43 protein-coding genes, 1 pseudogene and 2 riboswitches (2 of these 46 running past the window's edge) are annotated in these 57,671 nt (G+C 73.3%); of the genes and pseudogenes, 32 read left to right on the forward strand and 12 right to left on the reverse strand.

Features of this window, described 5'->3' with window-relative positions; all coding sequences use genetic code 11:
* On the reverse strand, positions 1–1,611 hold the 5' portion of the coding sequence (locus QMQ26_RS23350) for an alpha-1,4-glucan--maltose-1-phosphate maltosyltransferase (RefSeq protein WP_282206596.1). Its footprint begins 345 nt before the window's first position; 1,611 of the gene's 1,956 nt are visible here — the first part of the coding sequence; the start codon lies at positions 1,609–1,611; the stop codon falls past the left edge of the window.
* 1,056 nt (positions 1,612–2,667) lie between these two features.
* Here QMQ26_RS23350 and glgP point away from each other — a divergent pair.
* Positions 2,668–5,352: an alpha-glucan family phosphorylase gene (gene glgP, locus QMQ26_RS23355; RefSeq protein ID WP_282202579.1), complete on the forward strand. Its 2,685-nt coding sequence runs from the start codon at positions 2,668–2,670 to the stop codon at positions 5,350–5,352.
* Positions 5,353–5,433: 81 nt separating this feature from the next.
* Here the strand turns inward: glgP and QMQ26_RS23360 are convergent, their stop codons facing one another.
* The 6 genes from QMQ26_RS23360 to glgX form a co-directional block, all read right to left on the reverse strand.
* Complete coding sequence (locus tag QMQ26_RS23360; protein WP_282202580.1) at positions 5,434–7,200, reverse strand: ABC transporter ATP-binding protein; 1,767 nt, start codon at positions 7,198–7,200, stop codon at positions 5,434–5,436.
* A complete protein-coding gene (locus QMQ26_RS23365; protein WP_282202581.1) occupies positions 7,197–9,014 on the reverse strand; it encodes an ABC transporter transmembrane domain-containing protein in 1,818 nt (605 codons plus the stop codon). The genes QMQ26_RS23360 and QMQ26_RS23365 overlap by 4 nt, the downstream gene beginning before the upstream one ends.
* Positions 9,015–9,182: 168 nt before the next feature.
* Positions 9,183–11,132: a discoidin domain-containing protein gene (locus QMQ26_RS23370; RefSeq protein ID WP_282202582.1), complete on the reverse strand. Its 1,950-nt coding sequence runs from the start codon at positions 11,130–11,132 to the stop codon at positions 9,183–9,185.
* Positions 11,133–11,529: 397 nt separating this feature from the next.
* Positions 11,530–13,362 (reverse strand): ABC transporter ATP-binding protein, encoded by a 1,833-nt coding sequence (locus QMQ26_RS37505; RefSeq protein ID WP_318552026.1) that lies wholly within the window; start codon positions 13,360–13,362, stop codon positions 11,530–11,532.
* Complete coding sequence (locus QMQ26_RS37510) at positions 13,359–15,203, reverse strand: ABC transporter ATP-binding protein (protein ID WP_318552027.1); 1,845 nt, start codon at positions 15,201–15,203, stop codon at positions 13,359–13,361. Before QMQ26_RS37510 ends, QMQ26_RS37505 begins: the two co-directional genes overlap by 4 nt.
* 92 nt (positions 15,204–15,295) lie before the next feature.
* Positions 15,296–17,497 (reverse strand): glycogen debranching protein GlgX, encoded by a 2,202-nt coding sequence (glgX, locus tag QMQ26_RS23380; protein WP_282202583.1) that lies wholly within the window; start codon positions 17,495–17,497, stop codon positions 15,296–15,298.
* 245 nt (positions 17,498–17,742) lie between these two features.
* On the opposite strand from glgX, the gene QMQ26_RS23385 reads away from it, so the two are divergent.
* The 4 genes from QMQ26_RS23385 to QMQ26_RS23400 all read left to right on the forward strand — a co-directional run bounded on the left by QMQ26_RS23385 (position 17,743) and on the right by QMQ26_RS23400 (position 22,426).
* The gene (locus QMQ26_RS23385) at positions 17,743–18,951 is read left to right on the forward strand and encodes a L,D-transpeptidase (protein ID WP_282202584.1); all 1,209 of its coding nucleotides are present in this window, start codon (positions 17,743–17,745) and stop codon (positions 18,949–18,951) included.
* Positions 18,952–19,144: 193 nt separating this feature from the next.
* Positions 19,145–20,368 (forward strand): L,D-transpeptidase, encoded by a 1,224-nt coding sequence (locus tag QMQ26_RS23390; RefSeq protein WP_282202585.1) that lies wholly within the window; start codon positions 19,145–19,147, stop codon positions 20,366–20,368.
* Positions 20,369–20,559: 191 nt separating this feature from the next.
* Positions 20,560–21,753 (forward strand): L,D-transpeptidase, encoded by a 1,194-nt coding sequence (locus QMQ26_RS23395; RefSeq protein WP_282202586.1) that lies wholly within the window; start codon positions 20,560–20,562, stop codon positions 21,751–21,753.
* A gap of 175 nt (positions 21,754–21,928) precedes the next feature.
* The gene (locus tag QMQ26_RS23400; RefSeq protein ID WP_404814197.1) at positions 21,929–22,426 is read left to right on the forward strand and encodes an ATP-binding protein; all 498 of its coding nucleotides are present in this window, start codon (positions 21,929–21,931) and stop codon (positions 22,424–22,426) included.
* A 241-nt stretch (positions 22,427–22,667) separates the two neighbouring features.
* Here the strand turns inward: QMQ26_RS23400 and QMQ26_RS23405 are convergent, their stop codons facing one another.
* From QMQ26_RS23405 to gcvT, 4 genes are all read right to left on the reverse strand, one after another.
* On the reverse strand, positions 22,668–24,035 hold the full coding sequence (locus QMQ26_RS23405) for an L-serine ammonia-lyase (protein ID WP_282202587.1): 1,368 nt from the start codon (positions 24,033–24,035) through the stop codon (positions 22,668–22,670).
* Positions 24,036–24,194: 159 nt separating this feature from the next.
* Positions 24,195–25,463 carry a serine hydroxymethyltransferase gene (locus QMQ26_RS23410; RefSeq protein ID WP_282202588.1) on the reverse strand — a complete coding sequence of 423 codons (1,269 nt, stop codon included), beginning with the start codon at positions 25,461–25,463 and terminating at the stop codon, positions 24,195–24,197.
* A 16-nt stretch (positions 25,464–25,479) separates the two neighbouring features.
* Entirely contained in the window at positions 25,480–25,854 is a 375-nt protein-coding gene (gene gcvH / locus QMQ26_RS23415; protein WP_100836284.1) for a glycine cleavage system protein GcvH, read from the reverse strand.
* Positions 25,855–25,958: 104 nt separating this feature from the next.
* Positions 25,959–27,023, reverse strand: coding sequence for a glycine cleavage system aminomethyltransferase GcvT (gcvT, locus tag QMQ26_RS23420; protein WP_404814198.1), 1,065 nt, complete (start codon positions 27,021–27,023; stop codon positions 25,959–25,961).
* Positions 27,024–27,119: 96 nt separating this feature from the next.
* Positions 27,120–27,228: riboswitch (glycine riboswitch) on the reverse strand.
* Positions 27,229–27,333, reverse strand: a riboswitch (glycine riboswitch). It abuts the riboswitch before it with no gap.
* Positions 27,334–27,492: 159 nt separating this feature from the next.
* Here gcvT and QMQ26_RS23425 point away from each other — a divergent pair.
* From QMQ26_RS23425 to QMQ26_RS23470, 10 genes are all read left to right on the forward strand, one after another.
* Entirely contained in the window at positions 27,493–28,260 is a 768-nt protein-coding gene (locus QMQ26_RS23425; RefSeq protein ID WP_282202590.1) for an enhanced serine sensitivity protein SseB, read from the forward strand.
* Positions 28,261–28,376: 116 nt separating this feature from the next.
* On the forward strand, positions 28,377–29,201 hold the full coding sequence (locus QMQ26_RS23430; protein ID WP_282202591.1) for an enhanced serine sensitivity protein SseB C-terminal domain-containing protein: 825 nt from the start codon (positions 28,377–28,379) through the stop codon (positions 29,199–29,201).
* Positions 29,202–29,789: 588 nt separating this feature from the next.
* Positions 29,790–30,788: an ABC transporter permease gene (locus tag QMQ26_RS23435; protein WP_282202592.1), complete on the forward strand. Its 999-nt coding sequence runs from the start codon at positions 29,790–29,792 to the stop codon at positions 30,786–30,788.
* 28 nt (positions 30,789–30,816) lie between these two features.
* Entirely contained in the window at positions 30,817–32,586 is a 1,770-nt protein-coding gene (locus QMQ26_RS23440) for an ABC transporter substrate-binding protein (RefSeq protein WP_282202593.1), read from the forward strand.
* Positions 32,587–32,704: 118 nt separating this feature from the next.
* Positions 32,705–33,703, forward strand: coding sequence for an ABC transporter permease (locus tag QMQ26_RS23445; protein WP_111556118.1), 999 nt, complete (start codon positions 32,705–32,707; stop codon positions 33,701–33,703).
* On the forward strand, positions 33,700–34,746 hold the full coding sequence (locus QMQ26_RS23450) for an ABC transporter ATP-binding protein (protein WP_100836277.1): 1,047 nt from the start codon (positions 33,700–33,702) through the stop codon (positions 34,744–34,746). Before QMQ26_RS23445 ends, QMQ26_RS23450 begins: the two co-directional genes overlap by 4 nt.
* Before the next feature lie 28 nt (positions 34,747–34,774).
* Complete coding sequence (locus tag QMQ26_RS23455; RefSeq protein WP_100836276.1) at positions 34,775–35,824, forward strand: ABC transporter ATP-binding protein; 1,050 nt, start codon at positions 34,775–34,777, stop codon at positions 35,822–35,824.
* 113 nt (positions 35,825–35,937) lie between these two features.
* Positions 35,938–36,849: a DUF6891 domain-containing protein gene (locus QMQ26_RS23460; protein ID WP_282202594.1), complete on the forward strand. Its 912-nt coding sequence runs from the start codon at positions 35,938–35,940 to the stop codon at positions 36,847–36,849.
* 170 nt (positions 36,850–37,019) lie between these two features.
* On the forward strand, positions 37,020–37,799 hold the full coding sequence (locus QMQ26_RS23465; RefSeq protein WP_282202595.1) for a ferritin-like domain-containing protein: 780 nt from the start codon (positions 37,020–37,022) through the stop codon (positions 37,797–37,799).
* A gap of 45 nt (positions 37,800–37,844) precedes the next feature.
* Positions 37,845–38,504, forward strand: a complete 660-nt coding sequence (locus tag QMQ26_RS23470) for a trimeric intracellular cation channel family protein (RefSeq protein WP_100836273.1) — start codon at positions 37,845–37,847, stop codon at positions 38,502–38,504.
* Here QMQ26_RS23470 and QMQ26_RS23475 read toward each other — a convergent pair.
* Positions 38,440–39,261 (reverse strand): IclR family transcriptional regulator, encoded by an 822-nt coding sequence (locus QMQ26_RS23475; RefSeq protein ID WP_100836272.1) that lies wholly within the window; start codon positions 39,259–39,261, stop codon positions 38,440–38,442. The genes QMQ26_RS23470 and QMQ26_RS23475 overlap by 65 nt on opposite strands.
* A gap of 105 nt (positions 39,262–39,366) precedes the next feature.
* On the opposite strand from QMQ26_RS23475, the gene QMQ26_RS23480 reads away from it, so the two are divergent.
* The 17 genes and pseudogenes from QMQ26_RS23480 to QMQ26_RS23560 all read left to right on the forward strand — a co-directional run.
* Positions 39,367–40,548, forward strand: a complete 1,182-nt coding sequence (locus QMQ26_RS23480) for a cysteine desulfurase family protein (RefSeq protein WP_282202596.1) — start codon at positions 39,367–39,369, stop codon at positions 40,546–40,548.
* 129 nt (positions 40,549–40,677) lie between these two features.
* Positions 40,678–41,169 carry a MarR family winged helix-turn-helix transcriptional regulator gene (locus QMQ26_RS23485; protein WP_100836270.1) on the forward strand — a complete coding sequence of 164 codons (492 nt, stop codon included), beginning with the start codon at positions 40,678–40,680 and terminating at the stop codon, positions 41,167–41,169.
* A gap of 153 nt (positions 41,170–41,322) precedes the next feature.
* Positions 41,323–42,738 (forward strand): MFS transporter, encoded by a 1,416-nt coding sequence (locus QMQ26_RS23490; protein WP_282202597.1) that lies wholly within the window; start codon positions 41,323–41,325, stop codon positions 42,736–42,738.
* Between the two features lie 42 nt (positions 42,739–42,780).
* Entirely contained in the window at positions 42,781–43,914 is a 1,134-nt protein-coding gene (gene mnmA / locus QMQ26_RS23495; protein WP_282202598.1) for a tRNA 2-thiouridine(34) synthase MnmA, read from the forward strand.
* A gap of 76 nt (positions 43,915–43,990) precedes the next feature.
* Positions 43,991–44,527, forward strand: a complete 537-nt coding sequence (locus QMQ26_RS23500; RefSeq protein ID WP_100836266.1) for an LOG family protein — start codon at positions 43,991–43,993, stop codon at positions 44,525–44,527.
* A gap of 11 nt (positions 44,528–44,538) precedes the next feature.
* Complete coding sequence (locus tag QMQ26_RS23505) at positions 44,539–45,228, forward strand: SDR family oxidoreductase (protein ID WP_282202599.1); 690 nt, start codon at positions 44,539–44,541, stop codon at positions 45,226–45,228.
* Between the two features lie 118 nt (positions 45,229–45,346).
* The gene (locus QMQ26_RS23510) at positions 45,347–46,300 is read left to right on the forward strand and encodes a methionine synthase (protein WP_404814199.1); all 954 of its coding nucleotides are present in this window, start codon (positions 45,347–45,349) and stop codon (positions 46,298–46,300) included.
* Positions 46,297–48,735, forward strand: coding sequence for an NAD-dependent DNA ligase LigA (ligA, locus tag QMQ26_RS23515; protein ID WP_282202600.1), 2,439 nt, complete (start codon positions 46,297–46,299; stop codon positions 48,733–48,735). Before QMQ26_RS23510 ends, ligA begins: the two co-directional genes overlap by 4 nt.
* A gap of 365 nt (positions 48,736–49,100) precedes the next feature.
* A pseudogene (locus QMQ26_RS23520) lies at positions 49,101–50,627 on the forward strand (putative bifunctional diguanylate cyclase/phosphodiesterase); the annotation flags it as partial.
* Between the two features lie 165 nt (positions 50,628–50,792).
* Positions 50,793–51,089, forward strand: a complete 297-nt coding sequence (gene gatC, locus QMQ26_RS23525) for an Asp-tRNA(Asn)/Glu-tRNA(Gln) amidotransferase subunit GatC (RefSeq protein ID WP_100836262.1) — start codon at positions 50,793–50,795, stop codon at positions 51,087–51,089.
* Positions 51,090–51,094: 5 nt separating this feature from the next.
* Positions 51,095–52,588, forward strand: a complete 1,494-nt coding sequence (gene gatA / locus QMQ26_RS23530; protein WP_100836261.1) for an Asp-tRNA(Asn)/Glu-tRNA(Gln) amidotransferase subunit GatA — start codon at positions 51,095–51,097, stop codon at positions 52,586–52,588.
* Positions 52,585–52,824 (forward strand): hypothetical protein, encoded by a 240-nt coding sequence (locus QMQ26_RS23535; RefSeq protein WP_100836260.1) that lies wholly within the window; start codon positions 52,585–52,587, stop codon positions 52,822–52,824. Before gatA ends, QMQ26_RS23535 begins: the two co-directional genes overlap by 4 nt.
* Positions 52,825–52,857: 33 nt before the next feature.
* A complete protein-coding gene (locus tag QMQ26_RS23540; RefSeq protein WP_282202601.1) occupies positions 52,858–54,015 on the forward strand; it encodes an AAA family ATPase in 1,158 nt (385 codons plus the stop codon).
* A gap of 35 nt (positions 54,016–54,050) precedes the next feature.
* Positions 54,051–54,644, forward strand: coding sequence for a hypothetical protein (locus tag QMQ26_RS23545; RefSeq protein ID WP_282202602.1), 594 nt, complete (start codon positions 54,051–54,053; stop codon positions 54,642–54,644).
* Between the two features lie 5 nt (positions 54,645–54,649).
* On the forward strand, positions 54,650–56,140 hold the full coding sequence (gatB, locus tag QMQ26_RS23550; protein ID WP_404814200.1) for an Asp-tRNA(Asn)/Glu-tRNA(Gln) amidotransferase subunit GatB: 1,491 nt from the start codon (positions 54,650–54,652) through the stop codon (positions 56,138–56,140).
* Positions 56,141–56,331: 191 nt separating this feature from the next.
* The gene (locus QMQ26_RS23555; protein ID WP_100836258.1) at positions 56,332–56,565 is read left to right on the forward strand and encodes a hypothetical protein; all 234 of its coding nucleotides are present in this window, start codon (positions 56,332–56,334) and stop codon (positions 56,563–56,565) included.
* Positions 56,566–56,639: 74 nt separating this feature from the next.
* Positions 56,640–57,671, forward strand: the 5' end (the start) of a protein-coding gene (locus QMQ26_RS23560) for a helix-turn-helix transcriptional regulator (protein ID WP_282202604.1). The gene runs 1,998 nt beyond the window's last position; the window shows 1,032 of its 3,030 coding nt (coding positions 1–1,032); its start codon is at positions 56,640–56,642; the stop codon falls past the right edge of the window.

The following is a 57,671-nucleotide window of genomic DNA, read 5'->3' on the forward strand; positions in this document are numbered from 1 at the left end:
GTCCTGCCGGGACCAGTCGCGCGGGCGCAGCTCGTACTTCTCCGAGTGCAGGTACTCCTCCGAGCCGGGCGCCGCCGCCTCGTTCTCGAACAGCTCGAAGCCCGCGTACACCCCGAAGGACGGGGAGAGCGCCGCCGCCAGCACCGCGCGCACCGCGAACGCGGCCGGGCCGCCGTGCTGGAGGTACTCGGGCAGGATGTCCGGGGTGTTGGCGAAGAAGTTCGGCCGCATGTACGCGGCGGCCTCGCCGGTCAGCTCGGTCAGGTACTCGGTCAGCTCGGCCTTGGTGTTGCGCCAGGTGAAGTACGTGTAGGACTGGTGGAAGCCGATCTTGCCCAGGGTGTGCATCATCGCGGGGCGGGTGAACGCCTCGGCCAGGAACAGCACGTCCGGGTCGGTGCGGGCGATGTCCGCGAGCACCTTCTCCCAGAAGTTCACCGGCTTGGTGTGCGGGTTGTCGACCCGGAAGATCCGCACCCCGCGGGCCATCCAGAACCGCAGGACCCGCACCGTCTCGCGGACGATCCCGTCGAAGTCCTGGTCGAAGTTGACCGGATAGATGTCCTGGTACTTCTTCGGCGGGTTCTCCGCGTACGCGATGGTGCCGTCCGCGCGGTGGCTGAACCACTCCGGGTGCTTGTGCACCCACGGGTGGTCCGGCGAGCACTGCAGCGCGAAGTCCAGCGCCACCTCCAGGCCCAGCGCGCCCGCCTCCGCCACGAGGTGGTCGAAGTCCTCCAGGGTGCCCAGGTCCGGGTGGACCGCGTCGTGCCCGCCCTCCGGCGAGCCGATCGCCCACGGCGAGCCGACGTCCCGCGGACCGGCCGTCAGCGCGTTGTCGGGGCCCTTGCGGTGGGCCCGGCCGATCGGGTGGACCGGCGGCAGGTACACCACGTCGAAGCCCATCGCGGCCACCGCGGGCAGCCGCTCGGCGGCCGTCCGGAAGGTGCCCGACACCGGCGGCTCGACGCCCGAGGGGTCGACCACCGCGCCCTCCGAGCGCGGGAAGAACTCGTACCAGGAGCCGAACAGCGCCCGTTTGCGGTCCACCTGGAGCGGCTGCGAGCGAGTGGCCGAAACCAGCTCCCGCAGCGGGTACCGGTCCAGCAGCGCCGTCACCTCCGGGCCGAGCGCCGCCGCGTAGCGGCTCAGCGGCGGCAGGCCGGTGTCGCGCAGCGCGTCCACCGCCGCCAGCACCTGGGCCCGGCCGTCCTTCTTCGGCACCCCGGCGGCGGCCCGCTCCAGCAGCTGCGCGCCCTCCTCCAGCACCAGCGCGGTGTCGATCCCGGCCGGGAGCTTCACCGCCGCGTGCTTCTTCCAGGTCGCCACCGGGTCGGACCACGCCTCCACCAGGTACGACCAGCGGCCCGGCACGGTCGGCGTGACGTACGCGCCCCAGCGGTCGCTGCCCTCGGACAGCTCGCGCATCGGCGTCCACGGGCCCGAGCGGCCGCGCGGGTCGCGCAGCACCACGTTGGCGCCGACCGCGTCGTGGCCCTCGCGGAACACCGTGGCGGAGACCAGGAAGCGCTCCCCCTCCACGGCCTTGGCCGGACGCCGGCCGGCGTCGACGAGCGGGGTCACGTCAAGCACGGGGATGCGGCCGATCACGGTGTCGCTCTCTGTCGTCTTGCGGGCGGGACGGGCGGCGGCGCGCTTGGCGGCCGGCCGTGCGGCGGTCTCGGTGGAGGTTCCGGCGGCCTCACCGGCGGAACCGGTGGCGGATCTGGTGGCGCTCCCGGCCGCGGACTTCCGGGCGGGTTTCGCCGGCGGCTCGGCGGCCGCCGTCCCGTCCGCCGTCCCGGCCGCGTCGGTGGTGGCGCCGGTGGTGGTGGACCTGACGGTGGTGGTCCGTTTCGCCGCGGCCTTGCGGGGGGTGCCCGCGGCCCGCTTCACGCCCGGTTCGGCGGCCTTCCGGCGGGCCGCGCCGATGCGCGGGGCCGGTACCGGGGGCTCCCCGGCCGACGGGGTGTCGGGTGTGTGGTCCGTCGGCACCGTGGACTGGTCCCGCGTGTCGCCGTGCATGCCAATGCTCCTGCCCGAGATCGGCGGCAACTCCCGAGGCAGCGGCGCCGAGGGAGTACCGGGAGGACTGCTGGGGTGAGGAAGGACGTGCGGTCGCGGCCTGCCCGTGCGGACGGACCCGGCAATCCCGCCCACCGGTCGCGGTCACGCGGCGGCGCGCAGGAACCGGACACGCGCGTCCCGGCGCGCGCCGTTCGATGCACGCCCCCCACGTGACCCAACCCACCGGAAAACGACCGGGCAGGGAACAAGGACACGCGGAGACGCGGCGACTGGGGCCGAACGAGCTAAGGAAAGTGAGGGTTCGTCGAACAGGGCATGCAGCAGCCGAGGCAGCAGGGGGCGACCACCCGATCGCGCACCAGCGGCACTCACGACCTTGTTGCATCCTCGCACCACGGGCAAGGGCTGTGCGTGGGTCGGCGCGCTCTTTAAGCCGCTATGTCGCACTGCGGAAGACTCCCGCAACACCTCCGTTCCCAGAAGTTCACACCTGACGGCGCTTCTTTTCCCAGCGTGCGCCCCCTGCGCGCCGGGTTTTGCCACCACGCGCCCGGAACGATCTCAACACTGCTCCGAACGGGTGCGGCATCCGCCAGTTGACGCCCCCTCAGGCGCCCGAGCGGGACTACGCTCCTTGCCGTGAAGGCAATCCGCAGGTTCACCGTCCGCACCGTCCTGCCCGAACAACTGCAGCCACTGCACGAGCTCGCGCTGAACCTCCGCTGGTCCTGGCACGCCGAGACGAGGGAGCTGTTCCGCTCCGTCGACCCGGACGTCTGGGCCGCCGTCGGCGAGGACCCGGTCCGACTGCTCGGCGAAGTCCCCGCGGCCAGGCTCGCCGCGCTGGCCGGCGACCGGCGCTTCCTGCGCCGCCTCGGCGACCTGTCCGACGAACTGCGCGACTACCTCACCGGCCCGCGCTGGTACCAGAGCGCGACCGACCCCGTCGACCCCGAGGGCGGCCTGCCCGCCGCCATCGCCTACTTCTCGCCCGAGTACGGCATCGCCGCCGCCCTCCCGCAGTACTCCGGCGGGCTCGGCATCCTGGCCGGCGACCACCTCAAGGCCGCCTCCGACCTCGGCGTCCCGATCATCGGCGTCGGCCTGTTCTACCGGCACGGCTACTTCCGGCAGTCCCTCGACCGGGACGGCTGGCAGCAGGAGCGCTACCCCCTGCTCGACCCCGACGCGCTCGCCGTCGCCCTGCTCCGCGAACCCGACGGCACCCCCTGCCGGATCGACCTCGCCCTCCCCGGCGGCCGCACCCTGGCCGCCCAGGTCTGGCGGGCCCAGGTCGGCCGCGTCCCGCTGCTGCTGCTCGACTCCGACGTCGAGGCCAACAGCCCCGCCGAACGCGACGTCACCGACCGGCTCTACGGCGGCGGCAGCGAGCATCGGCTGCTGCAGGAGATACTGCTGGGCATCGGCGGCGTCCGCGCCGTCCGCACCTACTGCCGGCTCACCGGCCACCCCGAGCCCGAGGTCTTCCACACCAACGAGGGCCACGCCGGCTTCCTCGGCCTGGAGCGGATCGGCGAACTCGTCACCGCCCACCCCGGACTCGGCTTCGCCGACGCCCTGGAGGCCGTCCGGGCCGGGACGGTCTTCACCACCCACACGCCCGTCCCGGCCGGCATCGACCGCTTCGACCGCGAGCTGGTCGCCCGGCACTTCGGCGGCGACGCCGCGCTGCCCGGCGTCCCCGTCGACCAGGTGCTCGCCCTCGGCGCGGAGAGCTGGAGCGACGGCGACCCCAAGCTGTTCAACATGGCCGCGATGGGCCTGCGGCTGGCCCAGCGCGCCAACGGCGTCTCCACCCTGCACGGCGCCGTCAGCCGGGAGATGTTCCGCGGCCTGTGGCCCGGCTTCGACACGCCCGAGGTCCCGATCACCTCGATCACCAACGGCGTACACGCCCCCACCTGGATCGACCCCGCCGTCGTCCGGCTCGGCGCCACCGAGCTCGGCCAGGAGCGCGCCGAGCACGCGATGGCCGTCGGCACCGCCGAGCAGTGGACCGGCCTGGAGCGGATCGGCAACGCCGAGGTCTGGGCGCTGCGCCGCTCACTGCGCGCCCAGCTGGTCGACGAGGCCCGCCGCCGGCTGCGCGCTTCCTGGAAGCAGCGCGGCGCCGGCGAGGCCGAACTGGGCTGGACCGGCGCCGTCCTCGACCCCGACGTGCTGACCATCGGCTTCGCCCGCCGGGTCCCCTCGTACAAGCGCCTGACCCTGATGCTGCGCGACCCGGCCCGGCTGCGCGCCCTGCTGCTCGACCCCGAGCGGCCGGTGCAGATCGTCATCGCCGGCAAAGCGCACCCCGCCGACGACGGCGGCAAGCGGCTCATCCAGAAGCTGGTCGCCTTCGCCGACGACCCCGCGGTGCGGCACCGGATCGTCTTCCTGCCCGACTACGACATGGCGATGGCCAAGACGCTCTACCCCGGCTGCGACGTCTGGCTGAACAACCCGCTGCGCCCGCTGGAGGCCTGCGGCACCTCCGGGATGAAGGCCGCGCTGAACGGCTGCCTCAACCTGTCCATCCTCGACGGGTGGTGGGACGAGTGGTACGACGGCCAGAACGGCTGGGCCATCCCCACCGCCGACGGCGGCACCGGGGAGGGCGTGGTCGACCCGGAGAGCAAGGAGGCCGAGCGCCGCGACGACATCGAGGCCGCCGCGCTCTACGACCTGATCGAGCACCAGGTCGCCGCCCGGTTCTACGACCGCGGCACGGACGGGCTCCCGCACCGGTGGATCTCCATGGTCCGGCACACCCTGGTCACCCTCGGCCCGAAGGTGCTGGCCGGCCGGATGGTGCGCGAGTACGTCGAGCGGCTGTACGCCCCGGCCGCCGCGGCGAAGCGGCGGCTCGCGGGCGAGGACGGCGACTACGCCGCCGCGAAGGCCCTGGCGGGCTGGAAGGCCGGCGTCCGGGAGGCGTGGCCGACCGTCCGGGTCGAGCACGTCGAGGCGGACGGGGCGGGCGAGGCGCAGGAGCTCGGCGCGACGCTGGCCCTGCGGGTCCAGGTCAACCTCGGGCGGCTGCGCCCCGAGGACGTCGAGGTGCAGGTGGTCTCCGGTCGGGTCGACGAGAGCGACCGGATCTCCGAGGCCACCACCCTCGCGCTCAAGCCCGCGGGCGGCGGCACCGACCTGGACGGCCGGATTCGCTACGAGGGCCACCTCGAACTCGCCCGCACCGGCCCGTTCGGCTACACCGTCCGGGTGCTGCCCACCCACCCCCGCCTCGCCTCGGTCGCCGAGCTCGGGCTGCTGGCGGTGCCGGTGGAGACCGGCGGGATGGACGCGGGGGTGCTGCGCTAGGACGTCCCCCCGCGGGCGTTCCCAGGGCTCGGACCCGAGACCCGGGGCCCGGGGGACGGCGGGCCGCCGCGTCGTGCGGGGTCAGCCGCTCCCCGGGCCCCGGCCCCCGTCCGGGCCCTGCCAGGTGTGCCAGAGGGCGGCGTAGCGGCCCCGGGCGGCGAGCAGGTCCTCGTGCGGGCCCAGGTCGGTGAGGCGGCCGTGGGTGAGGACGGCCACCCGGTCGGCGTCGTGCGCGGTGTGCAGCCGGTGGGCGATGGCGATGACGGTGCGGCCGGTCAGGGTGGCGGCCAGCGCCCGCTCGGTGTGGCGGGCGGTGGCGGGGTCGAGCAGGGCGGTGGCCTCGTCGAGGACCAGGGTGTGCGGGTCGGCGAGGATGACCCGGGCCAGCGCGACCTGCTGGGCCCGGGCGCCGTCGAGGCGGGTCGCGGCCGGGCCGAGCTCGGTGTCCAGGCCGGCCGGGAGGTCGTGCTGCCAGCCGACCGCGTCCAGCGCGGCGGTCAGGGCGGCGTCGTCGGCCCCCGGGGCGGCGATCCGCAGGTTGTCGCGGAGGGTGCCGAGGAAGACGTGGTGCTCCTGGGTGACCAGGACGACCTGGCGGCGCAGCCGGTCGGGGGAGAGGTCGGCGAGCGGGACGCCGCCGACCGTGACGCTCCCGGCCCGGGGGCGGTCGACGCCCGCGAGGAGGCGGCCGAGGGTGGACTTGCCGGAGCCGGAGGGGCCGACCACGGCCAGCCGCTCGCCCGGGGTCAGCTCCAGGTCGAGGCCGTGCAGGACGTCGGGCCCGTCCGGGTAGGCGTGGTGGACGCCGCGGACCTCGATCCGGTCGTCGGCGGGTTCGACGCCCCCGGCGCGGGCCTGGACGGGGACGGCGGCGGGGGCGGCGGCCAGGCCCTCGACCCGGGCGTACGCGGCGGTGCTGCTCTGCAGGGATTCCAGCAGGATGACGACGTTGTCCAGCGGGTCGACCAGGCGCTGCAGGTACAGCGCGGTGGAGACGGCCGCGCCGAGGGTGACGGTGTGGTGGGCGACCAGGACGGCGCCGAGCGGGAGGACCAGGACGGTCGGGACGGTGTAGGAGAGGTTGATGGCGGCGAAGAAGCGCAGCCGCAGGTCCAGGGTGCGCATCCGGGTCCGGTACGCGGTGGCGACGGCCGCGCGACCGGCGGCCAGGCGCTGCTGCCCCAGGCCGAGGGCGTCGACGGTGCGGGCGCCGTTCGCGGTGGCGGAGAGGGTCTCGGCGAGGCCGGCGTTCGCGGCCCGGTCGGCGAGGTAGGCGGGGCGGGAGCGGCGCAGGTACCAGCGCGCGCCGAGGGCGATGCCCAGGATGCCGATCAGCCCGCAACCACCCAGCAGCGGGCTGACGGTGAGGATCGCGCCGAGGATGAACAGGATCTGCGCGCCGGCCACGAACAGCTCGGGCGCGGCGTCCCGGAGCGTCTCGCCGACGGCGGTGGAGTCGGCGGTGCCGCGGGCGGTGAGGTCGCCGGTGCCGGCCCGTTCGGCGGTGGCGGCGGGCAGCGCGAGGACCCGGTCGAGCAGCCGCTCGCGGACCTCGGCGGCGGAGCGCTCGCCGAACCGGTGCGCCAGGTAGCGGGCCTGGCGGTTGGTCAGGACCTGGACGAGGGCGCAGCCGAGCAGCAGCAGGCCGAGCCGGTCGACGTCCGCGGTGGTGGCGCCGGCGGCGACCCGGTCGATGATCCGGCCGAGCAGCCAGGGCCCGGCCAGGCCGAGCAGGGCGGCCGCCGCGTTGAGGGCCAGCACGACGGCGAAGGCCCGGCCGTCGGCCCGGACCAGGGCGACGGCGGCCCGCCGAACCTGGCGGGGGGTGGCGATCGGCAGGGTGCTCAACGGCCCTCCTGGACAAGGGTGGTGGGGCTTCCGGCGTGGGAGCCGGCTTCGTCGGGCTCGGTGCGGTCGGGCTCGGTGCGGTCGGGCTCGGTGCCGTCGGGCCCGGCTTCGTCGGGTGCGGTGTCGCGGGTGACCAGGGCGCGGTAGCCGGGTCGGGTGCGCAGCAGCTCGCGGTGGGTGCCGGTGGCGGCGACCTTGCCGTCGACCAGGTAGTGGACGGTGTCGGCCCGGTCGAGCAGCAGCGGGGAGGTGCTGGTGAGCAGGGTGGTGCGGCCGGTCCGGGCGGCGTACAGGCCGGCGGCCATCGCGGCCTCGGTGTGGGCGTCGACCGCGGAGGTGGGCTCGACGGCCAGCAGGACCTCCGGGTCGGCGGTCAACGCCCTGGCCAGGCGCAGCCGTTGGCGCTGACCGCCGGAGAGGTTGCGGCCGCCGGGGGCGATCGGGGCGGCCAGGCCGCCGGGCAGGGCGTCGTGCACGTCGCGGGCGGCGGCGGCGTCGATCGCGGCCAGCAGGACCGCGTCGTCGGCCCCGGTACGGCCGCGGACGGTCTCGCGCAGGGTGCCCGCGAACAGCGCGGCCTCGTTCTCGGCGAGGACGATCCCGTCCCGGACGGCGGACAGCGGCAGGTCGGCGAGCGGGGTGCCGCCCCACTCGGCGCCGGTGGCGGCGTCCAGCCGGGCGAGGCGTTCGGCGACGGCGGCGGTGTCGGCGGGGCGGGCGGAGGCGAGCACGGTGAGTTCGCCGGGGGCGGCCCGGACGCCGGACGCGGGGTCGGTCAGCGCGGCGGGCCCGGCGGGGGCCGCCGCGGTGCCGTGGTCGGGCGCGGGGGCGAGCCGGAGGAAGGCGACCACCCGGCGGGCGGAGACCAGGGCGCGGCCGATGTCCTGGCTGCTCTCCAGCAGGAAGTAGACCGGGGCGACCAGCACGGCCGCGTACCCGAAGACCGCGGCGAGCTGACCGGGCGTCAACCGGCCCTCGACGGCGAGGCGGGCGCCGAGCCAGGTGACGGCGGCCAGCAGCAGGACGGGCAGGCCGGAGCCGAGGGCCTGGATCCAGCTGGTGACGGCGCCGACCCGGTAGCCCTCGGCGCGCAGCCGCCCGGAGTCCGCCCGGTAGCGGGCCGCGAACACCTCCTTGCCGCCGAGGCCGTTCAGCACCCGCAGCCCGCCGGCCAGGTCCTCGAAGCGGGCGGTGAGCCGCCCCTGCCGGTCGCGGTACTCGCCCTCCACCCGCTGCTGGCGGGCGAGCAGCGGGCGCACGGCCAGACCGAGCAGCGGCAGGCCGAGCAGCACCACCAGGGCCAGCAGCGGGGAGAGGGCGAGCAGGATCGCGGCGACCGTCAGGTAGCAGACCACCGCGCCGACGCCGGGCCCGACGAAGGTCAGCGCCAGGGACATCCGGACCACGTCGGAGATCCCGATGGTGACCACCTCGCCCGCGGACACCTGCCGGGGCAGCGCCGCGCCCAGCCGGGTGCTGTGCCGCAGCACCACGCCGACGGTGCGGAAGGTGGCGTCGGCGCGGACCAGCGTCATGGTGCGGTGCCGGTACCAGGCGAGCGCGGCGCTGAGCAGGCCGGAGCCGAGCATCGCGCCGGCCCAGCCGAGGACGGTGCCGGTCCGGCCGGTGCGCAGCCCGTCGTCCACGGCCCGGGAGAGCAGGTAGGGCTGGACGGTGAGCCCGAGCATCCAGGCGGTGCCGAAGAAGGTGCCCGCCAGCGAGCGGCCGAGCTGGCTGACGGCCAGCCAGCACAGGAAGCGCAACGGGCCGCGGGTGTCTGGCTCGCCGGGCTCCCCGGCCGTCGGATCGTTCACGGAGCGAGGCTAACGGCCGCACCGGGCCGGGGTCGATCGGATTCGCCCCGGCCGGACGCCGCGGGCCCCGGCCGCCCCAGGGCCTTGCGCGGACGGCCGCCCCTCCGTTAGCGTCAGTCTGACGCTAAGGCGGAGGGGCGGCGGCTCGCCGGGTGGGGGCGCTCCGGGTTACGCGGCGAAGACCTGGAGTTCGGCGACCTGGCCGGCCGGCCAGCCGGTGTTGGCGGTGAACACCAGGCGTACCTGACGGGCGCTCACCCCGGAGGGGAGGGTGAGGGTCGCGCTGTTGCCGCTCGCCGGGTCGAACACGTACCCGGCGGGCGCCAGCAGGCGGGAGAAGGTCACTCCGTCGGTGCTGCCCTGCACCTCCACGGTCTGGGTGCGGGTGGCCCAGGCGGCGGCCGGGGGCACCGAGAGCACGATCCGGCGGACCGGGAGGGTCGAGCCCAGGTCGGTCTGCAGCCACTGCGGGAAGGAGTTGTTGGGGCTCTCCCAGTAGCTGTTCGGGTCGCCGTCCACCGCGTTGCCCGAGCCGTAGTTCTGGGTGTGGCCGCTCTCCGCGGTCGGCCGGTGCAGCGCCAGGTTGCCGGTGGGGACGGTGGCGGGGGAGGTGGTCGCCGAGACCTGGCCGGAGGCGGGGGAGGTGTTGCCCGCCGCGTCCAGCGCCAGCACGTCGAAGGTGTACGCGGTGGCGGCGGACAGGCCGGTGACGGTGAACGAGGTCGCGGTGGTGGTGGCCCGGACCGCGCCGCCGACCCGGACCCGGTAGCCGGTGACGCCCACGTTGTCGGTCGAGGCGCTCCAGGCCAGCGAGACCGTGGTGTCGCTCTGCCCGGTCACCCGCAGCCCGCCCGGCGCGGTCGGCGCCGAGGTGTCCGGCTGGGACGGGAACGGCTGGGTCGGCCGGGCCGCCGTCACGGCCAGCTGCCCCTTGAGCATTCGGCCGCCGTCGCCGGTCAGCCGCAGGTAGTAGTCCGAGGAGCAGGCCGTACCGTCCTCGTCCAGTGCCAGGAACCCGGCCCCGGCCGGTACCCACGCCTGCGACTCGGCGGTCTTGGCGATCTGGTTGCCCTCGTTGTACTCGTCGAACATCGAGATGTACGCGGACGCCACCCCCGCCCGGGCCATGTTGTAGAACTGCCGCCACATGAAGTCGCCGTGCGCCCGCTGCCGGTCGCCCACCCCGCCCGGCAGCACGCACGGCTGGTAGTCGATGCCGTGCGCGTTGCACTCCGCGAGGTCCGGGACGGTCGCCACGTTGTAGAAGTTGTCGGCGTCCGCGGCGCTGCCGATCCGGCCGACCAGCCACGGCGAGAGCATGTCGAAGGAGTGGTAGACCTCCGAGAAGCCCGCCCGGGAGTCCCGGTCGCCGGTGCGCCACCAGGTCGGCACCCCGCCGATCACGTAACAGCCCTGCGCCTTGAACCAGTTGAGCACGTCCAGGCACTGCGCCGGGGTGAACGGGCGCTGGTTGTCGTTGAACCCGAAGCCCCAGATGCACACCACCGGCTTCCCGTTCTGCCGGGCGTACGCGGACGAGGCGGTGTGGGCGCGCATCTTGTTCGTCCAGTCGGCCTTGATGTCCGACTGCATGGTCGTCCAGTCCGAGACGTCGTACATGACGTAGAACTTCACGCCCTGCGACTCCGCGGCGCTGCGCACCTTCCCCGCCATCGCGTCCCGGGTCGGGCCCTCGCCGCCGGTCGGGTTGAAGCGCTGCAGGGCGGCGGTGTCGATGCCGTACTGCTTCATCCAGCGGAAGTGCACGTCGACCGTGGACTGGTCGTAGGAGGAGAACAGCGAGGCCGGCTGGCCGTTGTTCAGGTTCGGGAAGGCCGTGGCGTACGTCTTCGGGTACTCGCGGACGTCCGGCCAGGCGACGATCGAGCTGTTCGAGGAAGAGGGGGAGGTGCCCCAGTTCCGGGCCCAGTGCCACCAGCCGTTGATCGGAGCGCCGTCGCCCGGGCAGGCGAACCAGCCCTGGTAGCCGACCGTCACCTTCCCGACCACGTCACCCGCCGGGCTGGCCGCCTGCGCGGCGCCCTCGCCCAGGCCCACCGCCCCGAGCACGCCCGCCGCCGCCGCAGCCTGCAGGAACGTCCGCCGCGATACCACCATGCCGTTGCCTCCGCCCGGTTGACCGACACCTTGTCAGGTCCTCGACCTGCCGTCGGGATAGTAGTGAGGACGACATCTGACGGCAATAGACGTGACATATGACGTAAATAATCGACAGTTTGATCGCAAGATCCGGCCAGGCGGTGGCCGGGTCGGGAGCGGCCACGGCGGCAGCGGCGGTCCGACTGGAAGCTCGAGTGCGGTGGCAAGCCGGCCGGCAGGGCGGAACCCGGGCGTGGCGGGGCTCCCGGCGGCGGAGGGGCGGCAGTGCGCCCAGTCCCTCCGGGTTTCGAACTCGCTCTGTATGCCTCGCAGTTGAAGACCGCCCAGGACGCCGAGGCCGCGCACGACCCGACGGTGCTGGGCGCCCGCTCCACTCCCGGCGGGGCGCCGGCGGTCAGACCAGGCTGTCCTTCCAGGTCTGGTGGAGGGTGGCGAAGCGGCCCTCGCCGGCGATCAGGGCGGCGGGGGTGCCGTCCTCGACGACGCGGCCCTGGTCCATCACCAGGACGCGGTCGGCGATCTCGACGGTGGAGAGGCGGTGGGCGATGATCACGGCGGTGCGGCCGGCCAGGACGGTGCGCATGGCGTGCTGGACGGCCTGTTCGCCGGGGACGTCCAGCGAGGAGGTCGCCTCGTCGAGGATGAGGACGGCGGGGTCGGCGAGCAGGGCGCGGGCGAAGGCCACGAGTTGGCGCTGGCCGGCCGAGATCCGGCCGCCGCGCTTGCGGACGTCGGTGTCGTAGCCGTCGGGCAGGGCGGCGATGAACGGGTGGGCGCCGATCGCGCGGGCCGCGGCCTCGACCTCGGCGCGGGTCGCGTCGGGCTTGCCGACGGCGATGTTCTCGGCGACCGTCCCGGAGAACAGGAAGGACTCCTGGGTGACCATCACGACGTTGGCGCGCAGCTCGGCGGTGGAGAGCTCGCGCAGGTCGACGCCGTCGAGGGTGATCCGGCCGGCGGTGGGGTCGTAGAACCGGGCCAGCAGCTTGGCCAGGGTGGACTTGCCCGCGCCGGTGGCGCCGACCACGGCGGTGGTCCGCCCGGCGGGCAGCACCAGGTCGAACGGGGCGAGCACCTGCTTGCCGTTGGCGTAGGCGAAGGAGGTGGCCCGGAAGGCGACCTCGCGGCCCTTGCCGCGCGTGGCGGGCAGGGCGGCGGGCGCGGCGGGCTCGGGGACGGACGGCTCGTGGGCGAGCAGGCCGGCCATCTTCTCCAGCGCGGCGGCCGCGGACTGGTAGCTGTTGAGGAACATCGCCAGCTGGTCGATCGGGTCGTAGAGCCGCCGCAGGTAGAGCACGAAGGCGGTCAGGACGCCGAGTTCGAGGCTGCCGTCGGTGACCAGGAAGGCCCCGAGGACGACCACGCCGGTGATCCAGACGTTGGCCGTCAGCCGGGACAGGAAGACGTACCGGGCCATCTCCAGCAGGCCGTCCGCGGTGGCGGTGGCGGACTGCCGGTTGACGGTGCCGAACGCCTTGTCGTTGGCGGCCTCGCGGCGGAACGCCTGCACCGGGCGGATGCCGTTCATGGTCTCGGTGAAGCGGACGATCAGCCCGGCGGAGACGGTGCGGGAGCGCCGGTAGACCTGCTGGGAGCGGCGCCGGAAGGACCGGATGACCAGGTACATCGGCAGGAAGGAGGCCAGCGCGGCCAGGCCGAGGCGCCAGTCGACGACCACCAGGACGACCGTGATGTAGCCGACCGACAGGCAGACCATCAGCAGTTCCTGCAGGCCCTCGGAGAGCAGCTCGCGCAGGGTGTCCACGTCGCTGGTGGCGCGGGAGATGATCCGGCCGGAGGTGTAGCGCTCGTGGAAGTCGAGGCTGAGCCGCTGGGCGTGCCGGAAGATCCGGCCGCGCAGGTCCAGCAGGATGTCCTGGTTGATCCGGGCGGCGACCCGGATGAACGCCCGCTGGAGCAGGGTGGCGGCCAGCGCGCAGCCCAGGTAGGAGAGGGTGACGGCGATCAGCGGGCCGGCGTCGTGGCCGCGCAGGGCGGGGATGCCGCGGTCGATGGCGTAGGCGACCAGCAGCGGACCGGACTGCAGCGCGGCCTGCTGGAGCAGCACGGCCAGCACGGCGACGGTGATCCGGCGGCGGTGCGGGGACAGCAGCGAGCCGAGCAGGGCGCGCGGGGCGCCGGGCGGGACGGGGATGTCCTGGTCGTCGGTGGCCGGGGGGAGGAGCTCGTCCTCCTCGGCGACGGGTGCGGCGACGGCGGTGGTCATCGGGCCAGCGCCCCTTCCAGCTCGGACTCGCCGGACATCAGGGCCCGGTAGGCGGGACAGGAGCGCAGCAGCTCCTGGTGGGTGCCGACGGCGGCGATCCGGCCGTCGGCGAGCAGCGCGACCCGGTCGGCGAGCAGCACCGTGGACGGGCGGTGCGCGACGACCAGGGCGGTGGTGCCGGCCAGCACCCGGCGCAGGGCGCGCTCGACCAGCGCCTCGGTGTGCACGTCGAGCGCGGAGAGCGGGTCGTCCAGGACCAGGAAGCGCGGTGCGCCGACCACGGCCCGGGCCAGCGCCAGGCGCTGGCGCTGGCCGCCGGACAGGCTCAGGCCCTGCTCGCCGACCTCGGTGTCCAGGCCGTCCGGGAGCCGGTCGACGAACCCGGCCTGCGCGGTGGCCAGGGCGGCGGCGACCTGCTCGGGGGTGGCGTCGGGGGCGCCCATCAGGACGTTCTCCCGGACGGTGGCGGAGAACAGGGTGGGTTCCTCGAAGGCGACGGCGAGGTCGCGGCGCAGCTCGGCGCGCGGCACGTCCCGGAGGTCGGTGCCGTCCAGGGTGATCGAGCCGGCGGTGGGCTCGTACAGCCGGGGGAGCAGCGCGGTGAGGGTGGTCTTGCCGCTGCCGGTGGCGCCGACCAGGGCGAGCGTCTCGCCGGGGCGGACGTGCAGGTCGACGCCGGCCAGCAGGTCGGGGGTGCCGGCGGGCGCGTCGGGGTAGCGGAAGCGGACGCCGGTGAAGCGGATGCCGCGGTCGTCGGACGGCGCCAGGCCGGACGGCGGGTCGGCCGGCTCCGGTTCGTCCATCACCTCGAAGTAGCGGTTGGCGGCGCTGGCGGCCTCGGCGGCGAAGCCGAGCAGCCAGCCGAGCGACTCGACCGGCCAGCGCAGGGCCAGCGCGGTGGACAGGAAGGCGACCAGGGTGCCGACCGAGAGCCGGTCGTGCGCGACCAGGACGGCGCCGGCGGCCAGGGCGCCGCCGAGGGCGAGTTCGGGCAGGCCGACGATGACCGCCCACAGGTTGCCGAGCAGGCCGGCCTTGCGCAGCTCGGTCTCGCGCAGGGCGGCGCTGTGCCGGCGGAACTCCTCGGCCATGGTGCGGTGCCGGCCGAAGGCCTTGAGGACGCGGATGCCGAGCACCGACTCCTCGACCACGGTGGCCAGGTCCCCGTTCTGGTCCTGGGCGAGCCGGGAGGCGGCCGAGTACCCGGCCTCGAAGCGCCGGGTGAAGTACAGCAGCGGGATCGCCGGGAGCACGGTGATCAGGGCGAGCCGCCAGTCGAGGACGAACATCAGGGCGGTGCCGGTCAGGAAGACCGTGGAGTTGACGACCAGGAAGACCAGCGGGAAGGCCAGGAACAGCCGCAGCACGAACAGGTCCGAGGTGGCCCGGGAGAGCAACTGCCCCGAGGGCCAGCGGTCGTGGAAGGAGATCGGCAGCCGCTGGAGCTTGGCGAACAGCTCGCCGCGCAGCCTGGTCTCGACCCTGGCCAGCGGGCGGGCCACGATCACCCGGCGGACGCCGAACAGCACGGCCTCGGCCACGCCGAGCAGCAGCAGCAGGCCGGCCAGCGGCCACAGGGCGGACAGCTCCCGGTGGGCGACCGGGCCGTCGACGATCCGGCGCAGCACGACCGGGACGGCCAGCACGCTGAGCGAGGCGAGCCCGGCGGCGGCCATCGAGCCGAAGATCCGCCAGCGGGCCTCGCGCGCGTAGGGCCACAGGCGCAGCAGCGAGCGCACCGCGGACCGGGGTGCCGGTACGGGTGAACCGTGGGCGCCGCCTGTTGACGGTGCGTTCGAATCCGCGGGGGTGGGCGGAGCGGGGTTCTGGTTCTCGGCCATCGCCGAGAGGGTAGGCCGTTCCGCCGACATTTCTCATCCGGTTTTTTGCCCCTGTCGGTGAGAACCGGCCAGGCCGCAGGGGCCCCGCGCGGTCAGCCGGCCGTCAGCAGTACCGCCGAACGGCCCGTCAGCAGCACCTCCGCCACCGGCACGGCGTCCGGCGGGCCGGCCAGCGCGGTGTCCAGCAGCGGGACGTGCGGGGCGGGCAGGGTGAAGCGCCGCGGCTCGGGGGCGGCGTTCAGCAGCAGCAGGAAGTCGGCGTCCCGCACCTCCCGGCCCCGCTGGTCGCGCTCGGAGATCGCGCTGCCGGACAGCCGCATCGCCAGCGCCTGCCCCGGCGAGAACCAGTCCGCGTCGGTCATCTCGGTGCCCGCCGGGGTCAGCCAGGTGAGGTCCCGCTGCCCGTCCGGCCCGGCCGGGCGGCCGGAGAAGAACGCCCGCTGCCGCAGCACCGGGTGCGCCCGGCGCAGGTGCACCAGCCTGGCGGTCAGCTCGGCCAGCGAGCGCCAGTCCGGGTCGTCCAGCAGCGACCAGTCCACCCAGCCGGTCTCGTTGTCCTGGCAGTACGCGTTGTTGTTGCCGCCCTGGGTGCGGCCCATCTCGTCGCCCGCGGTGATCATCGGCACCCCGCTGGAGAGCAGCAGCGTGGTCAGCAGGTTGCGCAGCTGGCGCACCCGCAGCGAGCGGACCGCCGGGTCGTCGCTCTCGCCCTCCGCGCCGTGGTTCCAGGACCGGTTGTCGTCGGTACCGTCCCGGTTGTCCTCGCCGTTGGCCCCGTTGTGCTTGCGGTCGTAGCTGACGAGGTCGCGCAGGGTGAAGCCGTCGTGCGCGGTGACGAAGTTGACCGAGGCGTACGGGCGGCGGCCGCCGCGCTGGTACAGGTCGGAGGAGCCGGAGAGCCGGGTGGCCAGCTCCCGGACGTCCGGCCGGGCGCCGCGCCAGAAGTCCCGGACGGTGTCCCGGTAGTGGTCGTTCCACTCGCCCCACAGCGGCGGGAAGCCGCCCACCTGGTAGCCGCCCGGGCCGACGTCCCACGGCTCGGCGATCAGCTTCACCCGGCTGAGCAGCGGGTCCTGGGAGACCGCGGCGAGGAACGGATGCTCCATCTCCACGCCGTCCGCGCCGCGGGCCAGCGCCGCCGCCAGGTCGAACCGGAAGCCGTCCACGCCCATCTCGGCGACCCAGTACCGCAGCGAGTCGGTGATCAGCCGGATCACCTGCGGGCGCCGGGTGTCCAGCGTGTTGCCGCAGCCGGTGTAGTCCGCGTAGCCGCGGCGGGAGCGGTCCGGCCGGTAGTAGCCGGTGTTGTCGATGCCGCGGAAGGAGAGCGCCGGGCCCATCACGCCCTGCTCGGCGGTGTGGTTGTAGACCACGTCGAGGATCACCTCGATGCCCGCGGCGTGCAGCGCCCGCACCATCCGCTTGAACTCGCCGACCTGCTGGCCCCGGCTGCCGCTCGCCGCGTAGCCCGCGTGCGGGGCGAAGTAGCCGAGCGTGTTGTAGCCCCAGTAGTTGACCAGCCCGCGGGCCTGCAGGTGGTCCTCGCTGACGTGGTGGTGCACCGGCAGCAGCTCCACCGCCGTCACCCCCAGCCCGGTCAGGTGGGCGACCGCCGCCGGGTGCGCCAGCCCCGCGTAGGTGCCGCGCAGCTCGGGCGGCACCTCCGGGTGGCGCATGGTGAAGCCGCGCACGTGCAGCTCGTACAGCACCGTCTCGGCCCAGGGCGTCTTCGGCCGCTGGTCGTCGTACCAGTCGTCGGCGTCGTCCACCACCACGGCCTTGGGCACGTACGGCGCGGAGTCCCGGTCGTCCCGGACGGTGTCCGCCACGTCCCGCTCGGGCCAGTTGCGGACGGCCGCGCAGGTCGCGTCGTGGGCCGTGTAGGCGCCGTCGATCGCCCGGGCGTACGGGTCGAGCAGCAGCTTGGCGGGATTGTGCCGGGCGCCGGTCCACGGGTCCCACCGGCCGTGCACCCGGAAGCCGTAGCGGGTGCCGGGCAGCACGCCCGGCAGGTAGCCGTGCCAGGTCTGGTACGTCTGCTCGGTCAGCCGGTGCCGGCTCTCCCGGCCGCGCTCGTCGAACAGGCACAGGTCGACCGCCTCGGCCTGCGGGGCCCAGAGCGCGAAGTTGGTGCCCCGGCCGCCCTCCGGGTCGGTGCGGAACCGGGCGCCCAGCGGCTGCCAGCTGCCCGGCCACGGCGGTGCGGCGTCCGGCCGGGGAGCCGCGCCGTTCCACCGGGCGGCCGACCGCGTCTGACGGGCCGTGCCCGCACCCAGCTCCTGCCACGCCGTCATGGCGACCCTCCCAGCCATCCGGGGGCCCGTCCCCGTTCTTCCGGTTGTTCCCTGTCCGACGGCCCTCGTCACCCCGGGTCGAGCGGAGTGACGCGCCGTGATCGATCATGTGCCCAGCGGAGCCGGGTGCGGAAACCATCCGGTCGTGTCCGCGGGGCGGAACCGCCCATCGGGTCCGGTATCGGGTGGTATGGGGTGGTGTCGGACGAATGTCGGACGAGTGTCGGACGAATGCGGAGGACGGCATGCGCGCCGCGGTACGGCTCTGGACCCGGCGGGCGGCGGCGCTCGCCCTGGTGCTGCTGACCGGCTGCTCCGGCGGCGGCGACGGCGGCGACCGGCCGCCGGGCGACGCGGCCGCCCCGCCGCCGGCCTCCCGGGCCCGGCTCGCGGTGCGGCCCGCCGACGGTGCGCGGGACGTCCCGGCCGACGGCCCGGTGCGGGTCGAGGTCGACGGCGGCCGGCTGCTGACCGTCCGGCTCGCCGACGACCGGGGCGCCGCCGTCCCCGGCACCCTCACCGCCGACGGCACCCGCTGGACGGCCGACCGCCGGCTGGCCACCGCCACCGGGTACACCCTGGACGCGGTCGCCGAGGACGCGGACGGCCTGCGCGCCGCCCGGCACGCGGCCTTCGCCACCGCCGCCCCCGCGCACACCTTCGTCGGCTCCTTCACCCCCGAGGACGGCTCCACCGTCGGCGTCGGCATGCCGGTCTCGCTGCGCTTCTCGCACCCGATCGCGGACCGCGCCGCGGTGGAGCGGGCCGTCGCGGTGGTCTCCGACCCGCCGCTGGAGATCGCCCCGCACTGGTTCGGCGACCGGCGGCTGGACTTCCGCCCCGCCGCGTACTGGCCGGCCGGCACCCGGGTCACCCTGCGGCTGCGGCTCAGGGACGTCGAGGGCGCGCCCGGCTACCTCGGCACCCAGGACGAGGACGTGCACTTCACCGTCGGCCGCGCGCTGGTGGCCGCCGTCGACCTGGACGCGCACACCATGACGGTCCGCCGGGACGGCGAGGTGCTGCGGGTGCTGCCGGTCAGCGGCGGCAGCCCCGAGCACCCCACCTACCTGGGCACCATGGTGGTCTCCGAGCGCCACGAGGCGATCAGGATGGACTCGCGGACCGTCGGCCTCGGCGACGCGTACGACATCGCGGACGTCCCGCACGCGCTGCGGCTGACCGCCTCCGGCACCTTCGTGCACGGCAACTACTGGAGCGCCCCGGCGGTCTTCGGCGCCGCCAACACCAGCCACGGCTGCATCGGCCTGCCCGACGCCAGGGGCGGCTCCGCCGACTCCCCGGCCGGCTGGCTCTACGCGCACACCCGCACCGGCGACGTGGTGGAGGTGCGCGGCTCCCGCGGCGAGCGGGTCGCCCCCGACAACGGCCTCTCCGACTGGAACCTGGACTGGCGGCAGTGGACGGCGGGCAGCGCGCCCGGCGTTCACTGAACGGGCACCCGGCTCCCGCCGAAGATTCACCCGGCCGGGCCGGTTATCCTGGCCGCGCGCGACCGGAGTCGAACGGCGCGGCCACCGGATCGCGGTCGGCCCGGTGCAACCGATCCCGGGCACGGGCACGTGTACGCGATGGGAACACCGGGAGGGGAGCAGCGCAGTGGAGACGGTTCACAGGACCTGGGCCGTGGCGGGACGCGGACGCCGGGCCAGGCGGGGGGCGGCGGCCCTGCTGGTGGGCGGCGTACTGCTGCTCGGCACGGCCTGCAACGGCGACGGCGGCGGGTCGACGGACGCCAAGGGCACGGCGGGCGGCGGGAGTTCGTCCTCCTCCACGTCCGACACCACCCCGAAGGTCTCGACCGCGCAGCTGACCGTCACCCCGGCCAACGGGGCCACCGACGTGCAGCCGAAGGACGGCCTCCAGGTGGCGGTGGCGAGCGGGAAGCTCACCACCGTCGAGGTCACCGACAAGAACGGCAAGGCGGTGGACGGCAAGATCTCCGACGACGGCCTGAGCTGGAAGCCCGCCGGCCAGCTGGCCGTCGGCACCACCTACACGGTCGCCGCGCAGGCGGTGGACGCGGCCGGGCTGGTGGCCGCCTCGACCACCAGCTTCACCACGCTGACCCCGGCGAAGACCGCCTCGACCAACGACAACATCGCCGACAACGGCACCTACGGCGTCGGCATGATCGTCTCGGTCAGCTTCGGCAAGCCGATCAAGAACAAGGACGCGGTGCTGGCGGGCATCACCGTCACCGGCTCCGACGGCACGGTGGCCAAGGGCCACTGGTTCACCAGCCAGCGGCTGGACTTCCGGCCGGAGCAGTTCTGGAAGCCGGGCACCAAGGTGACGGTCAAGTACCGGCTGAAGAACGTCGAGGTGGCGCCCGGCGTGTACGGCGACATCGACAAGGACGAGCCATTCACCATCGGCCGCTACCAGGTCTCCACGGTCGACGCGGCGGCCCACACCATGACGGTGGACCACGGCGGCGGCAAGACCGAGAGCATCCCGATCACGGCCGGCAACGACCAGAACGCGTCCTGGAACGGCACCATGGTGATCTCCTCCAAGGAGAAGGTCACCCGGATGAACTCGGCGACCGTCTCCAACGTCAAGGGCGACGAGTACGACGTCCCGGACGTGCCGCACGCGATGCGCCTGACCAGCACCGGCACCTACGTGCACGGCAACTACTGGAGCAGCGCCTTCGGCAAGTCCAACGCCAGCCACGGCTGCGTCGGCATGGCCGACGTCAAGGGCGGCGGCGACAGCACGGCGGCGGGCAAGTTCTTCAACTCCTCGATCATCGGGGACGTGGTGCGGATCAAGAACTCCAAGGGCCAGACCGTCGCCGGCGACAACGGCTGGAGCGGCTGGACCCTCCCGTGGAGCAAGTGGTAGCCGACCGCCCGCAGGCCCGCCCGCACGCCCGCTCGCACGGCCCGGTGGTCACCCGACCGCCGGGCCGTGGTCCGTTCGTGACCGGACCGGGACACTCGGGTCGCAACGTTTCCGGTCCCCGATCCGTCATATCAAGCGAAAGTCCTGTCAGCGGACAGGCGGGTGACTGGGGAGAGCGGAACGTGAAGGCGATGCGCGGGGCACATGTGGCGGGGGCGCTCGCGGGCGCCCTGGTGCTGATGACCACGGCCGGTTGCAGCTCCGGCCCGGCGAAGCCGGACGGCCCCAAGGGCACGGCCGGTGCCACGGCCGGCGAGAGCAAGCCGGCGGTGTCGGCCGCCACCATCGCCATCACGCCCGCCGACGGCGCCACCGGGGTGAAGCCGACCGGCGAGGTCAAGGTGACGGCCGCGGCCGGCAAGCTCACCTCGGTCAAGGTCACCGGCCCGGACGGCGTCGAGGTGCCCGGCCAGATCGCCGCCGACGGCAGCTGGGCCCCCACCGGCAGCCTCCTGGTGGCCACCGCCTACACCGTGGACGCGCTCGCCGAGGACGACAAGGGCGTGGTCGCCAACGCGCGCTCCGGCTTCACCACCCTCACCCCCGACAAGGAGGCCGGCACCAGCGACAACATCGCGGACGACGGCACCTACGGCGTCGGCATGATCGTCTCGGTGCGGTTCAAGCGGTCCGTGGTCAACAAGGACGCGGTCAAGGCCGGCATCACCTTCGAGACCTCCGACGGCACCGAGGTCCGCGGCCACTGGGTCAACGACAAGCGGATCGACTTCCGGCCGGAGAACTACTGGAACGCCAACACCAAGGTCACCATCCACTACAAGCTCAAGAACGTGGAGACCGCGCCCGGCGTGTACGGCGACGTGGACAAGGACGAGCCGTTCACCATCGGCCGCTCGCAGGTCTCCACCGTGGACGTCAACACCCACCGGATGTCGGTGGTCCGGGACGGCCAGCAGACCGACACCGTCGAGTTCACGGCCGGCAAGCCCGGCTACGACACCTGGAACGGCGTCATGGTGGTCGAGGCGATGGAGGGCACCACCCGGATGACCTCCAACGGCGTCACCAAGGAGGGCTCCGGCGACGAGTACGACCTGGTGGTTCCGCACGCCATGAGGTTGACGGACTCCGGCACCTACGTGCACGGCAACTCGTGGAGCGCGGGCGTGATCGGCCGCTCCAACGGCAGCCACGGCTGCATCGGCGTCACCGACACCGCCAAGGGCGGCGACGGCACCCCGGCGGGCAAGCTCTACAACTCCAGCATGGTCGGGGACGTGTTCAAGGTGGTCAACTCCAAGGGCGCGACGGTCTCGATCGACAACGGCCTGGGCGGGTGGAACACCCCCTGGGCGCAGTGGTGACGCCCGGGCGTCCGTTCGGTTGCTGACGGCATATGCCAAATGAATAGTGATCGTTTGCTCATTGTCCGTACGCGGCCGCTCGCGTTCCGCAATGATGGGGCGCATGGCGGCATGGGGCGAAGCAGACCGGTCATCACTTCCGGCGGCCGGCAGGCGTGGTGACGATCCGTCAGTGATCGGCGCCGGTGTGGTGCTGGCCGATCTGGAGCGGCTGACGCCGGAGGAGATGGAGCACCTCTTCTTCGGCGTCCTCAGCGATCCCGACGCCGCGGAGGAGGTGCGGCTGCCCTCCCGCCCGGAGTCGGCCAAGGTGGCCCGCCGGCTGGTCCTCTCGGTCTTACGGACGTGGAAACTCCACCAGCTGCTGGAGGCCGGGGAGTTGCTCACGGGCGAACTGGTGGCCAACGCCGTCCGGCACGCGGGCGGCCGGATGATCGGACTCAAGGTGACCCGCCGCCCCGGCTGGCTGCGGGTCGAGGTCCGGGACTCCTCGCGCGCCCTGCCCTGCCTGATCCGGGCCCCCGAGGTCGGCTACCAGAACGGCCACGGCCTGCGGCTGGTGGAGTCGCTCGCCGACCGCTGGGGCGCCGACCTGCTGCCGCGCGGCAAGGGCGTCTGGTTCGAGATCAGAATCCGCGAGCGGGCCGCCGCCATCGCCGCCGCCGCGCTCTGAGCCCGCACCGATCCACTCTGAGCCCACCCCGCCGTCCCACCTGGAATGTGAAGGTGAAGTGAACCACACGCCTTGGTTTCGATTTTGTTCACCGGTTCACGGCATGCGATAGTCATGCACGTCGGGCAGCACAACCCGACGCCTCCCCTCCGCCGGCACGCACCCCCTTGGCCGCCGGAGGACGCACAGGGGCCCCGGACCGCGCACCACCGCGGACAGGGGCCCCGTACCGTTTCCGGGGTCAGCACTCGATGACGTTGACGGCGAGGCCGCCGCGGCTGGTCTCCTTGTACTTGACCTTCATGTCGGCGCCGGTCTCCTTCATGGTCTTGATCGCCTTGTCGAGGGAGACATGGTGGCGCCCGTCGCCGCGCAGGGCCATCCGGGCGGCGGTGACGGCCTTCACCGAGGCCATGCCGTTGCGTTCGATGCAGGGGATCTGGACCAGGCCGCCGACCGGGTCGCAGGTGAGGCCGAGGTTGTGCTCGATGCCGATCTCGGCGGCGTTCTCGACCTGCTCGGGGGTGCCGCCGAGGACCTCGGCGAGGCCGCCCGCGGCCATCGAGCAGGCGGAGCCGACCTCGCCCTGGCAGCCGACCTCGGCGCCGGAGATGGAGGCGTTCTCCTTGAAGAGCATGCCGATCGCGCCCGCCGCGAGCAGGAAGCGGACGATGCCCTCCTCGTCCGAGCCCGGGATGAAGTTCAGGTAGTAGTGCAGGACGGCCGGGATGATCCCGGCGGCGCCGTTGGTGGGGGCGGTGACCACCCGGCGGCCGGAGGCGTTCTCCTCGTTGACGGCCATCGCGTAGAGGGTGACCCACTCCATCGCGTTGCCCGGGTTGACGCCCTCGGCGCGCAGCGCGCGGGCGGCGGAGGCGGCCCGGCGGCGGACCTTGAGGCCGCCGGGGAGGATGCCCTCGCGGGACATGCCGGCCGCGACGCACTCCTTCATGACGGCCCAGATCTCCAGCAGCCCGGCCCGGATCTCGGCCTCGGTGCGCCACGCCTTCTCGTTCTCCAGCATCAGGCCGGAGATGGACAGGCCGGTCTCCCTGGTCAGCCGCAGCAGCTCCTCGCCGGTGCGGAAGGGGTACCGCAGGGCGGTGTCGTCGGGCTTGATCCGGGCCTCGCCGAGGGCGTCCTCGTCGACCACGAAGCCGCCGCCGACCGAGTAGTAGGTCTTCTCCAGCAGCGTCTCGCCGGAGGCGTCGTACGCCCACAGGGCCATGCCGTTGGCGTGGTACGGGAGCGCCTTGCGGCGGTGCAGGACCAGGTCGTGGTCCGGGTCGAACGGGATCTCGTGCCGGCCGAGCAGGCTGAGCCGCTTCTCGGCGCGAATCCGCTCGACGTCCAGGTCGGCGCGGTCGACGTCGACCGTGCGGGGCGAGTGGTTCTCCAGGCCGAGCAGGACGGCCTTGGGGGTGCCGTGGCCGTGCCCGGTGGCGCCGAGCGAGCCGTACAGCTCGGCGCGGACGGTGGCGACCCGCTCCAGCAGGCCCTCGGAGCCGAGCCGGCGGGCGAACATCCGGGCCGCGCGCATCGGGCCCACGGTGTGCGAGGAGGAGGGGCCGATGCCGATGGAGAAGAGGTCGAAGACGCTGATGGCCACGGGGTGACGTCCTTGTCCGGTCTCGTGGTGGTGTGCCGGTTCCCGCCCGGTGGGGCGGGGCGCGGCATGGAACGGGGCACCGCGCGCACCTCTCCAGTGTGCGTGGTGCCCCGGGAAGCCCGGGCGGGCCGCCGGTCGGGCGGCCCGCCGGGCGGGGTCCTACAGCTCCGGGTAGAGCGGGTGGGCGGCCGCGAGCGCGGTCACCCGGGCCTTGAGCGCCTCGGCCTTGGCCGCGTCGAAGCCGGGCTTGAGCGCCTCGGCGATGACGTCGGCGACCTCGCGGAAGTCCTCGGCGCCGAAGCCGCGGGTGGCCAGCGCCGGGGTGCCGATCCGCAGGCCGGAGGTGACCATCGGCGGGCGCGGGTCGTTCGGGACGGCGTTGCGGTTGACCGTGATGCCGACCTCGTGCAGGCGGTCCTCGGCGTCCTGGCCGTTGAGCTCGCTGTTGCGCAGGTCGACCAGGACCAGGTGCACGTCGGTGCCGCCGGAGAGGACGGAGACGCCGGAGGCGGTCACGTCGTCCTGGAGCAGGCGCTCGGCGAGGATCTTCGCGCCCTCCAGGGTGCGGCGCTGGCGCTCCTTGAACTCCTCGGAGGCCGCGACCTTGAACGCGACGGCCTTGGCGGCGATCACGTGCTCCAGCGGGCCGCCCTGCTGGCCGGGGAAGACCGCGGAGTTGATCTTCTTGGCGTGCTCGGCCTTGGAGAGGATGACGCCGCCGCGCGGGCCGCCCAGGGTCTTGTGGGTGGTGGTGGTGACCACGTCCGCGTACGGCACCGGGGAGGGGTGCAGTCCGGCGGCGACCAGGCCGGCGAAGTGCGCCATGTCGACCATCAGCAGGGCGCCGACCTCGTCCGCGACCCGGCGGAACTCGGCGAAGTCCAGCTGGCGGGGGTAGGCGGACCAGCCGGCGATGATCAGCTTGGGCCGGTGCTCCTTGGCGAGGCGCTCGACCTCGGCCATGTCGACCTGGCCGGACTTCTCGTCCACGTGGTAGGCGACCACGTTGTAGAGCTTGCCCGAGAAGTTGATCTTCATGCCGTGGGTCAGGTGGCCGCCGTGGGCCAGGTTCAGGCCCAGGATGGTGTCGCCCGGCTGGATCAGCGCGAACATCGCCGCGGCGTTCGCCTGCGCGCCGGAGTGCGGCTGCACGTTGGCGTGCTCGGCGCCGAACAGCTCCTTGATCCGGTCGATGGCGATCTGCTCGACCACGTCGACGTGCTCGCAGCCGCCGTAGTAGCGGCGGCCGGGGTAGCCCTCGGCGTACTTGTTGGTGAGCACCGAGCCCTGGGCCTCCATGACCGCCACCGGGGCGAAGTTCTCGGAGGCGATCATTTCCAGGGTGGTCTGCTGGCGGTGCAGCTCGGCGTCGACCGCGGCGGCGATCTCCGGGTCGAGCGCGTGCAGGGACTGGTTGAGAACCGTCATCAGGGGGGTCTCCCGGTCAGGCGCCGGTGAAGGCGGTGTAGCCGTCGGCGTCGAGCAGCTCGTCGGTCGCCTCGACCCGGACCTTGAACAGCCAACCGCCCTCGAAGGGCTCCGAGTTGACCAGGGCCGGCTCGTCGATGACCGCCTGGTTGACCTCGGTGACCTCGCCGGTGGCGGGGGAGTAGAGGTCGCTGACCGACTTGGTGGATTCGAGCTCGCCACAGGTCTCACCCGCGGTGACGGTGTCACCCACTGCGGGGAGCTGGACGTACACGATGTCGCCGAGGGCGTCGGCCGCGTGCGCGGTGATGCCGACCGTCGACACCCCGTCCACGGCGGCGGTCAGCCACTCGTGCTCCTTGGTGTACTGCAGGTGCGTGGGGTTGCTCATGGCGTCATTCTCCAGGATCGCGGGAGGGGCGGGCGCGGCCGTCCGCTGGGCGGACGAACCGGAAAAGGACTGGCTCGGGGAGGAGGCCGGGGGAGAGGCCGAGGTCAGCGGGCACGCCGGTAGAACGGCAGCGCGACCACCTCGACCGGCTCGGCCTTGCCGCGGACGTCCACCGCGACGGTGCCACCCGGCTCGGCGTGCGCGGCGTCCACGTACGCGATGGCGATCGGCTTGCCCAGGGTCGGGGACGGCGCGCCGGAGGTGATCCGGCCGATCACGGCGCCCTCGGCGTCCACCACCGCGTACTCGGCGCGCGGGACGCGCCTGCCCTCGGAGACCAGGCCGACCAGCTTGCGCGGCGGGGCGGACTCGGCCGCGGCGGCGGCCTCCTCCAGCGCCTTGCGGCCGACGAAGGCGCCGTCGTTGGTGGTCTTGTCGAAGCGGACCACCCGGCCCAGGCCGGCGTCGAACGGGGTCAGCTCGGTGGACAGCTCGTGCCCGTACAGCGGCATGCCGGCCTCCAGGCGCAGCGTGTCGCGGCAGGACAGGCCGCACGGGACCAGGCCCTCGGCGGTGCCCGCCTCGGTCAGCGCGGTCCACAGGTGCGCGGCGTCGGCCGGGGCGCAGAACACCTCGAAGCCGTCCTCGCCGGTGTAGCCGGTGCGGGCCAGCCAGACCTGGCGGCCGGCCACGGTGGCGGGCAGCAGGGCGTAGTACTTCAGGCCGGGCAGGTCGGCGTCGGTCAGCTTGGCCAGGATGCCGTTCGCCTCCGGGCCCTGGACGGCGAGCAGCGCGTAGGCGTCCCGGTCGTCGCGGACCACGGCGTCGAAGCCGGCCGCGCGCTCGGTCAGCGCGTCCAGCACCACCTGGGCGTTGGAGGCGTTGGCCACCACCAGGTACTCGTGCTCGGCGGTGCGGTAGACGATCAGGTCGTCCAGGATGCCGCCGTCCTCGCGGCAGATCATGGTGTAGCGGGCGCGCAGCACGCCGAGCGCGGAGATGAAGCCGACCAGGGCGTGGTCGAGCAGCTCGCCGGCCTGCGGGCCGGAGACGGTGATCTCGCCCATGTGCGAGAGGTCGAACAGGCCCGCCTTCGTGCGGACCGCGAGGTGCTCCTCGCGCTCGCTGCCGTAGCGCAGCGGCATGTCCCAGCCCGCGAAGTCGGTCATGGTGGCGCCGAGCGAGCGGTGCAGCGCGTCGAGCGCGGTCAGGCGGAGGGACACGACAGGACTCCCGGGATCTGGAAACGGGCAGGCTGGGGCGAATCTCCCCCATCTGTCGTCGAACCTGAGAGCTTCGCCGCCTCCTGAACAGGATGGCGGCTTGCACCGTGGGTGGGCGCACGGCGCGGCCGTGTCCACTTTCCAGATCTGCCTCGCCCGGGCGGTAGGGGTGCCTGAGAGATTCCGGGGAGGACTTGCTCCTTCGGCGCCGGTCGCGGCCTGTGCCAGGCCGTTCCGGCTCTCCCGCGCGGGTTCGAGCGGCCGGTATGAAGTTAGGGCGGGCCCATCATGGCATGCCGGGGGCGGGTCGCGGGAGAGGGGGCCGGAGCGGGCCCGGCGGACGGGGCCGCACCGGGCCGCCGCGCCGGGTCCGCGCGCCGCTAATCTGATCGCAACCGCGGATGTGGAGGGCGAGATGGGGTTCCCGCTGGACGGGGTGCTGGAGGGCGGGCCCTGGCCGGCCAACGAGCTGGAGCAGGTGCTGACGGCCGCGCTCGGCGACCCCGGGGCGACGCCCCGGGTGATCGAGGTGCTGGCCCGCAGCCAGGTGTGGATTCCGCTGCCGTCCGGCACCTCCCCGGACGCCGAGGCGCTGGACCTGCCGACGCTGGAGCTGGCCGGGGCGCCGTACGTCCCGGTGTACTCCTCGCAGGAGCAGTACCTCCGGCACTGCCCGGGCATCCCGTTCGCGATCGCCCCGATGTGGGAGTTCGCCCGCGGGCTGCCGCTGGGCATCGGCGTCGCGGTCAACCCGGAGGCGCCGGTGGGCATCCCGGTGCCGCCGGAGGGCGTCGGCGAGCTGCGGCGCGGGCCGCGCGGCGAGCAGTGGGAGGCGCAGGGGGTGACCGAGGGGGCCCGGGTGGCGCTCAAGGAGCCCGAGCCGCACCAGGAGCCGTTCGCCTTCCTGGCCGCCGCGACCGGCGAACTCGTCGCGCTGCCCGGCGTCCTGACGGCCCGTCGGGCGCTGGCCCGGGTGGAGGGCGAGCCGACCCTGCTGTACGTCGGCGTGCAGCTGGACCCGGCGGCCCCCGCCGACCCGGCCGAGGTGAACACCGCGCTGGGCCGGGCGCTCGGAACCGCGCCGCCCAGCTGGGGCGTCCACCTGGTGCTGCTCGACCTGGTCGCCGATCCGGTGGTGGACTGGATGCTGGGGCGGGTACAGCCCTTCTACGTGCGGCCGTGACGGCGGCCCCGGTCCGCCGCGCGGGGCACGGCGGCATGACGGCTGTCGGGTGCGCCCCATAGGGTTGCCCGGAACACCGGAGCACGGCGGAACGGACGAAGAGAGTAGGCGGCGACGTGACGGGAGCAGCCGGCGACCCGGGGGCGGTCGAACGCGCCCTCGCAGCGGTCGCGCCGGAGCGCTGGGAGGCGTACGAGGGGCTGCTGCGGGCCCTGGCCGGCGGGCAGGTCTGGATGCTGCTCTGGCACGGCAGCCCCGGCAGTCCGGACGCCCAGTACGGGAACATGGACGTCGGCGGCCACGGCTACGCGCCCGGCGCGACCTCCCCCGGGCAGCTCGCGGCCAGCGGCTGGACGCGCGCCCACGAGGTGGTCTCCGGGCTGGAGATCGCCGCCGCGCTGTACCGCTCGCGCTGGGGCCTGTGGCTCGACCCGCACCGCCCCGGCGGCGGCGTCGGCGTGCCCTGGGCCGACCTGCGGCGGATCGCGCTCGGCCTGGACCGGCTGCCGGCCGGGCCGCTGCGGATCTCCGAACCCCCGGTGCAGGGCTCGCCGTTCTTCGCCGTGCTGGAGCAGCAGGCGGGCGAGGTGCGGCCGCTGCGCTCGCTGCGCCGGGCCTGGGTGCAGCCGGTGCTGGGCGAGGGCTACCTGGCGATCGGGCTGGACCTGTACGACACCTCGCCGCCGTCCGTGGAGGCGGCCCGGGCGCTGGTGCAGCGGGCGGCCGCGCAGGCGCCGGAGGGGCCCGGGGTGTCCACCGTGGTGATGGCCGACGAGTTCGACCCGGTGGCGATGTGGATGTGGGCCAACGCCCGCCCGTTCTTCGACCGGCAGGGCGCCCAGCAGGCCGGGCCGACCGGCTTCGGTCACGCAGCGCAACCGTCGGCCGGGCCGGCCCAGGGGTGGCCGCAGGCTCCCTGGCCGGGCTATCCGGGCCGTTGAACCTACCCTGACGCCCCGTCGGAAAACCCCCGCCCCGACCTTTTGCCCGGTCGGCGGGGGTTTTTTACCGCTCCATGATCTACGCGCGCAACCCCGCGTGCCACCTGGCGTTTTCCCGCCACTGGCGGGGTGTCGTCAGTGTGCCCCTTGACGGACGCGTAACAGCTGTGTGAAGAGCGATATGCGTCGACAACGGAATTGCATGCCAACAGATCACAGTTAGGCATCCTTCGGCATGGGGGTCTTCCGCCGGGCACTTCCCATGACAGAGAGTGCTGCGCAATGCGGAGCGCGACTCGAACCCCACGAAGGTGAACGCGTCCCCGCCAGCGCATGAACCGCACGACGCGTTTCTCCGTGCGGCAGCACCGTGCACGTCGGAGGCCTCCTGACCCGGAGCGCCCCAGCTCGGCGGACCTCCGGCCGGAGGCGGCCGAGGGATGCCCGCACCACCAGCAACGCCCTGCTTGCTCAACGCACTTCTGCACCGCCGCATCGGCGCCCGGCACCACCGAAACCGCTCTGCACTTCCGCACCGCACGCGACTCCGTGGGCCGGCCACCGTCGGCGAGGGGAACGAACTGACTCATGACCACACCCACCGAGACCCCTGGTTCGGCGGCCGACGCACAGCCTGACGGCTCGTCAATCGCCGAGCCGCCCAAGAAGATCGAGGGACGATCACCCGGTCGCATCGCCTGGGAGCGCCTCAAGCGCGACAAGGTCGCCCTGGCCGGCGGCGCCGTGGTGATCCTGCTGATCCTCGCGGCCCTCCTGGCGCCGGTGCTCACCGCGCTGTTCGGGCACCCGGTCGACGAGCCGCACGCGGACCAGATCAACCCCGACCTGGGCCTGCCCAAGGGCGCCTTCGGCGGCATCAGCGGCGACTACCTGCTCGGTGTCGACCCGACCTTCGGCCGTGACGTGTTCTCCCGAATCCTCTACGGCGCCCGGATCTCGCTGCTGGTCGCGCTCGGCGCGGCGGCGGTGGCGATCGTCATCGGCGTGGTGCTGGGCATCATGGCCGGCTACTTCGGCGGCTGGGTGGACTCGGTCATCAGCCGGGTGATGGACGTCCTGCTGGCCTTCCCGCAGCTGCTGTTCAGCATCGCGCTGGTCTCGGTGATCCCCAACTCGGTGCTCGGACTGGGCGACACGACGGTGCGCGTCCTGGTGCTGATGACGGTGATCGGCTTCTTCGGCTGGCCGTACATCGGACGCATCGTCCGGGGCCAGGCGATGTCGCTGCGCGAACGCGAGTTCGTCGACGCCGCCCGCAGCCTCGGCGCCGGCCGCGCGCACATCCTGTTCCGCGAACTGCTGCCCAACCTGGTGGCGCCGATCCTGGTCTACACGACCCTGATCATCCCCACCAACATCCTGAACGAGGCGGCGCTCAGCTTCCTCGGGGCCGGCGTCCGGCCGCCCACCCCGTCCTGGGGCCAGATGCTCTCGGACGCGGTCGGGATCTACCAGGCCGATCCCACCTACATGGTGATCCCCGGTCTCGCCATCTTCATCACCGTGCTCGCCTTCAACCTCTTCGGTGACGGCCTGCGTGACGCTCTCGACCCCAAGGGCAACTGAGCCCGCAACTCTGGAGGATCTCCAACCCATGAAGCGAAACAGGACGCTCGCGGCCGCTGCCCTGGTGGCCGCCCTCGCCCTCACCACCGCGGCCTGCGGCGGCAGCAAGGGCGGCTCGGGCGGCGACAACGCGAGCAAGGGCGGTTCGGCGGGGTTCAACGCGGCGGCCGAGAAGGTGGTGAACCCGTCCGACAAGAAGGGCGGCACCCTCAACCTGTGGACCACCACCGACGTGGACTCGCTCGACCCCGGTCGCGCGTACTACGCCTCGGTGTGGAACTACGAGCGCTTCTACACCCGGACCCTGCTGGCCTTCGACGGCAAGCCGGGCAAGGACGGCCTGAACCTCGTCCCCGACCTGGCCACCGCCAAGCCGGAGATCTCCGCCGACGGCAAGACCTACACCTTCAAGCTGAAGTCCGGCCTGAAGTTCGAGGACGGCTCGGTCATCACCTCGAAGGACATCAAGTACGGCATCGAGCGCATCTTCGCGCAGGACGTCGTCTCCGGCGGCCCGACCTACCTGATCAACGAGCTGGACCAGGGCCAGGACTACAAGGGCCCCTACACCGACGCCGACCCGAACAAGCTCGGCCTCAAGACGGTGGAGACCCCGGACGACACCACCATCGTCTTCCACCTGGCCAAGCCGAACTCGGACTTCCCGTACCTGCTGGCCATGGGCTCCGCCGCCCCCGTCCCGCAGAAGCTGGACACCGGCTCCAAGTACGGCGACAAGCCGGTCTCCTCCGGCCCGTACAAGTTCAAGTCGGTCGAGCCGGGCAAGGGCTACGAGCTGGTCCGCAACGAGAACTGGGACGCCTCCACCGACCCGTTCCGCAAGGCGCTGCCGGACGTCGTCAAGCTGACCGTCACCACCAACGCCGACGACATGGACGCCCGCCTGCTGGCGAACACCGCCGACCTCGACTGGGCCCAGACCGGCCTGTCGCAGGCCGCCCAGGTCAAGGTGCTCCAGGACCCGGCCCTCAAGGCCAACACCGACGACCCGTACAACGGCTTCATCCGGTACGTCACGATGGCCCCGTCGGTCGCCCCGTTCGACAACATCCACTGCCGCAACGCGGTGCTGTACGCGGCCGACTCCACCGCCCTGCAGACCGCCCGCGGCGGCTCGGTGGCCGGTTCGCTGTTCGGCTCGATGCTGCCCCCGAACATCCTCGGCTCCGACGACTACGACCCGTTCGGCCTGACCAAGGGCAAGCCGAACCTGGACAAGGCCAAGGAGGAGCTGGCGGCCTGCGGCCAGCCCAACGGCTTCCACACCACCATCGCGGTGCGCGGCAACAAGCCGAAGGAGGTCAACTCCGCGGTGGCGCTGCAGACCGCCCTCAAGGCCGCCAACATCGACGTCACCGTCGACCAGTACGACGGCAAGCTGATCTCCTCGGTGATCGGCGCGCCCGACGTGGTCAAGTCCAAGGGCTACGGCCTGATCGTGATGGGCTGGGGCGCCGACTACCCGACCGGCTCCGGCTACCTGCAGCCGCTGGTCGACGGCCGCTTCATCGCCAGCAACGGCAACAACAACTACGCCGAGATCAACGACCCGGAGATCAACGGCTGGTTCGACCAGGCCGCGCAGGAGACCGACCCGGCCAAGGCCGCGGACCTCTACAAGAAGATCAACCACAAGGTGGTCGACGGCGCCTACTACCTGCCGATCGTCGCCGACAAGGCCCTGAACTGGCGCAACCCGCGCCTGACCAACGTCTACATCACCGACGCCTACGGCGAGGTCGACTTCCAGGCGCTCGGCGTCTCCGACGGCAAGTGACCTGACCTTCTCCTGAGTTCTCACCGCTAGTCCGAAGGGCAGGTGAAGGCCCTGCCGGGGCCGGCCGGGAGCTCCCCCACCGGGGAGACCCGGCCGGCCCGCGGCAGGGCCGACCGCAGTGCTCGTGTATCTCGTCAGGCGACTGCTCAACGTCGCCTTCATGCTGTTGGTGGTCGCCGCGGTGACCTTCGGCATCTTCTTCATGGTGCCGAAGCTCACCGGGACCGACCCCGCGATGCTCTACGTGGGCAAGATCGCGGACAAGGCGGCGGTCGAGGGCATCCGCCACAAGATGGGCCTCGACAAGTCGATCATCGAACAGTTCTGGCTCTTCCTGCGCGGGGTGTTCGCCGGCCGCGACTTCAACGCCGGCACCGACCTGACCCACTGCGCTGCCCCCTGCCTGGGCTACTCGTTCAAGACCGAGCAGGAGGTCTGGCCGCTCCTGCTCAACCGGGTCGGCGTCGACATCTCGCTCGCGGTCGGGGCCTCCGTGCTCTGGCTGGTGTTCGGCACCGCCACCGGCATCATCTCCGCGCTGCGCCGCGGCACCGCGCTGGACCGCGTCACCATGACCGTCGCGCTGGCCGGCGTCTCGCTGCCGATGTACTTCACCGGCCTGGTCGCGCTCGCGGTGTTCGTCAACCAGCTCGGCTGGTTCCCCAACAACTACACCGACTTCGCGGACGACCCGGTCTCCTGGTTCCAGGGGCTGGTGCTGCCCTGGGTGACCCTGGCGTTCCTGTTCGCCGCGACCTACGCCCGGCTCAGTCGGGCCACCCTGCTGGACGTCCTCGGCGAGGACTACATCCGCACCGCGCGGGCCAAGGGCCTCCGGGAGCCGGTGGTCATCGGCAAGCACGCCATGCGCTCCACGCTGACCCCGATCCTGACCATCTTCGGCATGGACCTCGGCGGCCTGCTCGGCGGCGCGGTGCTCACCGAGAAGACCTTCAACCTGCGCGGGCTCGGCTACGAGGCGGTCACCTCGATCCAGTCCAGCGACCTCCCGGTGATCATGGGCGTGACCCTGTTCGCCGCGTTCTTCATCATCATGGCCAACCTCGCGGTTGACCTGCTGTACGCCGTCGTCGACCCCCGGGTGAGGCTGACATGAGCAACACCGACAAGCCTTTCCTGTCCGTCCGCGACCTGAAAGTGCACTTCCCCACCGACGACGGACTGGTCAAGTCCGTCAACGGGCTCAGCTTCGACCTGGAGCGCGGCAAGACGCTCGGCATCGTCGGCGAGTCCGGCTCCGGGAAGTCCGTCACCTCGCTGTCGATCATGGGCCTGCACCGCACCGGCACCAAGCGCGGCGCCCCGCGGATCACCGGCGAGATCTGGCTCGACGGCGAGGAGCTGGTCGCGGCCGGCCCCGAGCGGGTGCGCAAGCTGCGCGGCCAGAAGATGGCGATGATCTTCCAGGACCCGCTGACCGCGATGCACCCCTACTACACGGTCGGCGCCCAGATCGTCGAGGGCTACCGGGCCCACCACCCCGGCGCCTCCAAGAAGGAGGCCCGCACCCGGGCGGTCGAGATGCTCGACCGGGTCGGCATCCCGCAGCCCGACAAGCGGGTCGACAACTACCCGCACGAGTTCTCCGGCGGCATGCGCCAGCGCGCCATGATCGCGATGGCGCTGGTCAACGACCCCTCGCTGCTGATCGCCGACGAGCCGACCACCGCCCTCGACGTCACCGTCCAGGCGCAGATCCTCGACCTGATCCGCGACCTGCAGAAGGAGTTCGGCTCGGCGGTCGTCATCATCACCCACGACCTGGGCGTGGTCGCCGAACTCGCCGACGACATCCTGGTCATGTACGGCGGCAAGCCCGTCGAGCGCGGCCCCGCCGCCACCATCTTCGAATCCCCCGAGCACCCCTACACCTGGGGCCTGCTCGGCTCGATGCCCCGCCTCGACCGGGAGCTCCAGGACCGGCTGATCCCGGTCAAGGGCACCCCGCCGAGCCTGATCAACGTGCCGTCCGGCTGCGCGTTCCACCCGCGCTGCCCGTACGCCGAGCTCACCGGCGGCCGCTCGTTCACCGAGGTGCCCGTGCTGGCCGAGGCCGCGCCCCGGCACCACGCCGCCTGCCACCTGCCGATCGCCGAACGCCACCGGATCTTCACCGAAGAGATCGCGCCCCGGCTGTGAGCACGTACCACCCATTTGGAGAGCAGCGATGACGGACAGTCAGGCGGCGGTGCCGCAGCTCGCGAAGGTGCCCGCCCAGGCGCCCGGGCCCGACCGCGAACCCCTGCTGAGGGTCACCGGACTGACCCGGCACTTCCCGGTCACCAAGGGCCTGCTGAAGCGCCAGGTCGGCGCGGTGCGGGCGGTCGACGGCATCGACTTCGCGGTCAACGCGGGCGAGACGCTCGGCGTGGTCGGCGAGTCCGGCTGCGGCAAGTCCACCATGGGACGCCTGGTCACCCGGCTCGACGAACCCACCGGCGGGACGATCGAGTTCGAGGGCGCCGACATCACCCACCTGGGCGTCGCGGCGATGCGGCCGTACCGGCGCGACATCCAGATGATCTTCCAGGACCCGTACTCCTCGCTGAACCCCCGGCACACCATCGGCACCATCGTCGGCGCGCCCTTCCACCTCCAGAAGGTCAAGACCGAGCACGGCGTCAAGCGGGCCGTCCAGGACCTGCTGGAGCTCTGCGGCCTCAGCCCCGAGCACTACAACCGCTACCCGCACGAGTTCTCCGGCGGCCAGCGCCAGCGCATCGGCATCGCCCGCGCCCTGGCCCTGCGCCCGAAGATGATCGTGGCCGACGAGCCGGTCTCCGCGCTGGACGTCTCGATCCAGGCCCAGGTGGTCAACCTGCTGGACGACCTCCAGAAGGAGCTCGGCCTCACCTACCTGATCATCGCGCACGACCTCTCGGTCGTCCGGCACGTCTCCGACCGGGTCGCCGTCATGTACCTCGGCAAGGTGGTGGAGATCGCCGACCGGGACGCCCTGTACTCCCGGCCGATGCACCCCTACACCAACGCCCTGATGTCCGCGGTGCCGGTGCCCGACCCGCGCCGCAAGGAGCGCCGCGAGCGCATCCTGCTCACCGGCGACGTCCCCTCCCCGCTCAACCCGCCCTCCGGCTGCCGCTTCCGCACCCGCTGCTGGAAGGCCCAGGACGTCTGCGCGAGCGAGGAACCGCCGCTGGCCGCGGTGGCGACCGGGCACCAGGTGGCCTGCCACTTCCCGGAGAACGCGGCCGAGTAGCGCCGCGCGACACCTCCGGACCACGGGGTCCGCCCGGGAGCGCCGACGCTCCCCCGGGCGGACCCCGCGGCCGTGCCCGGGCCCTGACGGTGGCGGGTGGCAGGGTGGGGGCCATGCTGGAGATCGCGGTCAGGGACCAGGACGACGTGGTACGGGTGCGGGTGTCGGAGGACGAACTCGCCGACCTGGTGGAGGACATGGCGCACTGGCCGGGCGCCTTCCTGGTCCTCCAGCGCGTCCCCGACCTGCCGGACACCTACGCCCAGACCTGCCCGGAGGACGAGGCGCTGACGGTCGAGTACCGGGACGGCGCGCAGTCGCGGCACTACCGGACGCGGGTGGCCGGGCCGGAGCGGGTCGCCGAGCTGCTCATCGGCTGGGCCCGGCAGGACGCCGACTGGGCGGCGGGCGAGCAGTGGGAGCGGATCGACTTCGGGCCCGACCCGGAGCCCGCGCCGCTGGAGCTGTCCGAGCAGGACGAGGAGATCCTGGTCGCCGAGGTGCGGCGGCTGCTGGTCGGCGGGTACGCGACGCTGGACCAGGCGGCCGAGGCGGCGGAGGAGTTCCTGGTCGACCGGGAGCACCGGCCGGTGAGCAAGGCCCAGGCCAGGCAGCTGGCCGACCGGATGTGGCGGGAGCGGGTCGCCGAGCAGCGCGCCTGGACGGGCGAGACCGACCCGGAGCGGCTGACCCGGGCGTTCGCGGCCCTGGAGGCGGCCGGGATCACCGCCCGGGAGGACTTCACCTGCTGCCGCACCTGCGGCAACGCCGAGATCGGCGCCGAGAACCCGCGGGCCCGGGGCTTCGCCTACTTCCACTCCCAGGGCACCGCGGCGGTGGCCGACGGCGGCGACCTGACGCTGTACTACGGCGGCTTCGACGACTCCCCGGAGACCACCGCCGCCGTCGGCCGGGAGGTCGTCGCGGCGGTCCGGGCGGTCGGCCTGCGGACCGACTGGGACGGCGACCCGGGGCGGGCGATCCGGGTGACCGGCCTGGACTGGCGGCGCCGGCTGGTCGGCTAGGCCCCGTCCGGCGTCGCGCGCCCGGCAGGACCGGTCGGGCCGGGCCCGGCCCCCCGCAGGGCAGGCTGTCCTTCGTCCGGCGCAGCACCCGGCCGGAGCTGTTGCCGGGGGCGGGTGCGGTGCCTTGACTGGAGCGGAACGTCCCGGCTCCCGTGCGAGGGTAGGTCACCATGCTGTCGGCCCGCAGTCTGTTCCAGGAGATCCACGACGACGACCAGGCGTTCCGGCTGTTCTGCTCGATCGCCGCGAAGGGCGAGGACCAGGGCGGCTGGGAGAACGGCCGGATCGCCCGGCTGGTGCCCGACCCGGAGCTGGCGCCGAAGGTGGCCCGGCACGGCGCGGACGAGGACAAGCACGGGCGGATCTTCAAGGCGCTGATGCACAAGCGCGGCCTGACCGAGCGGGACGTCCCGGACGACACCGACTACACGATGATCCTGGAGCGGCAGGGCATCGGCCTGGCGCACGCCCGGCTGCGCCGGGACGAGCCGCTGACCGAGCAGGACGTCATCACGTACCTGGCGCACAGCCGGGTGACCGAGCAGCGCGCCGCCGAGCAGATGCTGATGCTGAAGCGGATCTTCGGCGACCACCCGGAGCTGGGCCGGGCGGTGCGGATGATCTCCCACGACGAGGACAACCACCTGGCGTTCTGCCACGAGGAACTGCTGCGGCTGGCGTACCAGGGGCACGGGCGGGCGATCCTGGACACCCTGCAGTCCACCGCCCGGGCGGAGATCCGCACCTACCGGGACGTCAGCCTGGCCGTGATGGCGCACCTGGGGGAGCTGCTGCGCTGGCCGCGGGCGAAGTCGGTGGCGCTGGCGGCCGGCATCCACGCGGTGTACGGGTACGAACGGGCGGGCGGCTGGCGGCGGATGACCACGCTGCGGATGCCGGCCCGGCTGAACGCGCTGGGCGGGCCCGCGCCGCACGAGCAGTTCGCCTGACCGCCCGGGGGCCGGCCGCGGGGGGACGGCGTGCAGACTGACCAGGTGACGTCCGAGATCTTCCCGCACACCGTCCAGCAGGTCCTCGACCTGGTGGGCATCTTCGTGTTCGCGCTGTCCGGCGGCCTGATGGCCGTCCGCAAGAACATGGACATCTTCGGCATCTGCGTGCTGGCCGAGGCGACCGCGCTGGGCGGCGGCGTCCTGCGGGACCTGGTGATCGGGGCGCTGCCGGTGGCCGCGTTCACCAGCTTCGGGTACTTCCCGACCCCGCTGGTGGCCGGGGTGGTGGTGTTCTTCCTGCACCCCGAGGTGGAGCGGATCAACCGGGCGGTGATGGTGCTGGACGCCGCGGGCCTGGGCCTGTTCTGCGTCACCGGCACCATCAAGGCGCACGCCTACGGGCTCGGCGCGGTCGCCTCGGTGGCCTGCGGCATGCTGACCGCCGCGGGCGGCGGCGTGATCCGCGACCTGCTGGCGATGGAGCCGCCCTCGCTGCTGCGCTGGGACCGCGAGATCTACGCCGTCCCGGCGCTGGTCGGCTCCGCCGTGGTGGCGGTGCTGATCGGGATCGGGCGGCTGACCCCGCTGAACGCCTCGCTGGCCGCGGTGGTCGCGTTCACCATGCGGATGCTGGCGCTCAGGTACGGCTGGCGCGCACCGCGTGCTTGGCACCGCAACGGTTCTCGCACCAGCGAGGAGTAGGCGAGCCGCCGTACGCCAGCGAGATCGCCTCCACCGTGCACAGCAGCTCCGGCAGCAGCTTGCTCAGCTCGGTCACCGAGGCGATCCGGACCGGCGCGGAGATCGAGCAGGCGGCGATGGCGGTGCCCTCGGTGCCGGCGATCGGGGCGGCGATGCAGTTCACCGACTCCTGGTACTCGGCCTGGTCCACCGCCCAGCCGCGGCGGCGCACCTCGGACAGCTCGGCCCGGAACTCCTCCGGGCCGCGGATCGACTGCGGGGTGCGGGCCGGGAAGTCCACCTCGGCCAGGAACGCGGCCAGCTTCTCGGCCGGCAGGTCGGCCAGCAGCACCTTGCCCGCCGCGGTGGCCACCGCGGGCGCCCGCCGACCGATCCGGCTGGCCTCGCCGAGCCAGCTGCGGCCGTGGTCCGGGTACCTGGCCTCGACCTTGTCGAGGTACAGCACCTCGTCCTCCTCCAGCACCGACAGGTGCACGGTGTGCCCGTAGCGCTCGTTGAGCACCGCCAGGTACGGGGCGGCGACCTGCCGGATGTCGATGCCCTCCAGCGCCTGGTGGGCGAGCGCGAACAGCCGGCCGCCGAGGCGGTAGCGCTGGTCGGACTGCCGGTGCACGAAACCGTGCTCCTGCAGGGTGCGCAGCAGCCGCAGCGCGGTGGACTTGTGCACGCCGATCTTCGCGGCGGCCTGCTCCAGCGACGCCGGGCCCTCACCGAGCGACGCCAGGATGGTCAGCGCGCGGTCGACCGTCTGGGACAACGGCCTCTCCCCTCTCACAGCATCGTGGCCGGAAGGGTAACGGCGCGTTGCAGAGGGTGCAATGGCCAAATCGTGACTCTGCGGCCGCCTACACTGGTTCCCGCTATGGCTTACCTCGACCACGCCGCCACCACCCCGATGCTGCCCGAGTCGGTCGCCGCGATGACGGCGCAGTTCGGTGCCGTCGGCAACGCCTCCTCGCTGCACGCCGCCGGGCGGCGCGCCCGCCGGGTGGTCGAGGAGTCCCGGGAGTCGCTCGGCGAGTCGCTGGGCGCCCGCCCCAGCGAGATCGTGTTCACCGGGGGCGGCACCGAGTCCGACAACCTGGCGGTCAAGGGCCTCTACTGGGCCCGGCGGGACGCCGACCCGGCCCGCCGCCGGGTGCTCAGCAGCCCGGTCGAGCACCACGCGGTGCTGGACGCGGTGCACTGGCTGGCCGAGCACGAGGGCGCCGAGGTCGAGTACCTGCCGGTCGACGCGCTCGGCCGGGTGCACCCCGAGGCGCTGCGGGAGGCGATCGAGCGGGCCCCGGAGACGGTCGCGCTGGTCACCGTGATGTGGGCCAACAACGAGGTCGGCACCGTCCAGCCGATCCGCGAACTCGCCGCCGTCGCCGCCGAGTTCGAGGTGCCGATGCACTCCGACGCGGTGCAGGCGCTGGGCCAGGTGCCGGTCTCCTTCGCGGACTCCGGGCTGACCGCGCTCACCGTCACCGGCCACAAGGTCGGCGGCCCGTACGGGGTCGGCGCGCTGCTGCTGGCCCGCTCCGCCAAGCCCGTTCCGCTGCTGCACGGCGGCGGCCAGGAGCGCGACGTCCGCTCCGGCACGCTGGACGTGCCCGGCGCCGCCGGGTTCGCGGTGGCCGCCGGGCTGGCCGTCGAGCGGCAGCCCGGGTCCGCGGCCGTGATCGGCGCGCTGCGCGACGAGCTGCTGGCCGTGGTCCGCTCGGCCGCGCCGGACGCGGTGCTCAACGGCGACCCGGGCGCGGACGGGCGGCTGCCCGCCAACGCGCACTTCTCCTTCCCCGGCTGCGAGGGCGACGCGCTGCTGATGCTGCTGGACGCGGCCGGCGTGGAGTGCTCCACCGGCTCGGCCTGCTCGGCCGGCGTCCCGCAGCCCAGCCACGTGCTGCTGGCGATGGGCGTCGACCCGGACCTGGCCCGCGCCTCGCTGCGCTTCTCGCTCGGGCACACCTCCACCGCCGCGGACGTGGCGGCGCTGGCCGCCGCGCTGCCCGGCGCGGTGGAGCGGGCCCGGCGGGCCGGGCTGGTGCGGGCCGCGCGCTGAGCGTGCCGCCTGCTGAGCGTGCCGCCTGCCGGGCGCGCCGCCTGCCGGGTGCGCCACCTGCCGGGCGCGCTGCCCGGGCGGGATTCCGTTTGCGACGGAACCTTCTGCTTCGGGACGTACGCTGGGGGCATGAACGCACCCCTGCCCGAGCGCACCGTCCGTGACCTCACCGGGCTGCTGGCCCAGGCCGCGCACGCCATGAACACCCGCCTGTCGCTGGCCCTGGCCGAGATCGACAGCTCCCCGCGCAAGCACTGCGTGCTGCTGCACGCCATGGAGGCCGAGCGCACCCAGTCGCAGCTGGCCGCGATCGCCGGGCTGGACAAGACCACCATGGTGGTCACCGCCGACGAGCTGGAGCGGGACGGCCTGGCCGAGCGCCACCCGTCCGCGACCGACCGGCGGGTGAAGGTCATCCGGGTCACCCCCGCGGGCGCGGAGCTGGTGCGGCGCGGCGAGGTGATCGTCGACCGGGTGCACGGGGAGGCGCTGGGCGAGCTGTCGGCGGGGGAGCGGCAGGTGTTCGTGGACGCGCTGGACCGGCTCCAGCAGGCGGCGGAGTTCCCGATGGTCGGCGAGGGCGGCGTGGTGCGCCGGCCGCGGCGGTCCCGCCAGGGGTAGGTCGGGGGCGGGCCGGGGGAGGCCGGGGAGGCCGGGGCCGGGGGAGTCGGCCGCAGAGCACGTTCCGTTCTGTATCGTCTATTACGAAACCATCTGCTACGGTCTCTCTTATCGGGGGAGCGCGCCCGCGCGTCCCCGGGAGGGAGAAGACCCATGTCCGAGAACTCGTCCCGCGCCCGCTGGCTGGCCCTCGCGGTGGTGTGCGCCGGGATGCTGATGGTGATCCTGGACGGGTCGATCACCACCGTCGCGCTGCCCGCCATCCAGGCCGACCTGCACCTCGGACCGGCCGGACTGGCCTGGGTGGTGGACGCCTACGTGGTCGCCTTCGGCGGACTGCTGCTGCTCGCCGGACGGCTCGGCGACCTGCTCGGCCGCCGCCGCACCTACCTCGCCGGGATCGCCGGCTTCACCGCCGCCTCCGTGCTGTGCGGCCTCGCGGCGAACCCCGGGACACTGATCGCCGCCCGCTTCCTGCAGGGCGCCGGCGGGGCGCTGGCCTCCGCCGTCGGCCTCGGCATGGTGGTCGCGCTCTTCCCCGACCCCGCCGAGCGGGCCAAGGCGTTCGGCGCGGTCGGCTTCACCGGCGCGACCGGCGCCTCGATCGGCCAGGTGCTCGGCGGCGTCCTCACCCAGGGCCTCGGCTGGCACTGGATCTTCTTCATCAACCTGCCGATCGGCGCCGCCGCCCTGCTCGCGGGCCTGCGCCTGCTGGCCGACGACCGCGGCCCCGGCCTGCGGGCGGGCGCCGACGCCCCCGGCGCCGTCCTGGTCACCGGCGGACTGATGCTCGGCGTCTACACCATCGTCGAGGGCGGCCCGGCCGGCTGGACCTCCGCCCGCACCCTGGCCACCGGCGCCGCCGCACTCGTCCTGCTCGCCGCCTTTCTGCTCCGGCAGACCCGCGCCGCGACCCCGCTGCTCCCGCTGCGAATTCTCGCCCGGCGCACCACCGCGCTCGCCAACCTGATCCAACTCCTCATGCTGGCCGCGCTGTTCGGCTTCCAGATCCTGCTCGCCCTGTACCTCCAGCAGGTCCAGCACTACGGCGCCCTGGCCACCGGACTGGCCATGCTGCCCGCCGCCCTCACCATCGGCACGGTCTCCCTGCTGCTCGCCGCCCGCACCATCGCCCGGATCGGCGAACGCCGCACCCTGCTGCTCGGCCTGGCCCTGCTCACCGTCGGCATCGGCCTGCTCACCCGGCTCCCGGCCGGCCGCCTCGACTACGCCGCCGACGTCCTGCCCACCCTGCTCAGCGCGGCCGGGTTCGGCCTCGCCACCACCGCCCTCACCGCCCTCGGCATGGCCGCCGCCGGCCCCGCCGACGCCGGACTGCTCTCCGGCCTGCTCACCACCACCCAGCAGGTCGGCGCCGCGCTCGGCGTCGCCGTCCTCAGCGCACTGGCCGCCGGCCGGGGCGTCGGCGGGTTCCACCTGGCCTTCGGCACCGGCGCCGGGCTCCTGCTCGCCGCCCTGCTGCTGGCCCTCGCGCTGCCCCGGCACCGCCGTCCGGCCGCCCCCGCCGGACCGGCCGCCGCCGAGCCGCCCGCCCTGGTCCGGCACTGACCGTCGAGGGCGCCGGGCACCCCCGTTACGCTTGGAGGCACCATGACTGACTTCCCCGGCGCCCCGACCACCCCGTCCACCGGCCGCCTGCGCGTGCTCGCCGCGATGTCCGGCGGCGTCGACTCCGCCGTCGCCGCCGCCCGGGCCGTCGAAGCCGGCCACGAGGTGACCGGCGTCCACCTGGCGCTCGCCAGCAACCCGCAGTCCTTCCGCACCGGCGCCCGCGGCTGCTGCACCCTGGAGGACTCCCGGGACGCCCGCCGCGCCGCCGACGTGATCGGCATCCCGTTCTACGTCTGGGACTTGGCCGAGCGCTTCCGCGAGGACGTGATCGAGGACTTCGTCGCCGAGTACGCCGCCGGGCGCACCCCCAACCCGTGCCTGCGCTGCAACGAGAAGATCAAGTTCGCCGCGCTGCTCGACAAGGCGGTCGCGCTCGGCTTCGACGCCGTCTGCACCGGCCACTACGCCCGGATCGTCGACCACCCCGACGGCACCCGCGAACTGCACCGCGCCGTCGACGCCGCCAAGGACCAGTCCTACGTGCTCGGCGTGCTCGACGCCGACCAGCTCGCCCACTCGCTCTTCCCGCTCGGCGACACCACCAAGGACGTCATCCGCGAAGAGGCCGAACGGCGCGGCCTCGCCGTCGCCAAGAAGCCCGACAGCCACGACATCTGCTTCATCACCGACGGCGACACCCAGGGTTTCCTCGCCGAGCGCCTCGGCACCGCCCCCGGCGACATCCTCGACACCGACGGGACCAAGCTCGGCGAGCACGACGGCGCCTACGGCTTCACCATCGGTCAGCGCAAGGGCCTGCGCCTGGGCCGCCCCGCCGCCGACGGCAAGCCCCGCTACGTCCTCGACATCTCCCCGGTGAACAACACCGTCACCGTCGGCCCCGCCGGCGGCCTCGACGTCCACGCCCTCACCGCCATCCGCCCCCGCTGGTGCGGCACCCCGGCCACCGGCGAGGGCCGCTACACCGCCCAGTTGCGGGCGCACGGCGAGGAGGTGCCCGTCACCGCCGCGCTGAGCGACGACCAGCTGCACGTCCGGCTCGACACCCCGGCCCGCGGCATCGCGCCCGGCCAGGCCGTGGTCCTCTATGACGGCACCCGGGTGGTCGGCTCGGCCACCATCGCGAGCACCGAACGCGCCGTCGCGGTCTGACGTCCGGGCGGGCCCGGGCCCGGCGGGTTATCGGTTTGACCCGGGCGGGCCGGGCGGTGATAGGACTGGGAGCACTATGAACATCACGGTCTTCTGCTCCGCCAACTCCCTCGACGCCAAGTACACCGACCCGGCGGCCGAGTTCGCCCGGCTGCTCGGGGAGGCCGGGCACACGCTGGTGTGGGGCGGGTCGCACGCCGGGCTGATGGGGCAGCTCGCGGACGGGGTCAAGGAGGCCGGCGGGCGGCTGGTGGGGATCTCGGTGGAGTTCCTGCGGCACAAGGCGTACGAGGGGGCGGACGAGCTGGTGACCATGCCGGACCTGCCGACCCGGAAGGCCGAGCTGCTGGCCCACGGGGACGCGCTGGTGGTGCTGGTCGGCGGGATCGGCACGCTGGACGAGATCACCGAGGTGCTGGAGCTCAAGAAGCACGGCCTGCACGACAAGCCGGTGGTCGTCCTGGACACCGAGGGCTTCTACACCGGCCTGCGCCTCCAGCTGGAGCGGATGGACGCCGAGGGCTTCCTGCCCCGCCCGCTCGCCGAGCTGGTGGCCTTCGCCCGGACGCCCGCCGAGGCGCTCGCCCACCTGTCCGCCCACCAGCCCCAGTAAGGAAGACCACCATGGGTGTCCACCTGATCACCGGAGCCGGTTCCGGCATCGGCGCCGCCGTCACCGACCGGCTCGCCGCCCGCGGCGAGGAGCTGTGGCTGCTCGCCCGGGACGCCCGCCGCGCCGCCCAGCTGCGCGAGCGCTTCCCGGACGCGAAGACCCTGGTCGGTGACCTGGACGACCCGGCCAAGCTGTCCTGGGCGTTCGGCCACCAGGCGCTGCCGGTGGAGCTCGACTCGCTGCTGCACGTCGCGGGCGTGGTCGAGCTCGGCACGATCGGGGAGACCCCGGTCAAGGCGTGGCAGCACCAGCTCAACGTCAACGCGGTCGCGCCCGCCGAACTCACCCGCCTGCTGCTGCCCTCGCTCCGGCAGGCCCGCGGCCACGTGGTGTTCGTCAACTCCGGCGCCGGCCTGCGCGCCGACGCCACCTGGGGCTCGTACGCGGCCAGCAAGTTCGCGGTCCGCGCGCTGGCGGACGCGCTGCGGCAGGAGGAGCACGCCAACGGCGTCCGGGTGACCACCGTCTACCCCGGGCGGACCGCCACCCCGATGCAGGTGAAGGTGCACCAGCAGGAGGGCAAGGAGTACGACCCGGACCGCTGGATCGCGCCGGACTCGGTCGCCACCGCCGTCCTCACCGCGCTCGACCTGCCGCGCGACGCGGAGATCACCGAGATCACCGTCCGCCCCGGCCAGTAGGCGGCACCGGGGGCGCGGTGCCGTTTCCCGCGCCCCCGCCGCTACTCGTAGGCTCCTCCCTGTGACTGACGTGGACGTTTTCGCGGAGCTGGCCGGAGCGGCGACCGGGATCGGATCGATGCCCGGCCGGGACGTGCGGGAGATGGCCCGGGGGGTGATGGCCGAACTGGAGCAGTTGCCGCACCTGCCCGAACTGCCCGCGCGCGGGCCCGGGGCGGACATGATCGGGCGCGGCGCCGGGCTGCTGACCGAGCTGTTCGTGCAGACCGAGCCCAGCGGCTGGCGGTTCACCGACCGTCCCGGGCGGGACACCAGGCGGGCGGTGTCCTGGCTCGGCGAGGACCTGGACGCGCTGGAGGAGTACGCCCAGGGCTACACCGGCCCGCTCAAGGTGCAGGCGGTCGGGCCGTGGACGCTGGCCGGCTCGATCGAGCTGCGGCACGGCGAGAAGGCGCTCAGCGACCCCGGCGCCTGCCGGGACCTCGCCGGTTCGCTCGCCGAGGGCCTGCGCCGCCACCTCGCCGACGTCCGCCGCCGGGTCCCCGGCGCGACGGTGGTGCTACAGCTGGACGAGCCGCTGCTGCCCGCCGTGCTGGCCGGGTCGGTGAAGACCGCCAGCGGCTTCCAGCGGCTGCGCGCCGTCGACCGCCAACGCGCCGAGCAGGCCCTGCGCGAACTGATCGGCGGCCTCGACGCGCCCGTCCTGGTGCACAGTTGCGCGCCCGGGGTGCCGGTCCCGCTGCTGCGCCGGGCCGGGGTCGCCGGGATCAGCCTGGACTTCGGCCTGCTGACCGAACGTGACGACGACGACCTCGGCGAGGCGGTCGAGGGCGGCACGCTGCTCCTGGCCGGTGTGGTGCCGTCCGCCGACGTCGAAACGTCGGACCCGGCCGGTAGTGTCCAGGGGATCAGGACGTTGTGGCGCAGGCTCGGGCTGGCCCCCGAGCTGCTGGGCCGCCGCGTGGTGGTGACGCCGACGTGCGGGCTGGCGGGGGCGTCCCCGGCGTACGCGCGGCGGGCACTGGCCGCGGCGGTGCGGGCGGCCCGGAGCCTGGTGGACAACCCGGAGTGACGAGCGAGGAGGACGGCGCGGTGGCGGCTGTGGAGGGCTGGGAGGAGATCCCGGCGGAGGTGCGGACGCGGCACGCCGAGCTGGCGACCGAGATCGAGGAGCACCGGGCTCGGTACTACGACCAGGACGCCCCGGTCATCAGCGACGCCGAGTTCGACGCCCTGATGCGGGAGTTGGAGTCGCTGGAGGCCGCCCACCCGGCGCTGGTCACGCCCGACTCGCCGAGCCAGAAGGTCGGCGGCGGGTCGACCGAGCAGTTCGCCCCCGTGGTGCACCGGGAGCGGCTGCTCAGCCTCGACAACGCGATGGACGAGGAGGAGCTGGCCGCCTGGGCCGAGCGGGTCGCCACCGAGCTGTCCGGCATCGACTACCACTACCTGTGCGAGCTCAAGGTCGACGGCCTGGCCGTCAACCTGACGTACGAGCGCGGCGAACTGGTGCTGGCCGCCACCCGCGGCACCGGCGTGGTCGGCGACGACATCACCGCCAACGTCCGCACCATCAAGGGCATCCCGCACCGGCTGCGCGGCGAGAACGTCCCGGAGCTGGTCGAGATCCGCGGCGAGGTGTACTTCCCCACCGAGGAGTTCGACGCGCTGAACGCCTCCTTCGCGGAGGAGAACGAGCGCCGCCGGCAGGAGAACGAGGAGCGCGCCAAGGAGGGCAAGCGGCCCCGGGCGATGATCCGGCTGTTCATGAACCCGCGCAACGCCGCCGCCGGCTCGCTGCGCCAGAAGGACCCGCACGTCACCGCCTCCCGCCCGCTGCGGATGGTGGTGCACGGCATCGGCGCCCGGACCGGCTTCGACATCGACTGCCAGTCGCACGCGTACCGACTGCTGCACGACTGGGGCCTGCCCACCGCCCGGCACAACGAGGTGGTCGGCACGCTGGACGAGGTACGGGCGTTCATCGAGCGCTTCGGCGAGCAGCGGCACTCCGTCGAGCACGAGATCGACGGCGTGGTGGTCAAGGTCGACGAGATCGCCCTCCAGGGCCGGCTCGGCTCCACCTCCAAGTCGCCGCGCTGGGCGATCGCCTGGAAGTACCCGCCGGAGGAGGTCACCGGCAAGCTCGCCGACATCAAGATCGGCATCGGCCGCACCGGCCGGGCCACCCCGTACGCGGTGCTGGCCGCGCCGGTGAAGGTGGCCGGCTCGATGGTGCAGTACGCCACCCTGCACAACCAGCAGGTGGTCAAGGCCAAGGACGTGCTGCTCGGCGACACCGTCGTGCTGCGCAAGGCCGGCGACGTCATCCCGGAGATCCTCGGCCCGGTCTACGACCTGCGCGACGGCACCGAGCGCGAGTTCGTGATGCCCGAGCGGTGCCCGGAGTGCGGCACCCCGCTGCGCCCGATGTCCGAGGGCGACATCGACCTGCGCTGCCCCAACGCCCAGCGCTGCCCGGCCCAGATCCGCGAGCGGATCGCCTTCCTCGGCGGCCGCCAGTGCCTGGACGTCGAGGGCCTCGGCTACGTCGCCGCCACCGCGCTGACCCAGCCGCTGGAGCCCGCCGACCCGCCGGTGCGGGACGAGGGCGACATCTTCGGCCTGACCGAGGAGCAGCTGCTGCCGATCAAGGTGCTGGTGCGCGACCCGAAGACCGGCATGCCCAGGCTGGACGACAAGACCGGCGAGGAGAAGAAGGTCTCCTTCTTCGCCACCACCACGGGCGCGCCGAAGAAGAACACCGGCCTCCTGCTGGAGAACCTGGCCGCCGCCAAGGACCGCCCGCTGTGGCGTTTCCTGAACGGCCTGTCGATCCGGCACGTCGGCCCGGTCGCCGCCCAGCAGCTGGCCCGCGAGTTCCGCGACCTGGACCGGATCTTCGCCGCCGACGAGACCGAACTGGCCGCCGTCGAGGGCGTCGGGCCGACCATCGCCCGCGCCGTCAAGGAGTGGTACGCCGAGGACTGGCACCGCGAGCTGCTGGAGAAGTGGCGCGCCGCCGGCGTGGCCTTCACCGAGGAGGGCGGGCCGGAGCAGGGCGAACGCCCGCTGGAGGGCCTGACCGTGGTGGTCACCGGCACCCTCGCCGGGCACACCCGGGACGGCGCCAAGGAGGCGCTGACCTCGCGCGGCGCCAAGGTCACCGGCGCGGTCTCGAAGAAGACGCATTTCGTGGTGGTCGGCGACAACCCCGGCTCCAAGTACGACAAGGCGGTGCAGCTGGGCGTCCCGGTGCTGGACGACGCGGGCTTCGCGGTGCTGCTCGACCAGGGCGCGGACGCGGCCCGGGCGCACCTCGGCCTGGAGCCGCCGACCGGCCCGGAAACCGCCGGGAGCGCCCCGGCGGACGGCCCGCGGGAGGGCGCGGAAGAGGGCGCGGACGGGGCTCCCGGCGCTGGCGCGGCGGCCGTCGAAGGCGATACGAACGAAGCGGACGCGGTGGGGGAAAATGTCGGAGAAGGGAGGGACGAGAAGGTTTCCTGACGCGTCGTTATCGTCCTGATGCCGCGTCAGCGGGGTGTTCGAGAAGGAAATCGGGCATTGTGTCACTGGACAACGCGCGGATATGACGTTGCGCTCAGAGGTGGCCCGAAAGTGCGCCCAGGTGGTGCGCCCCGGCTTACCCTGGGCGCTACGAACTGTCAGCAGGAGTGTGTGGCACCGGTTTTCCCGCCGGCGCCCCGGGGACACGCCCTCGTCTGACGTCCACCGGCACCTCTGAGGAGAGGGGTGCCTCACCGTGAGGCGGCCCCGCCGGGGGGCGGGCCCGACGGAGGACTGGGCTTATGGATCGTACGACCGGCGGCGCGCCCACACGCCCGCCGCAGGGGGTGGCAGGGGCGGTCCTGCTGCTCGGCGTGCTGCTGGCCGGGGCCGCGCCGCTCATCCCGCTGGCCGTCCTGGTGTACCGCTACGAACCCGAGCTGCTCCCGCTGTTCGCGGTTCCCCTGGCCGTGCTGGTCGCCGCCTGGCGGATCGCCCGCGACCGGGCGCGGGACCAGCTCACCGACCCGCTCACCGACCTGCCCAACCGGCAGGCCCTGCTGATCGCCACCCAGGAGGCACTGGCCCGGCACGAGGCCGAACCCGGCTACAGCGTCGGCCTGATCCTGCTCGACCTGGACCGCTTCCGCTCGCTCAACGACGCCCTCGGCCACACCGCGGGCGACCGGCTGCTGGTGCACATCGCCCGCCGGCTGCACCGCGCCCTGCGCACCGGCGCCGGCCACCCCCGGGACGGCGAGGACGGCACCGCGCTGCCCCCGCCGGTCCGCCGCGGCGAGCGCCCGGTGGTGGCCCGGATGGGCGGCGACGAGTTCGCCGTGCTGCTGCCGGGGGTGGGCAGCCCCGACCTGCTGGAGCGCACCGCGAAGGCGCTGATCGCCGAACTCGCCGCGCCGATCCGGCTGGACGGCCTGCTGCTGGTCCTGGAGGCCAGCGCCGGGGTGTGCGTCTACCCGACCCACGCCCAGGACGCGGAGTCGCTGCTGCGCCGCGCCGACGTCGCGATGGGCCACGCCCAGCACAGCCGCAGCGGCGTCGAACGCTACGACGAGGCCCGCGACCTGGACACCCCGTACCGGATCGGCCTGCTCGGCGACCTGCGGCGGGCCATCGAGATGAACGAGGTGCAGCTGCACTACCAGCCGAAGGTGGCCTTCGACGGCAGCGTGGTCGGCCTGGAGGCGCTGGTGCGCTGGGAGCGGCCCGGGCAGGGGAGGGTCGCGCCGGACGAGTTCATCGCCCTCGCCGAGTCCTCCGGGCTGATGCCCCGGCTCACCGACTACGTGCTGGAGAGCGCCGTCGGGCAGATCGCCCGCTGGCGCAACCAGGGCCTGATGGTGCCCGTCGCGGTCAACGTCTCGCCGCGCGACGTCCTCAACCCCGGCTTCGCCGCCCGGGTCGCCGGACACCTCACCCGGCACCAGGTGCCCGCGGTGGCGCTCCAACTGGAGATCACCGAGCGGCTGCTGCTGGACGACAGCCGGCGGGCCGCCGACACCCTGGCCGAACTGCGCCGCTACGGCGTGCGGATGTCGCTGGACGACTTCGGCACCGGGCACTCCTCGATGGTGCGGCTGCGCAGCCTGCCGGTCGGCGAACTCAAGATCGACCGCTCCTTCGTCTCCCGGATGGTCGCCGACGACCACGACGCGGCCGTGGTGCGCTGCTCGGTGGAGCTCGCCCACTCGCTGGGGCTCACCGTGGTCGCCGAGGGCGTCGAGGACGACGAGACCTGGGAGCGGCTCCAGGACATGGGCGTCGACGCCGTCCAGGGCTGGCTGGTCTCGGCGGCGCTGCCCGTCGACCAGGCCACCGCCTGGCTGCTGGTGCGGAGAAACGACGCGCCGCCGGTGGAGTCGCTGCCGCGCTGACCGCCCGCCGCCGGGGCCCGTCCGGGACGCCCGGGCGGGCCCCGGCGCGTGCGCCCGGCCGGGCGTCCCTCTTCTGCCCATAGGATGGCCCTTCAGGACCGAATGGACCGGCCTGCCCAGCGGGCAGGGACCGGCCCACCAGAACTCACCCTTGAGGATCGCTGCATGCCTGGCATCACGCGCGAGGAGGTCGCCCACCTCGCCCGGCTGTCGCGTCTGGAGTTGCAGGCGGAGGAGTTGGACCACTTCGCCGAGCAGCTCGACGTGATCATCGGCGCGGTCGCCCGCGTTTCCGAGGTCGCGGGGCAGGACGTCCCGCCGACCTCCCACCCGCTCCCGCTCACCAACGTGATGCGGACGGACGAGGTGCGGCCGTCGCTGACCCCGGAGCAGGCGCTCTCCGGCGCCCCGGCCAGTGAGGACCAGCGTTTCCGCGTGCCGCAGATCCTCGGGGAGGACTGACCGAGATGACCGAGCTGATCAAGTACACGGCGGCCGAGACGGCCGCCGCGATCGCCAAGGGCGAGGTCTCGGCGGTCGAGGTCGCCCAGGCCCACCTGGACCGGATCGACGCCGTCGACAAGAAGGTCAACGCCTTCCTGCACGTCGACCGCGAGGGCGCGCTGGCCGCGGCCCGCGCCGTCGACGGGAAGCGCGCGGCCGGCGCCGAGCTGGGCCCGCTGGCGGGCGTGCCGCTGGCGCTGAAGGACGTGTTCACCACCGCGGGCATCCCGACCACCTGCGGGTCGAAGATGCTCGAGGGCTGGCTCCCGCCCTACGACGCCACCCTGACGAAGCGGCTCAAGGACGCCGACGTCGTCATCCTCGGCAAGACCAACATGGACGAGTTCGCGATGGGCTCCTCCACCGAGAACTCCGCCTACGGCCCGACCGGCAACCCGTGGGACCTCACCCGCATCCCCGGCGGCTCCGGCGGCGGCTCGGCCGCCGCGCTGGCCGCTTTCGAGGCGCCGCTGGCGATCGGCACCGACACCGGCGGCTCGATCCGCCAGCCCGGCGCCGTCACCGGCACCGTCGGCGTCAAGCCGACCTACGGCTCGGTGTCCCGCTACGGCCTGGTCGCCTTCTCCTCCTCGCTCGACCAGGGCGGCCCGTGCGCCCGCACCGTGCTCGACACGGCGCTGCTGCACGAGGCGATCGCCGGGCACGACCCGCTCGACTCCACCTCCATCGACGCCCCCGTCCCGGACGTGGTCGCCGCCGCGAAGCTGCGCGACGTGCGCGGCATGCGGATCGGCGTGGTCAAGGAGTTCGCCGGCGAGGGCTACCAGGCCGGCGTCATGCAGCGCTTCCAGGAGTCCGTCGAGCTGCTGCGCGACCTGGGCGCCGAGGTCGTCGAGGTCTCCTGCCCGTCGTTCACGCTGGCGCTGCCCGCGTACTACCTGATCGCCCCGTCCGAGTGCTCCTCGAACCTCGCCCGGTTCGACGCCATGCGCTACGGCCTGCGGGTCGGCGACGACGGCACCCGCTCCGCCGAGCAGGTCACCGCGCTCACCCGCGAGGCCGGCTTCGGCTCCGAGGTCAAGCGCCGCATCATCCTCGGCACCTACGCGCTGTCCTCCGGCTACTACGACGCCTACTACGGCTCCGCGCAGAAGGTCCGCACCCTGATCTCCCGGGACTTCGACGCCGCCTTCGCCGGCGTGGACGTGCTGGTCTCCCCGACCACCCCGACCACGGCATTCCCGATCGGCGAGCGGGCAGACGACCCGATGGCGATGTACCTCGCCGACCTGTGCACCATTCCCTCGAACCTGGCGGGCAACGCGGCCATGTCGCTGCCCTGCGGGCTCGCCCCGGAGGACAATCTTCCGGTCGGCCTGCAGATCATCGCCCCCGCGATGGCGGACGACCGCCTCTACCGCGTGGGCGGCGCCGTCGAGGCCGCGCTCAACGACAAGTGGGGCCACGCCCTGCTGGAGGAGGCACCGGCACTATGAGCAAGATCGAGAAGGCCAAGGGCTGGAAGCACTCGAAGCCCGGACTGTGGCTGTCCATCGGCACCAGCGCCTTCGGCGCGATCTCCATCGTCAAGGAGGCCCGCACCGCGCGCTCCGACAACGACACCCTCAAGCTGGTCAACGCCCTGGTCGGCGCCGCCGCGCTGATCACCGGCACCGCGCTCCTCGTCCGCGAGCTCAAGCGTCTCGGCGACGACGACGTCCTGCTCGGCTAGCGGCGCCGGTTCCGGAGAGGTCGGGGAGAAGAGATGATCACGCAGATCCGCATCGACGGCTTCAAGTCGTTCGTCGGCTTCGAGCTCGATGTGCATCCGGTGACGGTTCTTCTCGGCGTCAACGGGGCCGGCAAGTCCAACCTGTTCGACGCGCTGCGGCTGGTCGCCGGGACGGTCCGCCAGGGGTTCAAGACGACCCTGGCAGCGGACCGGCGGCTGGCCGCGCGTGACCTGTTCCACCGGAACAGTGCGGGTGTACTGCGGGACAGGTTCACGATCGCGGTCCGGATGACCCTCCCGTTGACGAGTGGCTCGCGATGCGTGGAAGTGCAGCTGGCCGCGCTTCGGAACGGAACCGGTGCTGCTGTCCTGGACCAGGACAGCAGCTGGGTCCGGGTGCCGGGTTCGGCGGGCCGGTCGGAGGAAAAGATTCCCCTGACCGAGGTGCGGGACACCAGGAACAGGTTCGCGCACGGGACGATCGAGCCTACCGAGGTCGCAGAAGCGGCGTTCTGGCTCCTCGCGGAGAGCGCCGCCTGGCAGCCGTACGTCCTGGAACCCGACGCTCTGCGGGAGCTGGGGCGGCCCGAGGCGGACGGACCGCTGGAACCGCGCGGCAGCAACCTCGCCACGATGGTGCACCGGATCGAGGAGACCGCTCCCGAGCGTTTCATCCGGTTGACGGCCGACCTCGCGGCGTTGGTCCCGGGGGTGCGGGGCATCCGCACCGAAGTGCTGCGCACGCGTGGTGAGTTCGACTTCGAGGTGGAGTTCCAATACACCGGGTGGGTCTCGCCTGCTTCGCTTTCGGACGGCACGCTGCGGGCACTCGCCCTGCTGGCGGTGTACTGGGACCCACAACGGACCGGCATGTTGGCCGTTGAGGAGATCGAGAACGGGATGCACCTGTCGCAGGTCGCCAAACTGGTGCACCGGCTCGGGCGCGGGGGCGGCCAACTGCTGGCGACCACGCACTCGTCCGCGCTGCTGACCGCGCTGCGGAACGACCTGTCCGGGAGCGTGGTGTTCCTGGAACAGGCCAACCACGTGGACCCGCAACGCGGCACGATTTCCCGGATCACGGCGCCCCTGCCGCTGCTGCCGCGCACCCCGGACAGCGAGCCCGGTGCTTCCAAGTCGCCGGAAGCGGTCGAGCGGCTGCTCCGCAGCATCGGGCAGGGAACGACGTGAGTCGATGGCTGTCCCGCGGGCTGATGGTGGAGGGGGTGAGCGACGAGCCGTTCCTGCGGACGCTGGTCACCCGGCAGGTGGAAGAGCTGCTATTGGTCAAAGCGCCCGGTCCGGTGGACGTGCAGCCGTGTGAGGTCTCGGTTGTGCGAGTCACTGATCCGGGAGCATTGGAAGCGGCCAGGGGAATGGCGTCCGCGCACGAGTTGCTCTTCCTGCACAGCGACCGGAAGGAACGCGCCAAAGCGGACGGTCTCGCGGCCGAGCTACGGGAACGGGCAGGAAAGTCGAATGTCGCCGAGCCGGTGGTCCTGGTCCCGGTTCAGATGACCGAGTCGTGGATGCTCGCCGACCGGAAGGCGATCGCCACCGCGGTCGGAGGGGCAGACCTCACCGCCTATCCGTACAGGCATCCGGCGGACGTGGAGAGGGCGCACAACAGCCCCGACCACCACGACTACGCGAAGCGGGTCTGGCAGCGGATCGTGGGCAGCGGTCACGGCGGGGTGCTGGACGACAGCATGGAACTACTGGCACAACACATCGATCTTCGTATTCTCGGCCAGCTGCCGTCGTACCAGCGATGGCTTGCGGACACCGAACACGCATTGAAATTGAAAGGATTCCTGTGAGCACCATGAGCCTGGTGTCCTATGACGACGCACTGGCCTCCTACGACCCGGTGATGGGCCTTGAGGTCCACGTCGAGCTGGGTACCAAGACCAAGATGTTCTGCGGCTGCTCCACCGAGCTGGGCGCGGAGCCGAACTCGCAGACCTGTCCGACCTGCCTCGGCCTGCCCGGTTCGCTGCCGGTGGTCAACGCGGTCGGGGTGGAGTCGGCGGTCCGGATCGGTCTCGCGCTGAACTGCGAGATCGCCGAGTGGTGCCGGTTCGCCCGGAAGAACTACTTCTACCCGGACATGCCGAAGAACTTCCAGACCAGCCAGTACGACGAGCCGATCGCCTTCCACGGCTACCTCGACGTGCAGCTGGAGGACGGCGAGGTCTTCCGGGTGGAGATCGAGCGCGCCCACATGGAGGAGGACACCGGCAAGTCCACCCACGTCGGCGGCGCCACCGGGCGCATCCACGGCGCGGAGTACTCGCTGCTGGACTACAACCGGGCCGGCATCCCGCTGATCGAGATCGTCACCAAGCCGATCGAGGGCGCGGGCGCGCGCGCCCCCGAGGTGGCGAAGGCGTACGTCGCCGAGCTGCGCGAGCTGATCAAGGCGCTGGGCGTCTCCGAGGCCCGGATGGACAAGGGCCAGATGCGCTGCGACGTGAACCTGTCGCTGCGGCCCAACGGCACCGAGGCGTTCGGCACCCGCAGCGAGACCAAGAACGTCAACTCGCTGCGCAGCGTGGAGCGGGCCGCCCGGTTCGAGATCCAGCGGCACGCCACCGTGCTGACCTACGGCGGGACGATCGTCCAGGAGACCCGGCACTTCCACGAGGAGGACGGCTCCACCACGGCCGGCCGGATCAAGGACAACGCCGAGGACTACCGGTACTTCCCGGAGCCCGACCTGGTGCCGGTCGCCCCGGCCCGGGAGTGGGTCGAGGAGCTGCGGGCCTCCCTGCCGGAGCTGCCCCGGGTCCGCCGGGCCCGGCTGCAGGCCGAGTGGGGCCTGACCGACAAGGACATGCAGTCGGTGCTCAACGCCGGTGCGGTGGAGCCCATTTCGGAGACCATCGCGGCCGGCGCCCCCGCCGACCAGGCCCGCAAGTGGTGGATGGGCGAGCTGGCGCGGCGCGCCAACGAGACCGGCACCGAGCTGTCCGAGCAGCCGATCACCCCGGCTCAGGTGGCCCGGGTGTGCGCGCTGGTCGCCGAGGGCAAGCTCAACGACAAGCTGGCCCGCCAGGTCATCGAGGGCGTCCTCGCCGGCGAGGGCGGGCCGGACGACGTGGTGGCCGGGCGCGGCCTGGCCGTGGTCTCGGACGACTCCGCGCTCGGCGCGGCCGTCGACCAGGCGATCGCCGACAACCCGGACGTCGCCGCCAAGATCCGCGACGGCAAGGTGCAGGCGGTGGGCGCGCTGGTCGGCGCGGTCATGAAGACCACCCGCGGCCAGGCCGACGCGGCCCGGGTCAAGGACCTCATCCTGGCGAAGCTGGCCTGAGGTGCCTACGGCGTGACGGCGGTGCCTAAGGAGCCCCTTAGGCGGTTCCGCCCGCGGTGCCCGTCCCCGACCGGGGGCGGGCACCGGTGTTTTCCGGGCCGGCGGCCCGCCCGGATCGGGCAGGCTCCCCATGCGGCGCACCCCCCTGGGAGCGGAGGCTGGACACCAGCACGCAACGAGGGGAAGACACCGTGTACGAGTACGAGTTGTTCAAGTCGAGGGAACGCGAACTGCACGGCCGGGCCGCCGCCGACCGGCTGGCCCGCGAGGCGGCCGCCGCCGGCCGCGGCGGGCAGCGCACCGGCCTGGTGGCCCGGGTGGCCGGGGCGGTACGGGCGGGGCGCCGGGAGGCCGCCGCACCGCAGCGGGCCAAGTCCGGTGCGGAGCAGGGCCGTTCGGGCGCCGTGGCGGGCTGCGCGGGATGACCGGCGGGCCCGGCCGGTCCGGCGGCCGGGATAACCGCTCGGCCGCATCCGAGGGCTGTGGCATGCTCACCGGCATGGAGCAGACAGTCAGCCCGGTCTTCGTCGGACGCGGCCGGGAGAGCGGCCTGCTCGGTGCCGGGCTGGACCGGGCGGGGGCGGGGGAGCCGCAGGCCGTGCTGGTCGGCGGCGAGGCCGGGGTCGGCAAGACCCGGCTGCTGGAGGAGTTCCTGGCCCGGGCCGAGGCGGACGGCGCGGTCACCGCGCTCGGCGCCTGCCTGGAGGTCGGCGCCGAGGGCCTGCCGTACGGCCCGCTCTCGGCGGCGCTGCGCCGCCTGCACCGGCGGCTCGGGCCGGAGCTGGACGCCGCCGCCGCCGGGCTGGAGGGCCACCTCGCCCGGCTGCTGCCGGACTTCGGGGAGACCGACGGGGAGGGCAACGACGAGTACGGCCGGGCCCGGCTGTTCGAGCACACCGCCCGGCTGTTCGAGCGGCTGGCCGGGGACCGGACGCTGGTGCTGGCCATCGAGGACCTGCACTGGTCGGACCGCTCCACCCGGGAGCTGCTCGCCTACCTGGTCCGCACCCTGCACCGCTCCCGGGTGCTGATCGTCGCCACCTACCGCACCGACGACCTGCACCGCCGCCACCCGCTGCGGCCGTTCCTGGCCGAACTGGAGCGGCTGCGCACCGTCCAGCGGATCGAACTGGAGCGCCTGGACCGGCCCGAGGTGGCCGCCCAACTGGCCGGCATCCTCGGCCCCGAGACCCCCGGCCGGGACGTGGTGGACCGGATCCACCGCCGCTCCGAGGGCAACCCGTTCTTCGTCGAGGAGCTCGCCGCCGCCTACCGCGACGGCTGTCTGGCCTGCGTCACCGAATCGCTGCGCGACATCCTGCTGGTCCGGGTCGAGGCGCTGCCCGAGGAGGCCCAGCGGGTCGTCCGGATCGCCGCCGAGGGCGGCTCCCGGATCGAGCACGCGCTGCTCGCCGCCGTGGTCGCCGAGAGCGGCCCCGGCGGCCCCCGCACCGGCGAGGACGCGCTGATCGCCGCCCTGCGCACCGCCGTCGGCGCCAACATCCTGCGCCCCGACACCGACGGCGAGGGC

The organism is Kitasatospora fiedleri (assembly GCF_948472415.1).
Lineage (GTDB): Bacteria > Actinomycetota > Actinomycetes > Streptomycetales > Streptomycetaceae > Kitasatospora > Kitasatospora fiedleri.

Excerpts from the sequence above, each read along its gene's own strand:
- QMQ26_RS23370 (WP_282202582.1), bottom strand. The coding sequence starts at position 11,132 with ATGGTGGTATCGCGGCGGACGTTCCTGCAGGCTGCGGCGGCGGCGGGC.
- QMQ26_RS37505 (WP_318552026.1), bottom strand. The coding sequence starts at position 13,362 with ATGACCACCGCCGTCGCCGCACCCGTCGCCGAGGAGGACGAGCTCCTC.
- QMQ26_RS37510 (WP_318552027.1), bottom strand. The coding sequence starts at position 15,203 with ATGGCCGAGAACCAGAACCCCGCTCCGCCCACCCCCGCGGATTCGAAC.
- glgX (WP_282202583.1), bottom strand. The coding sequence starts at position 17,497 with ATGACGGCGTGGCAGGAGCTGGGTGCGGGCACGGCCCGTCAGACGCGG.
- QMQ26_RS23385 (WP_282202584.1), top strand. The coding sequence starts at position 17,743 with ATGCGCGCCGCGGTACGGCTCTGGACCCGGCGGGCGGCGGCGCTCGCC.
- QMQ26_RS23395 (WP_282202586.1), top strand. The coding sequence starts at position 20,560 with ATGCGCGGGGCACATGTGGCGGGGGCGCTCGCGGGCGCCCTGGTGCTG.
- QMQ26_RS23410 (WP_282202588.1), bottom strand. The coding sequence starts at position 25,463 with ATGACGGTTCTCAACCAGTCCCTGCACGCGCTCGACCCGGAGATCGCC.
- gcvH (WP_100836284.1), bottom strand. The coding sequence starts at position 25,854 with ATGAGCAACCCCACGCACCTGCAGTACACCAAGGAGCACGAGTGGCTG.
- gcvT (WP_404814198.1), bottom strand. The coding sequence starts at position 27,023 with ATGACCGACTTCGCGGGCTGGGACATGCCGCTGCGCTACGGCAGCGAG.
- QMQ26_RS23425 (WP_282202590.1), top strand. The coding sequence starts at position 27,493 with ATGGGGTTCCCGCTGGACGGGGTGCTGGAGGGCGGGCCCTGGCCGGCC.
- QMQ26_RS23435 (WP_282202592.1), top strand. The coding sequence starts at position 29,790 with ATGACCACACCCACCGAGACCCCTGGTTCGGCGGCCGACGCACAGCCT.
- QMQ26_RS23440 (WP_282202593.1), top strand. The coding sequence starts at position 30,817 with ATGAAGCGAAACAGGACGCTCGCGGCCGCTGCCCTGGTGGCCGCCCTC.
- QMQ26_RS23450 (WP_100836277.1), top strand. The coding sequence starts at position 33,700 with ATGAGCAACACCGACAAGCCTTTCCTGTCCGTCCGCGACCTGAAAGTG.
- QMQ26_RS23455 (WP_100836276.1), top strand. The coding sequence starts at position 34,775 with ATGACGGACAGTCAGGCGGCGGTGCCGCAGCTCGCGAAGGTGCCCGCC.
- QMQ26_RS23460 (WP_282202594.1), top strand. The coding sequence starts at position 35,938 with ATGCTGGAGATCGCGGTCAGGGACCAGGACGACGTGGTACGGGTGCGG.
- QMQ26_RS23465 (WP_282202595.1), top strand. The coding sequence starts at position 37,020 with ATGCTGTCGGCCCGCAGTCTGTTCCAGGAGATCCACGACGACGACCAG.
- QMQ26_RS23480 (WP_282202596.1), top strand. The coding sequence starts at position 39,367 with ATGGCTTACCTCGACCACGCCGCCACCACCCCGATGCTGCCCGAGTCG.
- QMQ26_RS23485 (WP_100836270.1), top strand. The coding sequence starts at position 40,678 with ATGAACGCACCCCTGCCCGAGCGCACCGTCCGTGACCTCACCGGGCTG.
- QMQ26_RS23490 (WP_282202597.1), top strand. The coding sequence starts at position 41,323 with ATGTCCGAGAACTCGTCCCGCGCCCGCTGGCTGGCCCTCGCGGTGGTG.
- mnmA (WP_282202598.1), top strand. The coding sequence starts at position 42,781 with ATGACTGACTTCCCCGGCGCCCCGACCACCCCGTCCACCGGCCGCCTG.
- QMQ26_RS23500 (WP_100836266.1), top strand. The coding sequence starts at position 43,991 with ATGAACATCACGGTCTTCTGCTCCGCCAACTCCCTCGACGCCAAGTAC.
- QMQ26_RS23505 (WP_282202599.1), top strand. The coding sequence starts at position 44,539 with ATGGGTGTCCACCTGATCACCGGAGCCGGTTCCGGCATCGGCGCCGCC.
- QMQ26_RS23510 (WP_404814199.1), top strand. The coding sequence starts at position 45,347 with ATGCCCGGCCGGGACGTGCGGGAGATGGCCCGGGGGGTGATGGCCGAA.
- gatC (WP_100836262.1), top strand. The coding sequence starts at position 50,793 with ATGCCTGGCATCACGCGCGAGGAGGTCGCCCACCTCGCCCGGCTGTCG.
- gatA (WP_100836261.1), top strand. The coding sequence starts at position 51,095 with ATGACCGAGCTGATCAAGTACACGGCGGCCGAGACGGCCGCCGCGATC.
- QMQ26_RS23535 (WP_100836260.1), top strand. The coding sequence starts at position 52,585 with ATGAGCAAGATCGAGAAGGCCAAGGGCTGGAAGCACTCGAAGCCCGGA.
- QMQ26_RS23540 (WP_282202601.1), top strand. The coding sequence starts at position 52,858 with ATGATCACGCAGATCCGCATCGACGGCTTCAAGTCGTTCGTCGGCTTC.
- gatB (WP_404814200.1), top strand. The coding sequence starts at position 54,650 with ATGAGCCTGGTGTCCTATGACGACGCACTGGCCTCCTACGACCCGGTG.